55 protein-coding genes are annotated in these 52,471 nt (G+C 50.0%); all 55 read left to right on the forward strand.

Going from position 1 to position 52,471, the window contains the following annotated elements; genetic code table 11:
* The first annotated feature begins 159 nt into the window (after positions 1–159).
* A complete protein-coding gene (locus tag M0R35_03775; GenBank protein ID MCK9594775.1) occupies positions 160–1,941 on the forward strand; it encodes a hypothetical protein in 1,782 nt (593 codons plus the stop codon).
* Positions 1,942–1,970: 29 nt separating this feature from the next.
* On the forward strand, positions 1,971–3,146 hold the full coding sequence (locus tag M0R35_03780) for a GDSL-type esterase/lipase family protein (GenBank protein MCK9594776.1): 1,176 nt from the start codon (positions 1,971–1,973) through the stop codon (positions 3,144–3,146).
* A gap of 17 nt (positions 3,147–3,163) precedes the next feature.
* A complete protein-coding gene (locus M0R35_03785; GenBank protein MCK9594777.1) occupies positions 3,164–3,382 on the forward strand; it encodes a DUF5989 family protein in 219 nt (72 codons plus the stop codon).
* Positions 3,382–4,839, forward strand: coding sequence for a B12-binding domain-containing radical SAM protein (locus M0R35_03790; protein MCK9594778.1), 1,458 nt, complete (start codon positions 3,382–3,384; stop codon positions 4,837–4,839). The genes M0R35_03785 and M0R35_03790 overlap by 1 nt, the downstream gene beginning before the upstream one ends.
* Complete coding sequence (locus tag M0R35_03795) at positions 4,836–5,015, forward strand: hypothetical protein (GenBank protein MCK9594779.1); 180 nt, start codon at positions 4,836–4,838, stop codon at positions 5,013–5,015. The genes M0R35_03790 and M0R35_03795 overlap by 4 nt, the downstream gene beginning before the upstream one ends.
* Entirely contained in the window at positions 5,012–5,836 is an 825-nt protein-coding gene (locus M0R35_03800; protein ID MCK9594780.1) for a hypothetical protein, read from the forward strand. Before M0R35_03795 ends, M0R35_03800 begins: the two co-directional genes overlap by 4 nt.
* Positions 5,837–5,853: 17 nt before the next feature.
* On the forward strand, positions 5,854–6,561 hold the full coding sequence (locus M0R35_03805) for a glycosyltransferase family 2 protein (protein MCK9594781.1): 708 nt from the start codon (positions 5,854–5,856) through the stop codon (positions 6,559–6,561).
* Positions 6,562–6,615: 54 nt separating this feature from the next.
* Positions 6,616–7,239 (forward strand): sigma-70 family RNA polymerase sigma factor, encoded by a 624-nt coding sequence (locus tag M0R35_03810; GenBank protein MCK9594782.1) that lies wholly within the window; start codon positions 6,616–6,618, stop codon positions 7,237–7,239.
* Between the two features lie 81 nt (positions 7,240–7,320).
* A complete protein-coding gene (locus tag M0R35_03815; GenBank protein ID MCK9594783.1) occupies positions 7,321–8,031 on the forward strand; it encodes a hypothetical protein in 711 nt (236 codons plus the stop codon).
* A 3-nt stretch (positions 8,032–8,034) separates the two neighbouring features.
* Positions 8,035–10,251: a tetratricopeptide repeat protein gene (locus M0R35_03820; protein MCK9594784.1), complete on the forward strand. Its 2,217-nt coding sequence runs from the start codon at positions 8,035–8,037 to the stop codon at positions 10,249–10,251.
* 335 nt (positions 10,252–10,586) lie between these two features.
* Positions 10,587–10,925 carry a PilZ domain-containing protein gene (locus tag M0R35_03825; protein ID MCK9594785.1) on the forward strand — a complete coding sequence of 113 codons (339 nt, stop codon included), beginning with the start codon at positions 10,587–10,589 and terminating at the stop codon, positions 10,923–10,925.
* Between the two features lie 17 nt (positions 10,926–10,942).
* A complete protein-coding gene (locus M0R35_03830) occupies positions 10,943–11,353 on the forward strand; it encodes a PilZ domain-containing protein (GenBank protein MCK9594786.1) in 411 nt (136 codons plus the stop codon).
* 261 nt (positions 11,354–11,614) lie between these two features.
* Entirely contained in the window at positions 11,615–13,207 is a 1,593-nt protein-coding gene (locus M0R35_03835; GenBank protein ID MCK9594787.1) for a hypothetical protein, read from the forward strand.
* 5 nt (positions 13,208–13,212) lie between these two features.
* Positions 13,213–13,806: a transposase gene (locus M0R35_03840; protein ID MCK9594788.1), complete on the forward strand. Its 594-nt coding sequence runs from the start codon at positions 13,213–13,215 to the stop codon at positions 13,804–13,806.
* Positions 13,807–13,929: 123 nt separating this feature from the next.
* Positions 13,930–14,250 carry a thioredoxin gene (gene trxA, locus M0R35_03845; protein ID MCK9594789.1) on the forward strand — a complete coding sequence of 107 codons (321 nt, stop codon included), beginning with the start codon at positions 13,930–13,932 and terminating at the stop codon, positions 14,248–14,250.
* The gene (locus M0R35_03850) at positions 14,250–15,338 is read left to right on the forward strand and encodes an AAA family ATPase (GenBank protein MCK9594790.1); all 1,089 of its coding nucleotides are present in this window, start codon (positions 14,250–14,252) and stop codon (positions 15,336–15,338) included. The genes trxA and M0R35_03850 overlap by 1 nt, the downstream gene beginning before the upstream one ends.
* A 2-nt stretch (positions 15,339–15,340) precedes the next feature.
* Positions 15,341–16,267, forward strand: a complete 927-nt coding sequence (locus M0R35_03855; GenBank protein MCK9594791.1) for a phosphate acyltransferase — start codon at positions 15,341–15,343, stop codon at positions 16,265–16,267.
* A 97-nt stretch (positions 16,268–16,364) separates the two neighbouring features.
* Positions 16,365–16,874, forward strand: coding sequence for a DJ-1/PfpI family protein (locus tag M0R35_03860; GenBank protein ID MCK9594792.1), 510 nt, complete (start codon positions 16,365–16,367; stop codon positions 16,872–16,874).
* Positions 16,875–16,887: 13 nt separating this feature from the next.
* Positions 16,888–17,238 (forward strand): aspartate 1-decarboxylase, encoded by a 351-nt coding sequence (locus M0R35_03865; GenBank protein ID MCK9594793.1) that lies wholly within the window; start codon positions 16,888–16,890, stop codon positions 17,236–17,238.
* Positions 17,213–17,704: a peptide deformylase gene (gene def, locus M0R35_03870; protein ID MCK9594794.1), complete on the forward strand. Its 492-nt coding sequence runs from the start codon at positions 17,213–17,215 to the stop codon at positions 17,702–17,704. The genes M0R35_03865 and def overlap by 26 nt, the downstream gene beginning before the upstream one ends.
* The gene (gene lipA, locus M0R35_03875) at positions 17,691–18,587 is read left to right on the forward strand and encodes a lipoyl synthase (GenBank protein ID MCK9594795.1); all 897 of its coding nucleotides are present in this window, start codon (positions 17,691–17,693) and stop codon (positions 18,585–18,587) included. Before def ends, lipA begins: the two co-directional genes overlap by 14 nt.
* Positions 18,575–19,495, forward strand: coding sequence for a thioredoxin-disulfide reductase (trxB, locus tag M0R35_03880; GenBank protein ID MCK9594796.1), 921 nt, complete (start codon positions 18,575–18,577; stop codon positions 19,493–19,495). Before lipA ends, trxB begins: the two co-directional genes overlap by 13 nt.
* A 9-nt stretch (positions 19,496–19,504) precedes the next feature.
* A complete protein-coding gene (locus tag M0R35_03885; protein MCK9594797.1) occupies positions 19,505–21,310 on the forward strand; it encodes a phosphoenolpyruvate carboxykinase (GTP) in 1,806 nt (601 codons plus the stop codon).
* Between the two features lie 4 nt (positions 21,311–21,314).
* The gene (locus tag M0R35_03890) at positions 21,315–22,208 is read left to right on the forward strand and encodes a phosphoribosylaminoimidazolesuccinocarboxamide synthase (protein ID MCK9594798.1); all 894 of its coding nucleotides are present in this window, start codon (positions 21,315–21,317) and stop codon (positions 22,206–22,208) included.
* Positions 22,208–23,164, forward strand: coding sequence for a flippase-like domain-containing protein (locus tag M0R35_03895; protein MCK9594799.1), 957 nt, complete (start codon positions 22,208–22,210; stop codon positions 23,162–23,164). Before M0R35_03890 ends, M0R35_03895 begins: the two co-directional genes overlap by 1 nt.
* Positions 23,133–23,603, forward strand: a complete 471-nt coding sequence (locus M0R35_03900) for an NYN domain-containing protein (GenBank protein MCK9594800.1) — start codon at positions 23,133–23,135, stop codon at positions 23,601–23,603. The genes M0R35_03895 and M0R35_03900 overlap by 32 nt, the downstream gene beginning before the upstream one ends.
* 67 nt (positions 23,604–23,670) lie before the next feature.
* Positions 23,671–24,450 carry an MBL fold metallo-hydrolase gene (locus M0R35_03905; GenBank protein ID MCK9594801.1) on the forward strand — a complete coding sequence of 260 codons (780 nt, stop codon included), beginning with the start codon at positions 23,671–23,673 and terminating at the stop codon, positions 24,448–24,450.
* Positions 24,443–24,967, forward strand: a complete 525-nt coding sequence (locus tag M0R35_03910; protein ID MCK9594802.1) for an epoxyqueuosine reductase QueH — start codon at positions 24,443–24,445, stop codon at positions 24,965–24,967. Before M0R35_03905 ends, M0R35_03910 begins: the two co-directional genes overlap by 8 nt.
* Positions 24,968–24,972: 5 nt before the next feature.
* Complete coding sequence (locus M0R35_03915) at positions 24,973–26,940, forward strand: ATP-binding protein (GenBank protein ID MCK9594803.1); 1,968 nt, start codon at positions 24,973–24,975, stop codon at positions 26,938–26,940.
* 22 nt (positions 26,941–26,962) lie between these two features.
* On the forward strand, positions 26,963–28,156 hold the full coding sequence (locus tag M0R35_03920) for an aminoacetone oxidase family FAD-binding enzyme (protein ID MCK9594804.1): 1,194 nt from the start codon (positions 26,963–26,965) through the stop codon (positions 28,154–28,156).
* 1 nt (position 28,157) lies between these two features.
* Positions 28,158–28,391 carry a hypothetical protein gene (locus tag M0R35_03925; GenBank protein ID MCK9594805.1) on the forward strand — a complete coding sequence of 78 codons (234 nt, stop codon included), beginning with the start codon at positions 28,158–28,160 and terminating at the stop codon, positions 28,389–28,391.
* 10 nt (positions 28,392–28,401) lie between these two features.
* Entirely contained in the window at positions 28,402–29,814 is a 1,413-nt protein-coding gene (locus M0R35_03930; protein MCK9594806.1) for a B12-binding domain-containing radical SAM protein, read from the forward strand.
* A gap of 125 nt (positions 29,815–29,939) precedes the next feature.
* On the forward strand, positions 29,940–30,683 hold the full coding sequence (locus M0R35_03935) for a ZIP family metal transporter (GenBank protein MCK9594807.1): 744 nt from the start codon (positions 29,940–29,942) through the stop codon (positions 30,681–30,683).
* A gap of 33 nt (positions 30,684–30,716) precedes the next feature.
* Entirely contained in the window at positions 30,717–31,427 is a 711-nt protein-coding gene (locus M0R35_03940) for a hypothetical protein (protein MCK9594808.1), read from the forward strand.
* 19 nt (positions 31,428–31,446) lie between these two features.
* A complete protein-coding gene (locus M0R35_03945) occupies positions 31,447–32,796 on the forward strand; it encodes a chloride channel protein (protein MCK9594809.1) in 1,350 nt (449 codons plus the stop codon).
* 155 nt (positions 32,797–32,951) lie between these two features.
* Positions 32,952–33,836, forward strand: a complete 885-nt coding sequence (locus tag M0R35_03950) for an alpha/beta hydrolase (protein MCK9594810.1) — start codon at positions 32,952–32,954, stop codon at positions 33,834–33,836.
* 30 nt (positions 33,837–33,866) lie between these two features.
* Positions 33,867–35,135, forward strand: a complete 1,269-nt coding sequence (locus M0R35_03955) for a MiaB/RimO family radical SAM methylthiotransferase (protein ID MCK9594811.1) — start codon at positions 33,867–33,869, stop codon at positions 35,133–35,135.
* Positions 35,122–35,943: an SPOR domain-containing protein gene (locus M0R35_03960; GenBank protein MCK9594812.1), complete on the forward strand. Its 822-nt coding sequence runs from the start codon at positions 35,122–35,124 to the stop codon at positions 35,941–35,943. The genes M0R35_03955 and M0R35_03960 overlap by 14 nt, the downstream gene beginning before the upstream one ends.
* 4 nt (positions 35,944–35,947) lie before the next feature.
* Positions 35,948–36,853, forward strand: a complete 906-nt coding sequence (gene miaA, locus M0R35_03965) for a tRNA (adenosine(37)-N6)-dimethylallyltransferase MiaA (protein ID MCK9594813.1) — start codon at positions 35,948–35,950, stop codon at positions 36,851–36,853.
* Between the two features lie 54 nt (positions 36,854–36,907).
* The gene (gene hflX / locus M0R35_03970; GenBank protein ID MCK9594814.1) at positions 36,908–38,185 is read left to right on the forward strand and encodes a GTPase HflX; all 1,278 of its coding nucleotides are present in this window, start codon (positions 36,908–36,910) and stop codon (positions 38,183–38,185) included.
* A 134-nt stretch (positions 38,186–38,319) separates the two neighbouring features.
* Positions 38,320–38,583 carry a MerR family transcriptional regulator gene (locus M0R35_03975; GenBank protein MCK9594815.1) on the forward strand — a complete coding sequence of 88 codons (264 nt, stop codon included), beginning with the start codon at positions 38,320–38,322 and terminating at the stop codon, positions 38,581–38,583.
* Between the two features lie 146 nt (positions 38,584–38,729).
* Entirely contained in the window at positions 38,730–39,470 is a 741-nt protein-coding gene (locus tag M0R35_03980; protein ID MCK9594816.1) for a hypothetical protein, read from the forward strand.
* Between the two features lie 4 nt (positions 39,471–39,474).
* Positions 39,475–40,062: a nucleotide exchange factor GrpE gene (gene grpE, locus M0R35_03985; protein MCK9594817.1), complete on the forward strand. Its 588-nt coding sequence runs from the start codon at positions 39,475–39,477 to the stop codon at positions 40,060–40,062.
* Between the two features lie 91 nt (positions 40,063–40,153).
* Positions 40,154–42,055 carry a molecular chaperone DnaK gene (gene dnaK, locus M0R35_03990; GenBank protein ID MCK9594818.1) on the forward strand — a complete coding sequence of 634 codons (1,902 nt, stop codon included), beginning with the start codon at positions 40,154–40,156 and terminating at the stop codon, positions 42,053–42,055.
* A gap of 68 nt (positions 42,056–42,123) precedes the next feature.
* Positions 42,124–43,278 (forward strand): molecular chaperone DnaJ, encoded by a 1,155-nt coding sequence (gene dnaJ, locus M0R35_03995; protein MCK9594819.1) that lies wholly within the window; start codon positions 42,124–42,126, stop codon positions 43,276–43,278.
* Positions 43,279–43,287: 9 nt separating this feature from the next.
* The gene (locus M0R35_04000; protein MCK9594820.1) at positions 43,288–43,557 is read left to right on the forward strand and encodes a zinc ribbon domain-containing protein; all 270 of its coding nucleotides are present in this window, start codon (positions 43,288–43,290) and stop codon (positions 43,555–43,557) included.
* The gene (locus M0R35_04005) at positions 43,535–43,918 is read left to right on the forward strand and encodes a VanZ family protein (protein ID MCK9594821.1); all 384 of its coding nucleotides are present in this window, start codon (positions 43,535–43,537) and stop codon (positions 43,916–43,918) included. Before M0R35_04000 ends, M0R35_04005 begins: the two co-directional genes overlap by 23 nt.
* A complete protein-coding gene (locus M0R35_04010; GenBank protein MCK9594822.1) occupies positions 43,918–45,198 on the forward strand; it encodes a DUF1015 domain-containing protein in 1,281 nt (426 codons plus the stop codon). Before M0R35_04005 ends, M0R35_04010 begins: the two co-directional genes overlap by 1 nt.
* Positions 45,199–45,200: 2 nt before the next feature.
* Positions 45,201–46,040 carry an acetyl-CoA carboxylase, carboxyltransferase subunit beta gene (gene accD, locus M0R35_04015; GenBank protein MCK9594823.1) on the forward strand — a complete coding sequence of 280 codons (840 nt, stop codon included), beginning with the start codon at positions 45,201–45,203 and terminating at the stop codon, positions 46,038–46,040.
* An 85-nt stretch (positions 46,041–46,125) separates the two neighbouring features.
* Positions 46,126–47,229, forward strand: coding sequence for a sn-glycerol-3-phosphate ABC transporter ATP-binding protein UgpC (gene ugpC / locus M0R35_04020; GenBank protein ID MCK9594824.1), 1,104 nt, complete (start codon positions 46,126–46,128; stop codon positions 47,227–47,229).
* Positions 47,230–47,255: 26 nt separating this feature from the next.
* The gene (locus M0R35_04025) at positions 47,256–48,578 is read left to right on the forward strand and encodes a sensor domain-containing diguanylate cyclase (protein MCK9594825.1); all 1,323 of its coding nucleotides are present in this window, start codon (positions 47,256–47,258) and stop codon (positions 48,576–48,578) included.
* A gap of 5 nt (positions 48,579–48,583) precedes the next feature.
* On the forward strand, positions 48,584–49,582 hold the full coding sequence (locus M0R35_04030; GenBank protein ID MCK9594826.1) for a GGDEF domain-containing protein: 999 nt from the start codon (positions 48,584–48,586) through the stop codon (positions 49,580–49,582).
* A 91-nt stretch (positions 49,583–49,673) separates the two neighbouring features.
* Complete coding sequence (locus M0R35_04035) at positions 49,674–50,594, forward strand: ROK family protein (protein ID MCK9594827.1); 921 nt, start codon at positions 49,674–49,676, stop codon at positions 50,592–50,594.
* A gap of 124 nt (positions 50,595–50,718) precedes the next feature.
* A complete protein-coding gene (gene fsa, locus M0R35_04040) occupies positions 50,719–51,366 on the forward strand; it encodes a fructose-6-phosphate aldolase (GenBank protein MCK9594828.1) in 648 nt (215 codons plus the stop codon).
* Positions 51,363–52,471 (forward strand): LPS export ABC transporter periplasmic protein LptC (gene lptC / locus M0R35_04045; protein ID MCK9594829.1); only part of this gene is annotated, 1,109 nt, incomplete at its 3' end. The genes fsa and lptC, both read left to right, overlap by 4 nt.

Consider the following 52,471-nt stretch of genomic DNA (forward strand, 5'->3'; position numbering starts at 1 on the left):
GCAGGTGCGTCTTATCCTCGATATTTTTTATTTCGTTTTAATGGCTCCTCTGGGTTTGTTTATAACTGTTTTTAAGGATTACTTGGGGATTCGATCGGCGCCCGCCTGGAAAAAACGCGGTCCGGTCAGCGCCCCGGCGGATTTCTTAAAAGGCCAATAATGCATGTTTTAGGGTTAAGCTGCTATTATCACGACGCTGCCGCCTGTCTGCTCACGGACGGCGAATTAGTTTGCGCCTTTGAGGAAGAAAGGCTCAGCAGGATTAAACACGATTCATCTTTTCCGGAGAAGGCGATCCGCCTTTGCCTCAAAACCGCGGGGATCTCCGGGCCAGACCTGGACTATGTGGTATTCTATGAAAAACCTTTCCTGAAATTCGAACGGATCATTAAAACCGTACTTTCGACATATCCGGGTTCTTTCGGGTTTTTTAGCGAGGCTTTGATAAATTGGTTAAAGGATAAACTCTGGATCAAGACCAGGATCGCCGAGTTCCTGGATATCCCTGCGCAGCGGATACTTTTCTCCGAACATCATTTTTCCCACGCGGCGAGCGCTTTTTTTTGTTCTTCCTTCCAGAATGCCGCTATCCTTACCTGTGACGGGGTGGGGGAATGGGCTACGACCTGTCTGGGGACAGCGCAAGCAAAATGGGGCGCGACCGGCGAGAACAGGATTGATATCGGCGAGGAGATCCGGTTCCCTCATTCGCTGGGGCTTTTATATTCGGCATTCACCGCGTTCCTTGGTTTTGAGGTCAATGAGGGTGAATTCAAGGTAATGGGGATGTCCGCTTTCGGCCAGCCCAAGTACGCCGATAAGGTCCGCCGTCTGATCAAGGTTGGTCCTGACGGAAGTTTTAAGCTGGATATGCGCTATTTCAGCTACCATTACAGCGCTAAAAGGAGTTTCAGCCGTTGTTTCGTGAAATTGTTCGGCGAGCCCCGTGATCCGGCGGCCAGGTTTGTCACCTCCCGCACATCACTGTATGATTATTCCGCCCTTCCGACAGATGAGGAATTGGCGAAAAACCAGTATTATGCCGATGTCGCCGCCAGCGTGCAGAAGGTCTGCGGGGATATCCTGGTCCTGATCGCCGGACAGCTGCATAAAAAAACCGGGATGAAAAAATTATGTTTATCAGGCGGAGTGGCGTTGAATTGCCTGGCTAATTCCCGGATACTCAATGAAACCCCTTTTGAGGAGATATTCATCCAGCCGGCCGCCGGTGACGGAGGAGGGGCTTTGGGCGCGGCCTTATATGCCTGGCACTGCCTGCTGCAAGAACCGAGGAAGTTCATCCTTAAGCACGCGTATTGGGGGGAGGAGTTTACCGCTCATCGGATCGAGGAATGCCTGCATACTAAAAACGCGCAGTTTGATTATATCGCTGACGAGGAAAAATTATTGGATATTGTCGCGCAAGGCCTTATAGCGCAGAAAGTGATCGGCTGGTTCCAGGGAAGGGGTGAATGGGGGCCGCGCAGCCTGGGTAACCGTTCTATTTTAGCCGATCCGCGGCATTCGGATATGAAGGATAAGGTGAATATCAAGATAAAGTTCCGCGAGCCGTTCAGGCCGTTTGCCCCGGCTGTTTTAGAGGAGAGCGCCGGACAGTTCTTTGATCTGGGCAAGGCAACGGGGCAATATCCCCTGAAGTTCATGCTTTATGCCTTGCCGGTAATGAAGAGCGAGCTGATCCCCGCGGTAACCCACGCTGACGGCTCCAGCCGCGTCCAGATCGTAGATCAAGGGTCTAATCCGTTTTTTTACCGGCTTATCTCCCGTTTCGGCCGCGAAACCGGCGTCCCTGTGCTTTTGAACACCTCTTTTAATCTTCGAGGAGAGCCGATCGTCAACAGCCCGGAAGACGCGTTGGACACATTCCGTAAGAGCGGGATGGATATGCTGGTTATCGGTAATTATGTGATCAGGAAATGATGAAACCATCTTTTTTAAAAGGTATGGCCATGACTAAGTTCACGCGCAGCATTGTGTATGTATTGTCAGCGATCTTGCTGGTTTTTATCCTGGAATTGATAAGTTTCTCAATACTTCCGGATGGCAAATTAAACCGGTTGGAATCGATCTTAAGGATATTGGAGGAAGACGCCGGCCTGTTCTGGAAGGTGAAATCCCGCCTGGACACGCCCTTTGAGGGCGTTCAGGTGCGCACTAATTCCCTGGGGTTGCGTTCCGGCGATATCGCATCTAAAAAAGAGGGCGTTTTCCGGGTCATCGCCATGGGCGCGTCGCCGACTTTTGGCTGGGGGGTGGAGGCAGGCCTTACATATCCCGCGGTACTTGAGAGAAAATTAGCGGGGCGCTTCCCCGGGCGGAAGGTGGAGATTATTAACGCCGGGCAGATAGGGTATACCTCGCATCAAGGGCTTATATTGCTGGGTAAATGCATTTCGCGGTATTCCCCGGATATGATCACGGTTTCTTATGTGCTCAACGACATAGACCGATACAGATTTTTTCGCAATGAAGGCTCAAGCGATAAGGACCTTGCGCCGGGTAATCCCCTGGTAGTCTGCTGGAATAATATCGCCGCTAAGAGCAGGTTTATCCGGTTGTTGCGCCGCGCTGTTTCTTCGGCATTGATGCGCGACGATAAATTCGCCGCGGCAATGTTTAAACGGCAATTCAATCTTGCGAAAGTAAGGGTTGAGCAAGCGGATTATAGGGCCAACCTTATAAAGATAGCGGATTTATGCCGGGAAAGGGATATTCGGCTGGTTTTCATCAAGATGCCGGTGCATCTTTCCCTGCCGCGGTTGAATGAAGAAGAGGAAGGGGTATTCCGCTCCGGGAAGCGGCTAAGCGGGCATTATTATGATCTCGGCTGCGACAAGGAATCTAAAGGAGAGTATCGCCAGGCCCGGGTATTATTCGCCAAGGCCAAGGATTTTCAGGTTTTTGAGATCAATAACCTGAGCGGCGTTTATAACGGGATAATGGCGGATGTCGCCAGGCGGAATAATCTGTTTTTGGTCGACGCTGTGGAAATATTTGCGGCGCAATCCCCGGGCGAAGAATTATTCAACGGGCCCGGCGACCCCATACATCCGAGCGCGCGGGGCCACGGGCTTATCGCTTCAGCGTTATGCGAGTCGATCAGCGCTGACGGATCGTTGAAATAGCCGGGATTTATAGCGCAATGCGGATTGACAGCCGGGCTTATATAATGTATCATAAGCAAATGAACAAAGAACAGTTTAAATCAAACCTGCACCTGGTCGGTTTTCTGTTTATGAAAATAATCAGCCAAAAAAGATGGTGGCTTTTGCCGTTGCTGCTTATCCTGTTATTCCTGGGGATCTTTGTCAGCGTAACCGGCAACAGCTCGGTTTTGCCCGCGATCTACGCGCTATTCTGATGGCGAAAAAGATATTCCTGATCAGGGCCCACAAAGACCTCAACGCCGGCGGGGCTGTTCCTCCTTTAGGCCTGCTCTACATCGCCTCCTCGATAATCCGCAGTTTCAAAGACCTTTATGATATCAAAATATTCAATACCGGTTTAAACGGCGTATCAGTTGGTTCGTTGTCCGATGAGTTCAAGCGTTGCCAGCCGGATCTCTTGGGCATCAGCGCAATGACCTGCGAGGCCGGATTAATGAATGAACTGGCCCGGGCCGCCAAGGCGGTCAATAATGATATTGTGATCATAGCCGGAGGCCCGCACGCCGCCCTGGCCGGAGCGGGCATACTGGAAAACCGCGATATTGATTTCGTGATCGCCGGGGAAGGCGAAGAGGCGATCGCCGGTTTATTGACCGCCCTGGATAAAGGAAGCGGATTTTCGGATATCCCGGGGCTTTCGTACCGCAGTGCGGGCAAAGCCGTATCCAACGCGTTTAGGCGGCATCCGCAAGATCTGGATAAGTTCAACATACTTCCCGAGGCCTGGGACCTGATAGACCTTAAGTGTTATTCAGGGTATCCTAATTGGAACGGCGCGCGCAAGAATAAATATTACGCGCCGATATTCACCTCGCGCGGCTGTCCTTTTAAATGTTTTTTCTGCCGCAGCCGCGATACGTTCGGGAATGAATTCCGGGCCCGTTCCGCCGGGGACGTGATCGACGAGATCGTTTTCCTTAAGGAAAAGTTCGGGATTAAAGAGTTGCATGTTTATGACGATGTGTTCAACTATGACCCCGTAAGGGCAAAGGCTATATGCCGGGGGATCATCGAAAAGAAGCTTGGCCTGGCCATAGCTTTTCCGAACGGGCTGCGCGCCGATATGGTCGATGACGAAATGCTGGATCTCTTCCGGCTGGCCGGTGTATATAAAATAAACTACGGTATCGAGAGCGTTTCCCGCCGGGTACAGAAGTCATTGGGCAAAGATCTTGACTTGGCGAAGGTCGAAAACACCATAAATAAGACGGTCAAGTCCGGGATAATCACGACCGGTTACTTTATTTTCGGGTTCCCGGGAGAATCCCGCGAGGATATCCTGGAGACAATTTATTTTGCCGCTAATTCCGCGTTGGATAACGCCTATTTTTTTAAATTCACCGATTTTTCATCCTTGAACGCCAGGGCTTCCCGCGGCGAGGGGGGGTTGGAGCAGTCGCATTTTCATTCCCCGGAAAGCCTGCCGGGAATGATCCCGGTAGCGGAGTTGAACGGACTGATCTTAAAGGCCCAACAGCATTTTTACGGCGATCCTCGCAGGATATGCCGCGGTTTTTTGCGTTCACCCGGCAAAGGCGCGTTCGTGAAAAACCTGCTGAACGCGTTATCCCTGCTTATCCTTTCTTATATAGTGATGAAATTAGCCAAGCCGCAGCAGGAACGCGCGGCGGATAAGGGGCAAAAGTTATGAAACGAATGCTGGGCCTTTTGATCTGTTTTATCGGCGTGTTGCTGCCGTGGCGGGCGAGGGTCATATTTTCCGAGCTTTTGGGCTGGATAGCCCAGGCAATGACCGGGGCCTATTTCCTTTTGGCCAAATTCATCATCAAAAGCCTTTCCGGCTCAAAGGCGGGAGTAAGACTATGAAGGAGTTGGCGGTTTTATATTCCGGCGGCACCGATTCGACATGCGCTGTTGCGTTGATGACGCCGGATTTCGACCGGGTCCATCTATTGACTTACAGCCGGTTCGGCGTTTTTTTCGCAGATCACGCCGGGGTAAATGTTCAAAAGCTCAAAGATAAATTCGGGGAAGGGAAATTCATTCACCGGGTAATGAATATCGATAAATTATTCAAGGCGGTTTCGTATTCGCGGTATATCCCCGCTCTGGCTGCGCACGGGTTGTTCCTTCTGACGACCTGCGGTTTATGTAAATTAGCCATGCATATCCGCACACTGGTCTATTGCCTGGATAACAATATCGGATATGTCTGCGACGGCGCGAATAATAATATGGATTATGCGTCGGATCAGATAAGGGAGTTTATCGGCGAGTTAAAGGCGCTATACCGCCGCTTTGGGGTGGAATATAACTCGCCGGTTTATGAGTTTGCTCATCCCGATGATAGCGGATGGTTCGATAAAATGGGGATGGGAAGTTTGACCGGCGCCGGGGAAGAGAAAAAGGACAGCGTTGTCACGACCGGGGAAGAGTTGTTCCGGATGGGGATATTCCCGAAGAAAAATATGAAGGGGACAGCCCAGGACAGGCGAATGCAGGCCAGGTGTTTTCAGCTTGTCCTGGCGAATATCTTCGCTAATTGGGTGTATATCCCCAGGTATGGCTTGGAAAAATATAAAAAGGGATGCGTTGATCTGTATAAAGAGAAAATAGGATATTTTTCCGGGCTTATTGAGGAATACTCGCGGAAAAACAAAAAAAGTATGCTGTATAAACTGATTTAGCGAAGGCAATTATCTAAATGTTCCTATCTATATTGATCCCGGTTTATAACGAAGAAAAGACCATTGAGGCAGTGGTGGATATGCTGGGGCGTGTGCCTTTCTCCATTGATAAAGAGGTGATCCTGGTGGATGACGGCTCGCAGGATAATACGCGCGGGGTTATTGAAACAAAACTGCGCGGCAGGGTGGATAAGGTGATCTATCATAAGAAAAACCTCGGCAAAGGAGCGGCGGTCAGGACCGCGATACAACAATCCTCAGGCGGGGTCTTGGCGATCCATGACGCGGACTTGGAATATAACCCTTTTGACCTGCCCAGGTTGATCGACCCGGTCATCCGGGGGGAGGCGGACGTGGTTTACGGCTCCCGTTTATTGGACGGGGGCAGTGTCAGCGGTTTATCCCTTTTTTATCGGTTGGGGAATATTTTTCTTACAGCCGTGTCCAATATGTTCACCCGGCTGCGGTTAACGGATATGGAAACCTGTTATAAGGTGTTTAGCCGCGCAGTGCTGGAAAAGATCAGCATAGAGGAAGAGGGGTTTGGTTTTGACGCTGAGATAACCGCCAAAGCGGCCAAGGTCACCCCGCGGATAACCGAGCGCGCTATTTCTTATATCGGCAGAAGCCATGCCGCCGGCAAAAAGAACACCTGGCAACAGGGGTTCCGGGTGATCTTTTGTATAGTAAAATACGGGATCTTCCGCGATAATCTTGGCTGTTAGCCCGGGCGGGAAGATGGCTTAACCTGCGGTTTTAAGCGCTATAATAAAACTGTTATGAAGGACTTGGAGTTTATCCAAAGGTGCATTCGCTCTGACGGTGCTGCCTGGGATGAATTCTTAAGGAAATACTCCCGCCTTATCTACAACTACATCCGCAGCGTTCTTAATATTCGCGGCTACGCTTTCCGTCAGCATATTGTTGAGGATGTTTTTCAGGAAATAATCTTTTCGCTGATCAAAGACAATTTCGCAAAGCTTAGGAGTTTTAAAGGCAAGAACCGGTGTTCTTTCGCCAGCTGGTTGCGGCAGGTAACTGTTAATTACACTATCGACCACTTGCGCAAGCCTAAGGCCAAGCTCTATTCCATTGATCAGGCAAATCCCGACGGTTTGAGTTTTAAGGAGATCATTTGCGAACGCGGGAGCCTGCCCGCGGAGGCCTTGAGCAAAAAAGAGACAGCCGCGTCACTTATTGATTGTATCCAACAGTTGCCTGCGGAAGATAAATATTTGTTGGAATTAAACCTTAACCAGGGGCTAAGCCTTAATGAGATCAAAGAGCATTTGGGCGTTTCCCGGGGGGCGCTGGATATGCGCAGGAGCAGGATCATTCAGAGGCTTAAGGATTGTTTTGTCGGCAAGGGGTTTGCTTTTGAGATGAACCTGTCGGAGCTTTAAAAACCGCGCGCTGCCGGATATTGGCCGGTTAGATTTGCCGGGAATTACCGTCTATTATATGTAGAAAGGCAGGTTTTGGTTATGGAAAGAATAGAAGAAATAGTAGCTATGGCATATAAAGAATGGAAGTCCGGTCAAAAGCAGGATACCGGTTGCCATCCTGATGAGGATGCGTTCGTAAATTTTCTGGACGGCAGTATGCCGGAAGAGGATCGCAGCTTATTCAGGACGCACGCGGTAAAATGCCCCCGTTGCGCTGATATACTTGCCGCGAGCCTGAAACTCAAGGCAGTAGAAGAAAAGGCGCCCACCCCGCAGTTCCTGGAAAGAATGAAGGCGTTTATTCTGCGCAATATCAACGCGGATAACCTGGATATTACCCTGGGGTTCAAAGACAGCTTGCTTCGCCTTTTTTATACTAACGGAGATGTACTGATCGGCCGGGAATTGGTCCCCGCGGCAGTGTTGCGCGGCCGGCAGGTGAAGGATTTTAAAGATGAGCTTGATATTTTTAAGGATTTTGGAGAATTGGTGGCGGAGGTAAAGATAGTAAACAAGGCCGCGGGTGTTTTTGAGATGGCGATCAGGGTTAAGGAAAAACAAACCCGTAAACCGGCTAAAGATATCAGGATCGCTTTGTTGAAGAACGGCCTGGAATTGGAATCGTTCCATACGGATTCAGGGAAAGTCAGGTTTGAGCATATAAAAGCCGGAAGGTACAAAGTGGAGATATCCGGGGTTTCCGGAAAGCTGGCAGAGATAGGCCTGGAGATACAAGCTGAACGGGTTTAAAAAATGCCGCAGACAGCAGGGCCATTGATCCTGGAGATATTCCGCAGCGACCGTCATCTTAAGATGAGCCTTTTTGCGTCCGGCGATATGGCGCAAACCCTGAGGAGGTACAGCCAGTGTTCAGTGGAATTCGAAGAGGTCCGTGAATTAAGCGGGCAGATCAGCTCTATATTAAGCAATGCGAGCACGAAACCAAGCCATGACCCCGGATTGATCGACGATCTCAAGAAGAACGGCCGGATCCTCTGGGACGAATTGTTCAGCAGGCAGGTCAAAGAAAGGCTTAAACTTTCCGGCGTCAGGGGGCTGGTTTTATTTTTTGACGAGGAGCTGGTAGGGGTGCCCTGGGAGCTGTTGTATGACGGCAGCGATTTCTTGGGGCTTAAATTCAACCTGGGAAGGCTGATCCGGACGAAATACCAGGATCCCCCGGCAAGTTTTCGCGGACATACTGCGAAGCTAAAGATGCTTATACTGGCTAATCCCACCGCTGATCTTGATTCCGCTTACCTTGAAGGCATCAATATAAAAAACCAGTTTGACCGTTCCCGCAAAGACTTGAGCATTGATTTCAAATCCACGCATATCGATACTTTATACGTGAAGAAAACGCTGAGGGAATATGACATCGTTCATTTTGCCGGCCACTGCGAATATGACCGCGAGGACCTGCAGAATACCGGATGGGTCCTTTCGGACCGCAGATTTACCACCCGGGATATCCTGGCTATGGGCGAGGGGCAGCAGATGCCGGGTTTGGTGTTTTCCAACGGCTGCCATACCGCCAGGGTATTAAAAGACGGCGCCGACCGGGATTATCAGGAGAAGAATTACAGCCTGGCTTCGGCTTTTTTATTTTCAGGGGTCAGGCATTACATCGGCGCGGTGCATAAGATAGAAGACCCGGTGAGTTTTTCCTTTGCCCGGGAGTTTTACAGCCGGTTGATCAAAGGCGATCCGGTAGGTGAGTGCGTGCGGCAGGCAAGATTGAGGCTGGTGGTCGATTACGGGATGAATTCAGGGCATTGGGCCAGGTATATACTTTATGGGGACCCGGATTTCTTTTTCTTCAAGGGGGGAGAAAAAGCGCGGCCAGCCTCTGTGTCCGGAGTGGCGGATGCGATCGGGCGTAAAAGGCGCAGAAAATTTTTTTCATTCGTTGTTTTCGTTCTTGCGGCCGCAACGATCGCCCTGTCCGCGTATATCTGGCTGCCTACCTTGAATCCCGGAACGTATTTCCTGTTTTCCCGATCCCGCAGACTGTTCCGGCAAGGGGACAATCCGGAGGTGATACGGACCTTGGAGAAGGTCATCCGCGATGACCCGGGTTTTCTGGCGGCGTATCCTTTGATCGCGGATACTTATTCCAGGATAGGCCGGCGCAAAGAAACTTTGAAATATTATTTTGATTATATGCTTGCCAGCCAGAGGCTGGATCCGTCAAGGCTTCCGGCTTTGGCGTATATAATGGCCGGGTGGACGTATCACCAGTCCGGTGAATACGATAAGGCCCGGGATTTTTATGAGCGGGGGTTGGACGCCAGCAGGAAAAACAATGATAAATTGAACGAGGCGCTGGCGTTGCGCAAGATGGCCCTTTGGCATATGGATAAAGGTGACGATAACCGGGCATTGGAATTGCTTACTAAAAGCTCCGAAATAAACCGGCAGAGGCAGTTTATTCAGGGGCATAAATATAACCTTGCCTGCGATTATTTCGATCTGGGCCTTTTGTTCGTGAACAAAGGCGATCTTGCCGCGGCAAAAGAATTTTATGCCAGGAGCCTGGATATGTTCAAAACTTTTGATCGTAAGGATGGGATAAGCGATTATTATTTTAACCTGGGGGAGATATACCTTTTCGAGAAGCAATATCTTAAGGCGAGGGATAATTATTTTAAAGGGCTGAAGATAGACCAAGCCCTGGGCGCGACGGCGGATCTGTCCAGCGATTATAATATGATAGGCGAATTGTACTCGGAGATGAATGATCCGGAAAAGGCGGAAGAATTTTTTAAAAAGGCGGAGGCCCTGTCGCGGCAGACGGATTCCCGGATGGAATTAGCCGCGGCATCTTATAATCTCGGGCTTTTATATAAGAAAAAAAGGCGTAAAAACAAAGCCCGGGAGTATTTTCGACAGGCTCAGGAGATATACAAGGCGGTTGATAGCCCGGATAAGCATCTGGTCAAGAAGGAGCTGCTTTCTCTGGATAATTAGGTAAATTGAAAACGTTTTCAAAATAACTCAAAATCACCTTGATTTATGCTTAATGGCAGGTTATCTTTAGTTATCGCGACACAAGAGAGTTAAAGCGAAGCTTTACAAATAGAACAAAGCCACGGATTGATTAAAAGCTTATTTAATCAGGAAGTGGCTTTTTTTGTTGGTACCTTACACCCAGCGCTGATCGGTATTGCGCGCAGTAAGCGCGCACTTGTTAATCCTATATGGCAAGGTACGCTGGTGTTCCTCGCAAGCTACACCCAGCGCTGATCGGTATTGCGCTGGTGTTCCTCAACTAGGAAGGAGATCCTATGCAACCGGGCGGGAATATGGCGGATAGAAGGAGATACGACCGTTTTGAGGTTGATCTACCATTGCATAATCTTGATTTTAAGTCGATGCGGGAGTTGGACGGCAAAAGCCGCGATATAAGCTCTAAAGGCATAGGGATGGTTTCGAATAATGAACTGCCGGTGGGGACCAGTTTGGATATCTGGCTGCATATGCCGGATAATGATGAGGAGATCCATACCAAGGGAACAGTTGCCTGGTCGGTTAATACCGGTCCTGGCCAGTTCAGGCTGGGGATAAACCTGGAAAAAGAGGACCTTAAACCCATACCGATCGTTTTGCGGACGATCCATATGCGCACCCGTTATTATCATTAACTAAAGGAGATTCGGCAATGGAAGAGTCTTCTTATTATGTAAGCAAATGCAATGACCGGCGCAGATACCAGCGTTTAAATCTCAGTTTTAATGTTACCTACAAAATCGACAGCCCGGTGGACGCGCGTGTGGCCTTTGGGAGCAGGGAGATCGAGGCCGTAACCCTCGATATCGGCGAGGGCGGTATGGCCATCCTGACCGAGCAGGATATTCCTCCGTGGACGATACTGTCGATGAAATTCCGGCTGATCCGGATGGACAAAGAAGGCAAAGTGAATTATTCCGATCCGGTGCAGATGTGCGGCGAGGTGCGCTCGAATAACATCTTTGAAGAACGGAAGCACCGCCTGGGTATCAGTTTTGTGGAAAAAGAGCCCGAGGTGACGAATCGCATCGGTGATTTTGTGATCAAAACAGTGGAATTATAATTTCGATTACGCTCTTGAAATTTTGTTTTAATGTGTTATATTATTATTGTAGAAAAACGGCAAGGGGCCAACTCCCAGCAGGCAGGTAATGCCTTCTAAAAAAGAGAACGAATTCCCCCTTGCCATTTTTATTTTTGCCAAATTAACCCCGCGGTTTTAAGCGGGGTGTTTTTATTTATCCCGCCTGTCCAGCCAATAATTTTTTAAATATCGCGTTAGATTTTCGCCTCTTTTACGTCAATTATGGTAAAGGAGGCTAAGATGAACAAGAAAACTGCGGTGCTCAGTTTGTTTCTGTCCCTGGCGGCAATTCTGCCGGGCGCAGCCCTGGGTGATGAAATGGATTGGGAAATGCTCAGCCGGGAGAATGCGGGTATCCGGGCAATGCTTTTCAGCCGGGATGATCCGCGGGAAATATTTGCCGGCTCCGGCTGCGCGATAATCCATAGCTCGGATCTTGGGTTCGAGTGGCAGGTGCTTTTTACGGTCAAGGGAAGCAATAAACGGGTAAATGCGTTAAAACAGGATGAAACGGATAGAAACATATTATATGCCGCTACCGGGGAAGGTTTATTTTACAGCCCGGATAAAGGCAGGCATTGGAAACGTTTATACCGCGGCAGGGACTATTCTGAGCGGGAATGCACAGCGGTAGAAGTTTTTAAGGGGAGTATTTATTTGGGGACCGGGGCGGGTTTGTTGATCAGCCGGGATAAAGGGCGTTCTTGGCGCAAGGTCGAAGGTGAATTGGGCCGCTGCCGCATAACCGCCATTGTTATTGATCGAAAAAATGCCGGTTGTATTTACGCGGTATCCGCGACTGGGGTATATCGATCTGTTCAGCCGGCCGCGGCCTGGGATAAAGTTTATGGCAACATAGTTTTAGAAGATGATATTGAAGTCGAAGAGGCTGCCTTGGACTCGGAAGAAAATTATATCTTGCCGGGTTTACGATATTTAGCTGTTTGTGCGGATGAGCCTGGCCGGGTCTACCTGGCAACTGCCCGGGGTGTGTATCAAGGCGATGACAGCGCGAAGGATTGGCAGGCTTTGACCGGTTACGGGTTATTATCCTCGGATATACGGTTTTTGGCTGTCTCGCAGCAGGGGGCGCTGTATGCTTTATCCAAGGCGGGGATTTTTTCTTATGACGGCAGCAGGTGGCATGAACGGTCTTCGCGCCTGAGTGCGGGGGAAATATTTATTATCGGGTTTGACAGCAGGGATGATCTTTATGCCGGCTGCGAAAAAGGATTATATAAGGCGATGTTAAATGGCCCGCGAGCTGTTGAGAGGTCATCTTTGCAAGGTGATGGCGCGTCCGGTATCCCCGCAATAAAGCCGACGCAGCAGGCCGCTATCGCATATGCGGAAGTGAACCCGGAAAAAATAAAACAATGGCGCAAACAGGCGGCTAAAAAAGCCTGGATGCCGGAATTGAGCATGGGTTTAGCCAGGGATACCAGCGATCTTTTTCATTGGGAGGGCGGCTCGACCGTTAAAGCCGATGATGACATCCTGCGTAAGGGCCGGGATACGGTAGACTGGGATATCGGCTTAAAATGGGATCTAAGCGAGATCATCTGGAACCAGGATCAGACTTCCATTGACGTGCGCTCCAAACTGATGGTGGAACTGCGGCAGGATATCCTGGATGAAGTGACCAAGCTGTATTTCGAGAGGATCCGCGTAAAAATGGAATTAGACGATTTAGCCATAGAGGACCGGAAAAAACGCTTCGAGAAGGAGTTAAAATTACAGGAGCTGACTGCGCAACTGGATGGTTTTACCGGAGGTTACTTTTCTTCCCATTCAAGACCCGGTCTTGTAAACGACTACAGCGCAAGGAGATAAATAAAATGCCATATCGTGAATTCATATTTGGGCCCGGAAATTATTATCATGTGTTCAATCGTGGGAATGAAAAGAAAAACATATTCCTGGAAATGGATGATTATGGGCGTTTTATGGCTAAGATCAAAGAATATAAAATTATCCATGAGATCAGTGTTATTTGCTATTGTTTGATGCCGAATCATTTTCACTTTTTATTGCGCCAGGACGCTAAAGATCCGGTATCGGACTTCATACATCGGTTGACAGTAAGCTATTCGATGTATTTTAATAAACACTACGAACGCGTGGGACATCTTTTTCAGGGGAGTTTTCGGGCGAAGTTGATAAAAGACGAAAATTATTTATTGCATCTATCGAAGTATATACATCGGAATCCGGTGGAAGTCTTATCCCAGGGGGAGAAGTTGGCTGAATATCCCTGGTCAAGTTACCCTGAATACCTGAAAATGGCTGATATGGATATCTGCGATAAAGCTATAATTCTGGAGCAATTCCGCGGCGTCAATACAGTCAGAGCTTATAAAGATTTTGTGGAGGATCGTTTGATAGAGAATAAACCGTTACAATCGAAGGATTTCTTTGCGGAACCTGAATAGCTCTAACAGGTTAGAAGACCGGGTCTTGAGTTGAGCAAAATCCCTTGTCAAATACAGCTATTTATGGTAAATTTAATGCTCCAGCCGTGTATTTTATTAATCTTAAACGAGAGGGCAACGGAAATGGCATTAATGCATTTTACTGATGGCAATTTCACGAAAGAGGTCCTGGAATCGGATGTTCCGGTAGTGGTTGATTTTTGGGCTACCTGGTGCGGGCCTTGCAAGATGGTCGCTCCGATCATCGATGAATTGGCCAAGGAATACGATAAGAAGGTCAAGATCGGCAAGGTGGATGTTGACGAGAGCCCCAATACCGCCTCAAAGTTCGGGGTTATGTCCATCCCGACTATAATGTTCTTTAAAGGCGGTAAGGTAATGGAGCAGAGCGTCGGCGCCATAAGCAAGTCCGATCTTAAGAAAAAAATCGACGAAAATATTTGATGAAGAAGATATTTATTGCCGCCACCAAGCAGAATGACGGCAAGACTACAGTGTCTTTGGGGCTGGTTTGCAATTTCCAGCAAAGGTTCAAAAAAGTCGCTTTTATTAAGCCTATCGGCCAGCGTTACCTGGAAGAAGAAGGCTTGAAGATCGACGAGGATTCGATACTTATCGAAGAGTCGTGCGGAATACGCAGCAGCCTCAAGGATATGAGCCCGATCGCGGTGGAGAAGGGTTTCACCGAGCGCTACATCGCCCACCCGAATAAGGATACTATTTCCAGGCAGATCAAAGATTCATTCCGCCGGATCTCCAAAAAGCAGGATCTGATAGTCATCGAAGGCACGGGCCACGCCGGAGTTGGTTCGGTTTTTGACCATTCCAACGCCATGGTAGCCAGGATGACCGGTTCCAAGGTGGTGATCGTTTCTTCGGGAGGCGTTGGCAGGCCGATAGACGAGATAATCCTGAACAAGGCGCTTTTTGATAAAGAAGGGGTCAAGATCCTCGGGGTGATTATAAATAAAGTTTTGCCGGCTAAATTCGATAAGATCAACGCCTTGGTCCGTAAAGGGCTGAAAAGGCGCGGCATTGACGTGCTGGGTGTCATACCGTTCGACCCGATGTTGTCTTATCCGACCGTCAAGCAGATACTTGAGGAGACCAACTTTGAACTTTTATGCGGCAAGGATTACCTGGAGAGTTACGTGTCCCGGGTGATCGTCGGGGCGATGAAGCCGGCGAATGCCCTGCGCTATATGGTAGACGACAGCCTGCTGATCACCGCCGGAGACGCCGATGATATGATCAAAGCGGCATTAGGCGAGTTCAGGGAATCGGACAGGAAACGGCTGAAGATATCCGGTATCATCCTATCCGGCGGGCTCAGCCCGGATAAGCCGATCATGGACCTTTTGACCCGGGCCCGGATCCCTGTGCTTTTGTCCGCCGCTGACACATATTCGGTTTCATACTGTATTCATGATCTTACGGTAAAGATACAACCGGAGAATACCATAAAGATAAAGACCGCCGTGGAGATGGTCAAAAATTACGTGGACCTGGATAAAATATTAAAGGGGATATAAGCATGGATACCGTAAGAAGAATAAGGGAAAAAGCCAGGAAGAGCCTGAAAACGATCGCTTTGCCGGAGTATAACGATAAGCGCGTGATTGAGGCGGCTCGGATCATCGAGGATGAAGGCGTGGCCAAGGCTTTGCTGCTTACCCCGGATAAGATCAACCCGCACGAGAAGGAAAGATATATCGCCGAATATTACGAGCTGCGCAAGGCCAAAGGCGTGGAGATGGACGCGGTCCGGAAACTTTTTGACGACCCGTTGTATTACGCGGCAATGCTTACCCGCGAAGGCAAGGTCGACGGGTTTGTCGCCGGGGCCAGCCATACCACCGCGGATGTCTGCCGGGCGTCGATAACCTGCGTGGGCATCGAGGAAAGATTAAGGATTGTTTCCAGTTGTTTTATCATGGTTGTCCCGAATTGTTCATTCGGATATGAAGGGACTTTTATATTCGCCGATTGCGGGGTGGTCCCGGACCCGACCCCCAGGCAATTGGCCTGCATAGCGCTGGCTTCCGCGGAATTAGGCGCCCGTGTTTTGGATCTTGTCCCGCGGGTGGGATTGCTCAGTTATTCCACCAGAGGCTCGGCGCAGGGCAAGGCCATTGATAATGTGCGCGAGGCTTTCGGGATTTTAAAGGAGATGGCCCCTGACCTGTTGTGCGACGGAGAAATGCAGGTCGACGCGGCGATCGTCCCAGAGGTGGCTAAGATCAAATATCCGGACAGCCCGGTCAGCGGCAGGGCCAATGTCTTGATATTCCCTAATCTGGAAGCGGGAAATATCGCATATAAGATTGTTGAGCGCCTGGCCAGGGCCAGGGCTATCGGGCCGTTATTGCTGGGTTTGAAAAGTCCGTGTAGCGATCTGTCCCGCGGCTGTTCCGTCGAGGATGTGGTTGATTGCGTGGCGATCTCGGCTATCAGGGCATAATTGTTCAACATGTATGCTGGATATTAGAAAAACCGGTATATTGTTCCTGGCGATCTTCGGTGTTTTTAACTGTTATGCATATGGCGCGGAGATTAAAATGAAAAATGTGCTGATGGTAATTGCCGAAGATCATTTCAGGGATGAAGAGTATTTTCAGCCTAAGAATGCCCTGGAAATTAAAGGGATCAACGTGCTGACCGCGTCCGCGTCCCTGAATACGGCTACCGGGTCCCTGGGAGGGAAGGTGGCGCCGGATCTGTTGATCTCTGCTGCGGATATGAAAGATTACGACGCTCTGGTTTTAATTGGTGGAGGCGGGGCGGAACAATATTATGATGACCCGGTCGTGCATAACCTTATCCGTCAGGCTGAAAACCGGCAAAAAATTATTGCCGCTATCTGTATAGCCCCGGTTATTCTGGCCAGGGCCGGGGCATTGAAAGGCAAAAAGGCCACTGTATGGCATTCTGAGGCTGGCGAGATAAATAATGCCGGAGGCAAATATACCGGATCGAAGGTGGAAAAGGACGGCAATATCATTACGGCTAACGGGCCGGATGCGGTGCTGGGGTTCATTGACGAATTGCTTAAGCTGCTTTTGAATTAAACCGGAGAAAAATATGATGAGGATGATGTTGAAATCAAAGATACACCGGGCTACGGTAACCGATGCCAACCTTTATTATGAAGGCAGTATTACTATCGACCAGTGCCTGATGGAAAGATCCGGGATACTGGCCAATGAAAAGGTCGAAGTGCTGAACCTGAATAACGGCTCGCGCCTGGAAACTTATGTAATAACCGGGAAAAAAAGATCGGGGATCGTCTGTCTTAACGGCCCGGCAGCCAGAGGCGCTTGCAAGGGCGATAAAATAATCATTGTGGCTTACGCCCTGGTGGAGGACAAGGATTGCCCGGGCGTAAAACCTAAAATAGTGAAAGTCGATGAGCGAAACAGGATTAAAGATTAGAGAGTTCCCGGACCCGGTATTGCGCAGGAAAGCCAAGCCGGTAAAAACAGTTTCCGCCGAACATGCCGCGTTGTTAAGCAAGATGGCCAGGCTGATGTATGAGTCCAGGGGCGTCGGGCTTGCCGCACCTCAGGTAGGAGTAAGCGAGGCGCTTATAGTCGTGGACGCCGGCAGCGGGCTGTATAAACTGGTCAACCCGAAGGTCATCAAAAAAGAAGGCTCTCAGGTCAATGATGAGGGTTGTTTGAGCGTTCCGGGAGTTTATATAAAAGTCAAGCGGGCCAGAAGAATAACGGTCAGCGGGCTGGATGAATCTTCAAAGCCGGTAAAGTTCGAGGCGCAGGATCTGTTGGCCTGCGCGATCCAGCATGAGATAGATCATCTATCCGGCCGGATAATAGTGGATTACGCGTCTTTCTTTAAAAAGATGGCCATAGGCATTAAAAAAGCAAATGCCGTTAAATAAAAGGCTTCCGGCCTGGTTCAGGCAGGCGATCCCCGATGACAATGCTTTAAAGTTGATGCGCCGGTTGTCCGATATGCAGGTCAATACGGTCTGTAAAGAGGCGAAATGCCCTAATATCGGGTCGTGTTTTGCGCAGTCCCGGATGACCTTTATGATCCTGGGAAATACCTGCACCAGGTCCTGCGGATTCTGCAATGTGAATAAGGCTGCCGGAAGAAAATTATCATTAGACCGGCGCGAGACGACAAGGATCTGTTCGGTAATAAAAGATTTGGGCTTGCGATATGCGGTGATCACCTCGGTGACCCGCGACGACCTGGATGACGGCGGCGCAGGCCAATTCGCTGAATTGATCAAAGAGATACGGGGTATCAGCGCGGATATTCGGATAGAGATATTGATCCCGGACCTTCAGGCAAAACCCGAAAGCATTAAAGTTATCCGGGGCGCAGGCCCGGATGTGGTTGGGCACAACCTGGAAACAGTGCCCGGGTTATACCCGGCGCTGCGACCGCAGGCGGATTATCAAAGGTCGCTTTCGGTCCTGAGAATGCTCAAGGATGGCGGATCCGGGCTGATCACTAAATCTTCGTTAATGCTCGGGTTTGGCGAAACTCCGGCCGAGGTTGAGCGGGTAATGAAAGATCTAAGGGGGGTTGATTGCGATATATTGACCCTGGGCCAGTACCTGGCTCCATCGGAAGGTCAGGTCAGGGTAAAGGAATTCATAACCCCGGAACAGTTCAAACAATTTGAAATAACGGGATTCAGCCTGGGATTTAAGGAAGTCCTGGCTGGGCCTTTAGTTCGTAGCTCATTCAAAGCAAACGAGTTACAAGACCGGGTCTTGAATAGGAAAAAGGTGGATAAATGTACGATCTGATCATTATCGGCGCAGGGCCTGCAGGGCTTACCGCAGGGTTGTACGGAGGCAGATACCGGCTTAATACTTTGATCCTGGAAAAAATGTCTGTGGGAGGCCAGATCATTCTTTCTCAGACCATTGAGAATTTCCCCGGTTTCCCGGGCGGAATAGCTACTGAAGAGTTGATCGCCAGGTTCAAGAAACAGGTGGATGATGTGGGCGTGGCTGTAAAAGAAGCCGAGGTTACAGCTATTGAGAAAGACCTCCAATCACAGGCGGGTTATCTTATAAAAACTAAAGACGGCTCTTTCCAAAGCCGCGGCGTGATCATTGCCTCAGGCGCAAGTTGGAAGAGGTTGGGTGTTCCCGGAGAAGAAAAGCTGATCGGTAAAGGGGTTTCATATTGCGGGACCTGCGACGCCCCGTTCTTTCGCAATAAAGAGGTGGTGGTGGTTGGCGCGGGCGACCACGCTTTTGAAGACGCGATATTCCTGACCACTTATGCCAGTAAAGTCACAATTGTCCATCGCAGGCAGGGATTCCGCTGCGCGAAGATACTTGAGGAAAAGGCGAAGGCCAACCCGAAAATAAATTTTATTCTGGATACGGTGATAGAAGAGATTTTGGGCGAAAATAAAGTAGAAGGGGTCAGGCTGAAGAATCTTGTTACCGGCCAGCCCAGCCAATTATCATGCCAGGGCGTGTTTGTGTTCATCGGCGTGGCTCCGAACAGCGCTTTCGTGAAGGAGAAAGTAAAGTTGGATGAGGGCGGCTTCATAATTACCGATGAAAACATGCAGACGAGTTTTGCCGGCGTGTTTGCCTGCGGCGATTGCCGAAAGAAAACCCTGTATCAGGTGGTCAACGGTTGCGGTGAAGGCGCAGTGGCTGCGCATTCCGCGCATACATATCTTTTGAATAAATAAGGGAGCAACATGTGTGCTCAAAAATATCTTACGCATAACCAGAAATTAAAAGAATGGGTGGAAAAGGCTGTTCGCCTTTGTCGGCCTGATGAAGTGGTTTGGATCGACGGTTCCTCGGAGCAGAAGCTGCAGTTGGAAAAAGAATCCGTGACTACCGGCGAGCTTATACCTCTTAATGAGGAGAGGCTTCCCGGATGTTTTCTGCACCGGACCAACCCTAATGACGTCGCCCGGACCGAGCATTTGACCTTTATCTGCACCAGGGATAAGAAGGACGCCGGGCCGAATAACAACTGGATGTCCCCGTCAGACGCCTATGCCAAGGCCAGGAAGATATTTAGATCTTCGATGAAGGGCAGAAAAATGTACGTGATCCCGTTTTCCATGGGTCCGGTGGGCTCGCCTTTCAGCAAGATCGGCGTGGAATTGACTGATTCGCGTTACGTGGTCTTGAATATGATGATCATGACCCGCGTGGGTTCAAGCGTCCTGGAACAGCTGGATAACGGCGTGGATTTCACCAGATGCCTGCATTCCCTGGCTGACCTGGATATCGACCGCAGATTGATACTGCATTTCCCCGAGGACAATACTATCTGGAGCGTTGGCTCCGGTTACGGCGGAAACGTCCTTCTGGGTAAAAAATGTTTGTCGTTGCGGATCGCCAGCCACATCGCCAGGAAAGAAAAATGGATGGCTGAGCATATGCTGATCATGGGCATTGAAAAGCCCAACGGCGAGATCAAATACATAGCCGCGGCATTCCCCAGCTCCTGCGGTAAGACCAACCTGGCTATGCTTGTCCCTCCTGAAGGCCTGAAGAAAAAAGGCTACCGTATCTGGACCGTGGGTGATGATATTGCCTGGATGCGCATAGATACGGACGGCGGTTTGTGGGCGGTAAACCCGGAGACCGGATTTTTCGGGGTGGCGCCGGGAACGAATTCCCACACCAACCCCAATATGGTAACGACTATCCGCAAAAATACCATTTATACCAATGTTTTGTCAAAGCCTGACGGGACGGTCTGGTGGGAAGGCGCTGACGGCGAGACTCCGGTGCGCGGGATCGACTGGCAGGGAAGGCCGTGGAAACCAGGAATGGTCGACAGCGAAGGCCGGAAGGTCCTCGGCGCGCATCCTAATAGCCGGTTTACTACTCCGATAAGCCAGTGCCCTTCGGCGTCGTTCAGGCTGGACCAGCCGCATGGCGTGCCGATAGCGGCGATAATATTCGGCGGACGCAGGCAGCATCTGGCCCCCCTGGTTTACGAATCATTCAACTGGCAGCACGGTGTTTTTATCGGAGCGACTATGGCTTCGGAACGCACCGCGGCCCAGGTCGGTAAATTAGGCGAGGTCCGGCGCGACCCTATGGCGATGCTTCCATTTTGCGGTTATAATATGGCCGCGTATTTCCGGCATTGGCTGGATATGGGCAAACGCATGGCCAGGCAGCCGCGGATTTTTAACGTTAACTGGTTCAGGATGGACGATAATAATAAATTCTTGTGGCCGGGATACCGGGAGAATCTGCGCGTCTTGGAATGGGTCCTTGACCGCTGTAATAATAAGGTTGAGGCTGAGCCGACGGCGATAGGTTATATACCCAGGCCAGGGGATCTGGATCTTAACGGCTTGAATATAAGCGACGCCGCGATCAACAAGCTTTTGTCGATTGATAAAAAAGCCTGGCTCGCGGAGATGGAAGGGGTCAGTAAATTCTTCCGGCAGTTCCAGAAAGACCTGCCCGAGGAGCTTTGGACTGAATATGAAAATCTTAAAGAGCGGATATCCTCTTTGAAGAAAGGATAGGTAGATGCCCGAGAAAGTAGTGTTGACCACGGATCTAAAGGACTTAACGCTTTTCAGGCGGGGCAAGGTCAGGGATGTGTATGACCTGGGTGATAAATTGTTGATCATCTCCACTGACCGGATATCCTGTTTTGACGTGGTCCTTGCCTGCGGCATACCTTATAAGGGCAAGGTCCTGACCAAATTGTCCTGCTTCTGGTTCGATCTGCTCAAAGAGATCATTCCCAACCATTTTATCAGCGCGGATATCAAGGATTACCCGCAGCAGCTTCAAAAATACGCCGAGTGTCTTGAAGGCAGGTCAATGCTGGTAAAAAAGACCAGCCCGTTGCCGGTTGAATGCGTGGTTAGGGGGTATCTTTCCGGCTCCGGCTTGAAAGAATACTTGAAGAGCGGATCGGTCTGCGGGATAAAACTGCCCGGCGGTTTGATCGAATCCGCGGAACTCCCGGAAGTGATCTTTACCCCCTCCACAAAAGAAGAAAAAGGGCATGACCAGAATGTCAGCCAGGATTACGTGGAAAAGAAGATCGGCAATGAGAAAACGGGGATCTTAAAAGAAAAAAGCATCGCGATCTATAAAAAAGCCCGCGACTACGCCCGCGCCCGGGGCGTTATTATAGCGGATACTAAATTTGAGTTTGGGATTTTTGAAGACAAGGTTATCCTGATCGACGAGGTTCTTACCCCGGATTCTTCGCGTTTCTGGCCGAAGGATGAGTATTCTCCCGGCAAGCCACAGCCGAGTTTTGACAAGCAATTCGTCAGGGATTATCTGGAAAGCCTGGACTGGGACAAAACCCCTCCGGCGCCCGGCCTGCCTGAGGAGATCGTCGAAAAAACATCGAAGAAATACCTTCAGGCTTATAAAAATCTGACCGGAGAAGAATTTAAATAATGACGATCTTCAAGAAGGCCATGGGTTTGGTTCTTAAGATCTGTTGCAGCGTTTTGCTTCTGTTTGTGTTGTTCAGGCAGATAGACGCGAAGTCAGTCCTTTCGATAATAAAAAACACCAATAAGCCGCTGTTGCTTTTTTCTTTCCTGTTGTGCTCATCTGTTTATATTTTGTGTTTTTTGAGATGGAAAATGCTGCTCGCCGTATCCGGGATCAGGCCGGCGATATCCCGGTTGATCTCGCCTTTTGCCGGCGGGGTATTTTTTAATTTATTCCTCCCGACGACTATCGGGGGGGATTTTGTGCGCAGCGCCGATCTGGCTATACATACAAAAAGGGCGAACGAGGTGGTCGCTACGGTGATCCTGGACAGGTTAAGCGGTTACATTGGTATGGTCCTTGTCGCTTTGCTCGCCTTGATCTTTGGGAGTAAATTGATCGAGGATCGAATGATCTTCTTGAGCATTGCCGGGCTTACTGCCGGGTTGGTCCTTATTATGCTGGTGTTTTTCAACAGTTTTGTTTATTCGATATTCCGGAAATTGTTTTATTCTCCGGATGCCGGAAAAATAAGGGCGGCCATCGAGGATATTCACCGCGAGATCTATAATTTGCGCGACCACAAGAAAGTCGCGTTAAAGAACCTGTTTTTATCCATATTAGTCCAGGCGATAACGCCGGTGACTACATATATAATCGCTTTGTCGCTGGGCGTGGATATGAACATATCTTATTTTTTCATCATTCTGCCCATAATTTCAGCCATATCTATGTTGCCGATATCCCTGGGTGGTTTAGGGATAAGGGATGCCGCCACGATATTTTTTTTCGCCAAGGTCGGAGTAGGGCAAGACCTGGCTTTTGCCATGTCCCTTATCGGTTTTCTTTTTATCGTAATTTACGCCGGCATCGGGGGGCTTATCTATGTCTTTACACTACGTCATAGACGGGTATAATTTGATAAAACACCGGTCGTTTTCTTTCGCCGACCGGTTCAAAGACGGCCGTTTCGCGCTTATCCAGTTTCTGCGCTGCGAAAAGCCGTGCGGCAGCTCCAAGAATAAGATCACTGTGGTTTTTGACGGTTATCCCCGGGGAATGAGCTCTCAGGACAGCGACATAGAGATAATCTTTTCCGGGGATGAAAGCGCCGATGACCGGATCATAAGAATCGCCGGATCGCGCCGCGGCCCGCGCAATATAGTGCTGGTTTCCGATGACCGTCAGCTCACGGATACGGTCAAAGGCTGCGGATTGTCCGCGGTAGGCATTGAGGAGTTCATCGCCCCTAAGAAGAAGTTCGCCCGCAAGAGCGACGACTCATCAAAATCCGAGTTGACCGGCAGTATGGTGCGCAAGATAAATAAGGAATTGGAAGATATCTGGCTTAAGTGATCAAGACCCGGTCTTCTAACTTGTTGATAGCTAAAGGTTTTCAAGACCGGGTCTTGAATATGATAATATGGGTGATTTTATAAAATTCCTGGGCACTGCCGGGGCGCGTTTTGTGATGATCAGGCAGCTGCGTAATTCAGGAGGTATATGGATATCCTGCGAAGGCGCGAATGTTCTGATCGACCCTGGTCCGGGAAGCATTGTCCATTGCGCCAAGTCCCGGCCTAAACTCGACCCTTGCAGCCTGGACGCGGTAATCCTCACCCATCGCCATCTGGACCATTCTAATGATATCAACGTGATGATCGAGGCGATGACAGAGGGCGGGTTTAAGAAAAGAGGCGAGGTATTCTGCCCGGCTGACGCTTTAGAAGGAGATCCGGTGATCTTTAAATATCTCCGGCAGGCCCCGGAGCGGATACAACTGATCCGGGCCAACCAGTCGTACCAGACGGGAAATTTCATTTTTTCCACCTCTATGCGGCATATTCATCCGGTTGAGACCTACGGCCTTAAATTCAAAATAAACGGCAAAGAGGTGGGGCTTTTAACCGATACCCGATATTTTGCGCAGCTGGCGGATTTTTATGATGTCGAGATGTTGATAGCCGGCGTTGTTTTTCGGGAGCCCAGGCCGGGGATAGACCATTTGAGCGTTGCGGAGTTGAAAGGCTTGATCCTTGGCCTTAAATCCAAAGGACGGCTTAAGAAGGTAATACTGACCCATTTTGGGATGTCTATGCTTAAGGCGAAGCCTCGCAATGTCGCAATGGACCTGGCCCGCGAGACCGGGGTGGATGTTATCGCCGCTACCGACGGGATGACTGTGGGGTTGGATAATGAATAAAATATTACTGCATATCTGTTGCGGTATATGCTCCGGTTGGCCGATTGAGAAACTGCGCCAGGACGGCTATGAGGTTACCGGGATATTTTATAACCCTAATATCCATCCGCGGGATGAATATGAGCGCCGTCTGGAAGCGGCCAAGAAAGCCTGTTTTGTCCGCGGTATGGAATTGATAAGCGCGCCTTATGACTGCGAACGCTGGCTCAGCCTGACTGAAGACCTGAAAAATGAGCCTGAAGGCGGGAAACGCTGCTCGCTATGTTACCGCCTGCGCCTGGAGTATACGGCTTTGAAGGCTAAGGAGATGGGGATAGAATATTTCACCACTACGCTTTCCATAAGCCCGCATAAAGACAGCGCCCTTATAAACCGGATCGGCATCGAAATCGCCGGCGACGGGTTCAAGGAATATGATTTTAAAAAGGCGGATGGTTTCAAAAAATCCAATCGATTTTCACTGGAACACGGATTGTACAGGCAGAATTACTGCGGATGTTCTTATAACATGAGGTAAAGGCGATGATAAGAAAAATACTGGCGTCAATAAACGCGAAAAGCATAATCGGTTTATTCCTTATCGTGTTCGTCATTTTGATGGCGATAACTTTTGCCAATGTCAGGTATCAAAGCGAGATCCTGCAAAAGAAAGAGCTGGAGAGCGCCAACACCTTGGCGGATATTATACTCAGCGCGATGCGTTATCCCATGCTTAACGGCGACCAGGACATAATCCAGCGGCAGTTCGATAGTTATCGCGTTAATCTTAAAGGGGTCACCGTCGCGCATCTCTTGGATGATCAGGGTATCATTAGGCGGTCCACGGATACCAAATTGATCGGCGAGAAAACTCTGGCCATAAGGATAGCCGATGCGCTTGTCGGCAAGGAATTTCATGGCATTGAGAAAAGGGTCAGGACCAATGGGCTGGTATATGCCAAGACCGTGCCGATCTTTAACGAAAAAAGATGTTACCCTTGCCACGGTTCGGATAAGGAAGTGTTGGGTGTGCTGCGGATCGCCATGGATTGGGAGCGCGTTATTAATGATCTGAAAAGTGTGCGGAACAGGAATATCCTGTTTGCCGTACTCGGGTTGTTCGCCCTGAACATCTTTACCGCGTTCTTTTTGATAAATACGATCATTAAACCCATCAAAGACCTGAAAGACGGGATGAAAAGGGCTTCCATAGGAGATTTTGTCCATCCTTTGGTCCCGGCGAATAGAGACGAGATCGGAGAGTTGACCAGGATGTTCAATAATATGAGCCGCGATCTGAACTTGTTGCTCAGTAAGGAGAAAAAACTGGCGGAAGAAGAAAAGGTCCGGGTGGAGCATTTGGCTGAAATGAACCTGGAATTGAATATGGGGATCGAAGAGCGTATGCGTAGTGAAGCGGAATTGCGCGCAATAACCCAGCGGCTTACGGATATAGTTGAATTTCTGCCGGATGCGACATTTGTCATTGATAAGGAGAAGAAGGTGATCGCCTGGAACCATGCGATGGAAGCGATGACCGGGATTAAAAAAGCCGATATGATCGGCAAAGGCGATTATGCCTATTCCGTGCCGTTTTACGGTATTCCCAGGAAGATCCTGATTGACATGGTCGACCTGCCGTTGAGCCAGATCGAGAAGGATTATAAGTCCATAGAGATAAGAAAGAATACTTTGTGCGCCGAAACGTATGTGCCTTTAATGCGCGGCGGCAAGGGGGCTTACCTGTGGGGTATCTCTGCTATGCTTTTTGACGCCCAGGGCAATAAAGCCGGGGCTATAGAATCGATCCGCGATATAACCGAGCGCAAAGAAATAGAGAAATCGCAAAGGCTGAGCCAGGTGGGAAAACTTGCGGCGAGCATGGCCCATGAGGTGAACAACCCGTTGATGATCATCTCGGGCCGGGCCCAGCTTTCCCTGATGGAAAATATCGCCAATGACGCGGTTAAGAGCAACCTTATGCTTATATTCCAGGAATGCCTCAGGGCAAAGGATATTACTCAGAGGCTGTTGAAATTCTCCCAGCCCAGCCGGGGGGTAATGAAGCCTATCGATTTGAACAAAAGCCTGGAAGAGATAGTGGTGATAATCGAGCATCAGTTCGGTTTGGACAACATAGCCATAAAAAGAGATTACGCCGCCACCCTGCCGTTGGTAAGAGGCGATGAAAAGCAGTTGCAGGAAGTTTTTATCAACCTGTTGAATAACGCCCACGAGGCGATGGAAGAGAACGGGACGATAGAATTGCGTACCAGGGTGGAAAATGATTTCGTAAAAATGGAATTCCGGGATACCGGGGCGGGTATGCCTGTTGAAGTGGTTTCCAAGCTTTTTGAGCCGTTCTTCAGCACAAAAGAAATGGGCACAGGCTTGGGGATTTCGGTAAGCTACAGTATTATAAAGGCGCATGGCGGCCAGATGATATTCGATAGCGCTCAGGGAAAAGGCACGACCGTTATCCTGCTTATACCGATATACAAAGGCGCGTAAAGGTCGCAATCTCTGTCGATCAATGGAAAAATTTGACGTTATAATAATCGGCGCAGGGGCTTCAGGGATCGCCGCCGCGATCAGCGCAAAAAAACGCGGCTCCTCAGTTATTGTGTGTGAGCGCCTGGCGTCTATGGGCAAGAAGATACTGGCTTCCGGGGGAGGCAGGTGTAACCTGCTCAACGAGGAGCTGGATGAGACTAAATATAATCCCGGTTCGCGGGAACTGGTCAAGTCAATCCTGGGCCAATACGGCAGGGACGAAATAAAAAAATTCTTCGCCGGTCTCGGCCTTTTTTTATCATCCGAAAACAACCGTGTTTTTCCCGCCACTAACCAGTCAGCTTCTGTTTTAAGGGTGTTGGAGCTGGAATTGCGGCGATTATCCATTTCGGTTGAGTTTAATTTCGAGGCGTGCGATATACGCGGCGCGGGCGTTGGGTTTACGGTGATATCCCGGGCAGGCAAGAAGCTGCAATGTTCCAGGCTTATTTTGGCTTGCGGGGGGATGTCTTATCCGGCATTGGGTTCCAACGGCGGATGCTATAAACTGGCCGAAAATTACGGGCATAAGATCATTGAGTGTGTTCCGGTTTGCGTGCCTTTGCTGGTAAAAGACCCGTTTTGTCATTTACTTCAAGGGCAAAAGGTCTCTGTTACGGCCCGCTCTGTGGTTGATGGAGAAACAAGATCGGAGTCAAAAGGCGATGTATTGTTCACCAAATACGGGTTATCCGGAACAGCGGTCCTGGATGTCAGCAGGGAATTGTCCGTGGCGATCAATCGGGAGCATAGGCAGGATGCGTATATTTTTCTGGACTTGGCCCCGTTTTTGGAAGAAAATATATTGAAGCAGTATCTGTCGGCGCGGCTGCGGAGCGGGGTTACGGCGGATGATCTTTTGTGCGGGGTATTGCCAAACAAATTCATTCTCGCGTTTAAAGATTTGCTGGAAAGCAGAGATCCCGGGCGCATAGCTGCCGGGCTTAAGGAAAAGCGTTTTAAGGTCCTGGGGACGCGGGGTTGGAACGAGGCGGAATTCACGGCCGGCGGGATCGATACGAAAGAAGTGAAGAACGCCAGCCTTGAGTCGTCGCTGCGTAAAGGCTTGTATTTTTGCGGCGAGGCCCTGGATGTTGACGGCAAACGCGGGGGTTACAATTTAGCCTGGGCGTGGAGCTCGGGTTTTGTGGCGGGTTTAACCAAAGGGGGATGAAATGCCTTACGACAGCAGTCTGGATAAGCAATTATTCACCAAAGCGCTGGAAACCGATGGCGGTAGGATCACGGTTAGCGTGTATTCATACAATAACGGCCCGTTGAAGATGCAGATCGTCAGGGAGAACCGCGACCAGGAAGGCAATTTCCGTTTTGCCAAATTGGGAAGACTTACCAAATCCGAGGTAGAGGAGCTTCTGCCGATCATCAACGAGGGGATCACACATTTGTAAAAAAGCCGGTATGGACGGTATTGTCTTAGTCGGCCTGAACCGCAACACGGTATATACCCCGTTAGCCCTTTTATATTGCCGGGCCTGCCTTACGGAAGATAAAAAATTATCCTCCAGGGTTCGTGTGGACATTCGGGAGTACGAGTTAGAGGATTCCGAGGAATATATATTATGGGACCTGGCGAAATTCGCGCCCGGGATCGTCGGGTTTTCCTGTTATTTGTGGAATATTAAAAAAGTGCTCAAGCTCAGCCGGATGCTGCGCAAGGCAATGCCGGGGATAAAAATAGTTTTGGGCGGGCCGGAAGTATCTCCTTTAGCCAAAGGGATATTGAAGGATAATCCCTGCGTAGATCTGGTGGTCAGGGGTGAAGGCGAGTTTGCCTTTACCGATATTGCGCGGGCTTATTTGACCGGCAAGGGGCTCTCAGGGGTTAAAGGAATAACCTTTCGCAAAGGCAAAAAGGTCTTTGAAAATCCAGGGCATCCGTTTATCGCGGACCTTGATTCCATACCCAGTGCGTATTTGAATTCCGGGTATGAGTTGGCTAATCGGGAAGTATGTCTGGAAACGCAGCGCGGCTGCGTGTTCGGCTGCTGGTTCTGTTATTACAATAAAGGTTGCGCTAACTGGCGGGTTTTTTCGCTGAAGAGAGTAAAGAAAGAGCTGCTTTTTTTGCTTTCCCAGGATCAGGCGGAAATTTACCTGATGGATCCGGTCTTTAATATAGATATTAAGCGGGCCAAGGAGATATGCCGCTTCATAATTGAACACAATAAAAAACGCATCCCGTTCCATACCGAGATCCAGGCGGAATTAGTCGACGCGGAATTGGCGGCACTTTTGAAGAAAGCCTGCGTGCGCTATATCGAAGTGGGACTGCAGTCGGATGACGATAAGGTCCTGAAAAATGTCCGGCGGGCGTTTAACCGGGAAAAGTTCATCAAAGGGTTTAGCCTGCTTAAGAGTAACGGCCTGGTGGTTGAGCTGCAGTTGATCCTGGGGTTGCCCGGGGATTGTTTGGAAACATTTTTCAGGTCTTTGAAATTCGCGCTTGAACTCGATCCGCCGGTGTTGTCCGTTTTTAAGCTGCAGGTTTTGCCCGGTACGATGATACGCGAACGCGCGCGGTCGCTGGGTATTGAATATGAAGCGGAGCCGCCGTATGAATTTATCCAGAGCAGGACAATGCCTTTTAAGGATTCCATACTGGCGCAAAAAGCGGTTAATAGCGTGAGCCTTTTTCGCCGGAACAAAGCCGCGCTGAGGCTATGTAAACAAAAAGGCATAGATATGGTGCAATTGATCAGGCTCTGGCTTGATCATACGCGCTCCGATGACCATTTGCTGAATAATGAAGATAACAACGCTTTGTCCAAGGAAGCCGCCGCTTTCCTCCAGACCTGTAGACGTTGTATGTAACCATCTGCAGGATATGATGTTGGAATTAAATGTTTTATGCGGCAAATCGCAAGGAAATTAGGCGATATAACATTTATTTGTAATTATATGAGGTGTAAAATGTTACGTACAACGTCTACTGGTATATGAATCTTATTCTGATAGGAACTTTGGCTAGTCTTATTGCTGGAGCAGCCACGCTCATTGGCGCTTTGGCGGTATTTTTTATGCACCGGGTTTCCGATAAATTCCTGGATATGTCTCTGGGGTTTTCCGCCGGGGTAATGCTCGCGGCTACATTTTTCGGACTGGTCGCCCCGGCGATCAAAATGGGGGGGACTTTAAAGACAGCGGTCGGGATATTGCTGGGCGCGTTGTTCCTTATTCTTATGGAAAAAACCGTCCCGCACGTGCACAGGGTGGCCGGGGTAAAAGGCCCGCCAACGCATTTAAGCAAGACCGCTTTGTTCATCCTGGCGATAACCATTCATAATTTTCCGGAAGGGTTGACTGTGGGCGTGGGATTCGCTAATGGTAATATCCCCGCCGGCATAGTTTTGGCTGTGGGGATCGGGATCCAGAACATAGTGGAAGGCCTGGCAGTGGGTTTGGCGCTTTTACGGGATAAGACTACGGCAATGACCGCGTTTTTGATCGCCTCATTCACCTGCGTGGTCGAGCCTATCGGGGGTTTGCTGGGTATTTCCGTGGTTTCGGTCAGTCAGCCGCTTGTCCCGTACGGGATGGCTTTTGCCGCCGGGGCCATGCTTTTTGTGACCAGCGAGGAGATCATTCCGGAAACGCATTCGCGCGGCAATGCCCGCGAGGCTACGATCGGCATAATCTTTGGTTTTATCGTGATGATGATGCTGGAAAACCTGTTTGTTTAATCCCGGGGTTGACATAAACGCCCTGTTTTATTTATGGATCTAATTGATTTCGGGTTTCAAAAATCGAACCTATTCCAGCATATGCCGCTTTTCGACGAGATTGCGTATGCCGGGCAGAATGAGGATAATGTCCGCCGGTATAAGGCTCTGCGCGAAGGGCAAAGCTGCGATCTTTTGACTCTGAACTTCATCCGCCACGATGAAAAGATGCTCTGGGAGGCGGTGGAGGATTTTATCAAGCGCAGCACGATCAGCGCCACAGCCGGGGTGCACGGGGTGTATATCTTCGATCTTCTGACCATTGACATATACCGCGAAGCCAAAACATTCAACCACGCCGAACTTTCCGCCGTTATCATGAAAACGGCCGCTAAACTGGCCCCCGCCGAGCTTACTATGATCAAGTATTCTTCGGTCTATGCATTGTTCAGGAAGACTGTTACCGAAGATTGGGGCAAGATCTCGTTTAAGACCGCGGTGGATGTGTTCAAGGATAAACCGGATTTTCTGGATATCCTGGTCAAGCGGCTGCTGAAGAATTTTCAATTTCCGCGCGATCCGGTGATGCTTTTGCTGAATGATCTCAGCCAGAATCCGGTTTTTGACCCCAAGAATGAAACCCAGCAAGCGCGGTTAAAAAAGGTGATCGCTGATCTGATCCCTAATTCCATAGAATTCATCCCGGAAGTTTACATCCAGGATAAGAACGGGGCCCGGGAGCTTCTATCAGGATATGAACTCTAGATGTTAAGCTTATATTGAGATGAAAAAAAGACTGAAGGAAGAATCGCTTTTATTTATAAGCGTGGTTAAGTGGATCGTATTGGCGGCGATAATCGGCGTCATTGTCGGCGGGGCAACCGCCGTATTCTTAAAGGCGCTGAATTACAGCATTGCCTTCGCCGACAAACGGCAGTATTTCTTCCTGTTAGTGCCTGTGGCTTTTTTTATAAGCTCTCTGGTAATCAAATATCTCGCTCCGGATGCCGAAGGCCATGGGACCGAAAAAGTCATTGAGGCAGTTCATAAACGCTCCGGGAAGATAAATCCGGCTGTTGTTCCGGTCAAGCTGTTGACAACGGTTGTCACGATTGCCAGCGGTGGGTCCGCGGGCAAGGAAGGGCCTTGCGCGCAGATCGGGGCCGGTTTGGCGTCTTTTTTTGCCGATATCTTCCGGTTCGATAAATCTGACCGCAGGAAACTGGTTATCTGCGGGATCAGCGCGGGTTTTGCCTCGGTATTCGGCACGCCGATAGCGGGAGCCATATTCGGCGTAGAGGTGCTTTTTGTGGGAGGCATACTCTATGACGTGCTTTTGCCGTCTTTTATCGCCGGGATCATAAGTTATCATGCCACCGAGATGTTCGGGATAAAGTATTTTTATCATGCTATCAGTTTTGTCCCGGTTTTTACGCACTTGTTCTTTCTTAAGGTGATCCTCGCCGGAATATTTTTTGGTTTATGTTCATTCGTAATGATCGAGATATTAAAATTAGGGGAGCGGATATCAGCCAGGATCAGGATATGGGCGCCGTTAAAAGGACTTATCGGCGGTTTAATTATCATAGGCCTGGTGTTCGCTTTCTCGAAACAGTATCTCGGCTTGGGCCTTGGAACGATTGAAAAATGCCTGGCCGGGGGGAAAGTGGAGTGGTTTGCTTTCCTTGTTAAATCTGTTTTTACGAGTATCACGCTTAATTTCGGCGGCAGCGGCGGGATAGTCACGCCGATATTTTTTGTCGGCAGCGCCTCGGGGAATATATTCGCCCAGATATTTCATCTGGATATTGCGACGTTCTCCGCGTTGGGCTTTGTGGCGCTTTTGGCCGGCGCCGCCAATACGCCTATCGCCGCCAGTATCATGGCGATAGAGTTATTCGGCCCAAGGATCGCCCCTTATGCGGCGGTGGCCTGCGTCATCAGCTTTCTTATGACAGGGCATCGCAGCGTGTATCCTTCGCAGATCCTGGCGTTCAAGAAATCCAAGTTCATTGAGGTCGATATGGGCAAAGAGATGAATGATCTCAATGTCAGCTTTCAGGGCTCCAGAAATAGCCGCGCGCTTAAATTGATCTCCTGGATAAGATCTTTTTTTAAAGGCAATAGACGATAAACCATCAGGATGGTATCCGTAAAGACTCTTGGCGGACCATTGGTGTAAGTGGCGCGATACGATTTTGGGTATTTTGATGATGTTAAGTGATTCTGATCCAAATGGTTGAGTCGATAAATAGAGCCATCCAAATTGTATAAACGGAGTGAACGCATATGGTTAGTTTAGCGCGGTATATTATTCCGGTTTTTGTCATAGTTTTTTGCGCATGCGGTTGTGAGCCTTCTGCGCGCACGCAGCCGATTGCCAGCGCTCTTTCAGCGGACAAGGTGCCGATTGCCTACGCGGTGTACGGCCAGGCAAATGATCCAGCCGTGGTTTTTGTGCACGGGTGGAGCTGCGACAGCCGCTACTGGCACAATCAAATCCCGTATTTTTCGAGGAAATACCGGGTGATCACAGTGGACCTTGCCGGACACGGCAATTCCGGTTTCGGCAGGAAGGTTTATACCACGGAAGCATTCGGTCAGGACGTGGCTGCAGTATTGCGGCAGCTTGATGTAAAGGAAGCGGTGCTGATTGGGCATTCCATGGGAGGAGAGGTTATCCTGTATACGGCAAAGATCTCGCCAGAAAGAGTGGCCGGCCTGGTCGGGGTCGACACCCTTGAGGACCTGGGTATGGTGTATCCGGATGAAGTGAAGAACAGTATTTATGAGCCGATAGCCGCGGATTTCGTGCCGAAGGTGCAGGAGTTTGTCCGCAGCATGTTTCCGGTCAACGCCGATAAAGATTTGGTCGATGCCATCGCCCTGGATATGTCATCGGCTCCGCAGGAGGTGGCGTTGAGCTCGATGAAGGAATATTTCAAGGTGTCTGCCCAGGAATTGATCAAAGATCTGAAAGTGCCGCTAAAAAGCGTCAACGCCGATTTATGGCCGACCAATGTAGCCGGCAACAAAAAGTTTGTGCCGTCATACGAGATGGCGCTGATGAAAGGACACGGCCATTTCATCATGCTGGAAGACCCGGGCCAGTTCAATGCGCTGCTGGAGCGGATGATTGACAGGATACTTGCCGAGACAAAGAAATGGAAGTAAGCGCCGGGACACAAAAATTCATCTAACGATATGGTTAATAAATTGATAACAAGAAATAAATTTTCTCTTTGCACATACGGCTGCCAGATGAACGTCCGCGACTCGGAGGTGATCTGCGGCCTGTTGAAAACAAGGGGGTATAGGATCGTCGCCGAGCCGGATCAGGCGGATGTGGTCATATTCAATACCTGCTCGGTCAGGCAGCACGCCGAGGATAAGGTCTGGTCGGAAATAGGCAATATCGCCAAGAAGGCCAAGCGTAAGGAACATGCTGGGAAACAGGCCCCTGTGCGCCGAGTATCGGGCAATGCCAAGGCGGGGACTGTCCCCATTGTCGGTTTGGTTGGATGTATGGCCCAGAATTATAAAGAATCTGTTTTTGAGCGGTCGGAATATGTGGATTTTGTGGTCGGGCCTTCGGATATCGCTAAAATACCGGAAATAATTGAGACATTATTTCAGGGACAGGCCTCTGTGCGTCGCGTATCGGGTAATGCCAAGGCGGGGACTGCCCCTGTATCTCACGGCTTGTATGACCGTAAGATCTGGGAGACCGACGGCCAGGTCCGGCCGGAAGAGATATATCATACCGGGTTTTATGAGGATAAGGAGCACGCATATGTGGTCATCTCCGAAGGTTGCTCGAACTATTGCTCGTATTGCATAGTCCCTTATGTCCGCGGTCGGTTGCATAACCGCGGCCATCGCGATATACTCAAAGAGATCCATCAGGCTGTGGACAAGGGGATATCCCGGATAACCCTGCTGGGACAGAACGTCAATGCCTATGAACACGGGGATGTGGATTTCATCGGTTTGATCAATGAGGTCAACCGGATCAAGGGTTTAAAAGAATTCAGCTTTGTAACCTCGCATCCCAGGGATACGTCAGCCCGCTTATTTAAGGCAATGGCGGATTGCGATAAATTGAAAAAATACCTGCATCTGCCGGTGCAATCAGGATCGGATAAACTTTTGGAGCGGATGAATCGGGGGTATACCAGTAAATTCTACCTGGGACTGGTCGATGATTACCGAAAGATAATCAAAGACGGACTTTTAAGCACCGATATAATAGTGGGGTTCAGCTCAGAGACCGAGGGCGATTTTAAGGCGACGTACAATCTGATGGAGGATGTGGGGTTTGACAGCGCGTATATCTTCAAATATTCCCCGCGCCCCCAAAGCGAGGCGTTCGGATGGGCGGATGACGTGGATAAAACCGAAAAAGAGCGCAGGCATAAATTGATCCTGGACCTGCAAAGAAAAATATCAAAAGGGAGAAATGCGAAAAAATAAACTGATCTTTTTATTGGCGGCAGCGGGGTTGTTATGCGTGATCCCATTGAGCGGCGTTTATGCCCTTGATCTGGAAAAAATGAAAGCGTGTTTATTGAACGCCGATTACCAGGCGGGAATTAAGGAGGGGGAAAGGCTTTTGTCTTATGCCCGCTCGAATGAACCGAACCTGGATGAGCTGTATTATCTTTTGGGCTTGAGCTACCTAAAACAGGGCAATTACCTGCGCGCCTCGGATATATTCGAGATAATCATTCGCGAATTCCGAGACAGCCGGTTCAGGGAGGCCAGCCACATCGGCCTGGGCGACGCGTATTTCGTTAAGGGGGATTATTTAAAAGCCGAAGGGATCTATAGCGGGCTGCTTGCTTCGGCCGAGAGGACGAAATACAAGGCCGGGCTGTATTACCGCTTAAGCCAGATAGCGGGTAAGCTGGGCAACCCTTTGCAGGAAAAAGCGTATCTGGAAAAGCTTAAGGCTGAATTTCCGCACAGCCCGGAATGCCTGGGAAAAGTGGACGTTACCTCCCTGCCTAAACCGATGAAAACCGAGGTCGCCGTGCCGGCGGCAAATGACAAGGGCTTTACTTATACGGTACAGGTCGGAGCGTTTTCCACCCGGGCCAATGCCCTGCGCCTGGCCGCGGACCTTAGGCGCAAGGGGTATTCGGCGTATATAGAGGATTCGGTTTCCCGGAACAAGGATATATACAAGGTAAAGGTCGGCAAATTGCCCAGCCGCCCGCAGGCAAAGGACCTGGAAAGAAGGCTTATCCTGGAAGGTTATCCCACTAAAATCCATCCTTGATCTTATGCGGACTAAACTGATATTTCTGGTCGGCCCGACCGCCGCGGGCAAGACTGACCTGGCGGCATCGCTGGCGAAAAAGATAAACGCCGAGATCATTTCTTGCGATTCCATGCAGGTGTACAAGGGCATGGATATACTTACATCCAAACCGCCGGCCGGCATACGGAAAAAAGTGCCCCATCATCTGATCGACGTTGTCAATCCCTCATGCGAATACAATGTTTCCAGATACCGCAGCCAGGCGATGAAAATGGTCTGCGGGATCGTAAAAAAGGGCAAAACCCCTTTTTTTGTGGGGGGCAGCGGCTTATATATGTCGGTAATGGTAGACGGCATATTCGAGGTCAAAACAGAAGACCGCGCTTTGCGCAAAATATTGTATAAGCAGGCGCAGAAATATGGCAGCCGGAAGCTTTACGCCGACCTGTTAAAGGCTGATCCGCAGGCCGCCGCCAGGATCCATCCTAACGACGCTAAAAGAATAATCCGGGCGCTGGAAGTATTTAAAGTCAGTGGAAAACCGATATCGCGGATGCAGGCTGAACGGAAAGGCCTGAGTGGCGAATATGATATCCGCATCTTCTGCCTGGATATGCCGCGAGAGGAATTGGATAAGCGCATTGACCTGCGGGTGGACAGGATGTTCAGGCAGGGCCTGGTTAAAGAAGTTAAAAAACTGTTAAAGGCGCGGTTGAGCAGAACTGCTGCTATGGCCATAGGCATAAAGGAAGTTAAGGGTTATCTGAACGGAGAATACGGTTTGCAAGAGGCCAAAACGCTGATAAAGAAGAATACCAGGAAATATGCCCGCAGGCAGATGACCTGGTTCCGGAAAGATAAAAGGATCGTCTGGTTCACCAAAGCAGGAACGCTTCTGGATCTGATCGGAAAACCGGGTAGGAATTAAAGAGGAAAGTGTCCCCGACCCAGCCGCGGAAGTGTCATATGGGGGTTTTATATTATGGAGAAAGCTTTATTAGTCAGCGTAAAATTATATTCGAATAAGGATGACTGGCCGATCGAGGATCTGGCCGCGGAGCTGGAAGAGCTTGCCGGCTCCACGGGAGTGCAGATTACCGAGAATGTTACATGTCTGATCGACCGGCCCAGCGCCAATCTTTTTATCGGCAGCGGCAAGGCCGAGGAGATCTCTTTGATAGCGCAGGAAACAGGATCGGACACAGTGATCTTCAGCCACGACCTTTCCGGGACCCAGCAAAGGAACCTGGAAGAGGTGATCGGCAAAAAGACCATTGACCGCACGCAGCTTATCCTGGATATTTTCGCCCATCACGCCAAAAGTCCTGAAGGCAAGACGCAGGTGGAATTAGCCCAACTGCAGTATTTGATGCCCAGGCTGATCGGTAAGGGATTGATCCTTTCCCGGCAGGGCGGAGGCATCGGCACCAGCGGGCCAGGAGAAACAAAGCTGGAAATTGACCGGCGCAGGATACGCGCCCGGATCGAAAAGCTCAAAGATGACCTAAAGCATCTTAGTTTGCACCGCCAGAATATGCGCAAGCGCCGGAAAGAAAACCAGGTCCCCACGGTGGCGCTTGTCGGGTATACCAATGCCGGTAAATCCACGCTTTTGAATGCGCTTACTTGCGCCGGACAACTGGTCCAGGATAAATTATTCACCACCCTTGATCCATTATCCAAAAGTCTTACGTTGCCCGGTGGCGAACATATCATTATCTCGGATACCGTAGGTTTCCTGCATGAGCTTCCGCATCATCTGATCGAGGCGTTCAAGGCGACGCTGGAAGAGGTGATGGAGGCGGATCTTTTGATCCATGTCCTGGACGCCAGCCACCCGAAGGTGTTTGAGCGCGCTAAGGCGGTCAGCGATGTCCTTATACATATGGCTGCGGACAACAAGCCGATGATCGTCGCTTTGAATAAGATCGATCAATTGGAGGATAAAACCTGGCTTGGCCGGTTGGGAGATAGTTTTACGAACGCGGTTACCATCAGCGCCATATCCGGGGAAAATATAAATCTGCTTCTGGCTAAGATCTCTGAAGCTTTTGGCAGCAGGATGGAGTCTTTGACCATAAAGATCCCGCATAACAGGATGGATCTGGTGAACCTGTTTTACAAACAAGCCAAAGTTAAAGAAATTCAATACCAGCAAAAGAAGATCAAGATCGAGCTTAGCCTGCCCAAGATCCTTAGCCGTAAAATAGCCCAAGATAAAGATATCGAGATAATTTCTTTTCAAGACCCGATCTCGTAAACATAATAGCTACAATATGTTGCAAGACCGGGTCTTGAAGTGTGAGAATATCTAACAAATTCTATTAATTTATCTTGACAAAATAATTATATTGTGTTATATTTAGGCTGTAGATGGAATAAGGGAGAAGGGGTATGCCGAATTTTGATATTTTTATCAGCCCTGACGAGCCGGTTTATGTGATCAGCGTGGTTAGTAAACTGGTGGATCTGCCGGTATGGACTTTGAGGCAATTGGATAAAGCCGGGGTAGTTTGCCCGAAGCGGATCGGAAGGAAGAGCAGGCTCTATTCATTAAAGGATATGAAAAGGCTGGAATACGTGCATTATCTTATGGAAGAAAAACAGGTGAATATCCGCGGAATAAAAATAATCCTTGAGATCGAAAACAAGGATTAAAATTTTTTTGACTTTTTATTAGCACTCTCTAGGCCTAAGTGCTAATAAAGACGCAGAAGGAGGTGAGTTTCAAGATGTAAGTGCTTTAGGTTGTTATGGTATTTGGTTATTGACAGTGTGAAGTATTGTGCTAAAATGGCAAGGTTATGGTAAGGACGGTTGATCACACAAACAGGAAAAACAAGGTTTTGGCGGCTACGGTCTGCTCTTATATTTCCAGCGGCCAGCCGGTCAGTTCCCAGGAACTGGCTAAGGCTTTTGGTTTAAGCTCGGCTACAATGCGGCTTATTCTGGCTGAACTGGAAGATGCGGGTTATCTGTTTCATCCGTATACCTCATCCGGCAAGGTTCCCACGGATAAAGGGTACCGCTATTATGTGGATTTCCTGATGGCCCAGAACCAGCTCCCCGACGCGCAGAAGAACGGTATCTTAAGCGAATACCGCTCTCAGCACGGTACATTGGAGAATATTCTGGAAAAGACCTCGGAGATAATCGCTTCGCTTACCCATTACACAGCGATTGTTTCATTCTCGGACTGGGAAGATAAGATCTTCTACAAGGGGTTGAGCAATATATTTCAGCATCAGGAATTTCATGATCTGGAGAAACTGGCGGTGCTGGTCAGGCTCCTGGAGGAGAAGAAACAGCTCCTGGATATCCTGAACAAAGAGGGGAATAAGCCGCTGCAGGTATATATAGGAACGGAGATGGCCTGTCCTTTTATCGGCGATTCCTGTTCCCTGGTGGTCTCGACTTATCATAAAGGCAAAAAGCAGAACGGCCGGATCGCAGTCCTGGGCCCGCGCCGCATGAGCTACGAACAGACTGTTTCAACCCTGGAATTTGTTTCAGATGCGCTGAACAATATCCTGGAGGAGTTCTAAACTGATGGAAAACAAAAAGAACCACGAATCGCAAAAGAAAAATGACGTGCAGCCGCAACCCGGTGAATGCGCCGAAAAAATTATTGAGGTCAATGAGGCGGAGTTCAACCGTTTGAAGGAAGAAGCGGCGAAGGCCCAAGAGAACTGGGATAAGTTTTTGAGACTGCAGGCGGATTTCGAGAATACCCGCAAACGCTGGGAGCGCGACCGTTTGGAGTTGTTGCGTTACGCCAACGACGACCTGCTTTGCAGTTTGTTGAATATTACCGATGATCTTGAACGCAGCCTGGAGCTTTCCCAGGGCAAACACGAGGATTTTACCGCTTTTATGAAAGGCGTTGAGATGATCCTCGCCCATATCCATGACCTGATGAAGAAAAACGGGGTTGCGGCGATCGACGCCTCCGGCAAGATATTCGATCCTAATTTTCACGAGGCATTGATGCAGGTGGAAAGCGGCGATTGGCCGGAGAACACGGTAGTTGAAGAACTGCAAAAAGGCTATTTGTTGAACGGGAAGGTCCTGCGGACCGCGAAGGTAAAGGTTTCCAAAAACCCCGCGGCTAAAGAAAAAGAGGAAAATAAAAAATAAACGATATTGGCTCTACAACCGCCACTATGGTAATGGCGGGTCCGGAGCCGATTTTATCCTGCTCGCGCGGGACAAATTTGAGAGGTGAAAAATGGCAAAAGTAATAGGTATCGACTTAGGGACATCAAATTCGGCGGCGTCAGTAATGGAAGCCGGAAGGCCGGTGATCATACCATCTGCTGAAGGGGCGGGCGTTGCTTCGGGCAAGGCATTCCCTTCGTATGTGGCATTTACCAAAGATAACCAGAGGTTGGTGGGCGAACCTGCGCGTCGGCAGTCGGCCATAAACGCGGAAGGGACTATTTACGCCGCCAAGAGAAAAATGGGCCAGGACTACAGGTTCAAGGTCTTCGGCAAGGAATACACGCCCCAGCAGATATCCGCTTTTATTCTGCAAAAGATAAAAGAAGACGCTGAGGCATATCTTGGGGACAAGGTGGAAGAGGCTGTAATAACCTGCCCCGCGTATTTTGACGATAACCAGCGTCAGGCGACCAAGGACGCCGGCGAGATTGCCGGGTTAAAGGTGCTGAGGATCGTTAACGAACCCACGGCGGCCTGCCTTGCCTACGGTTTGGAAAAATCGCAGAAAGAACAGAGGATCATGGTTTTCGACCTTGGGGGAGGTACGCTGGACGTCACGGTCATGGAAATGGCCCAGGGCGTTTTTGAAGTCAAGTCCACCCACGGCGATACTCAATTGGGCGGCACGGATATGGATAATGTGCTGATCGAGCATATCGCCAGCCAGTTTATGAAAGAAAGCGGGATCAATTTGCGCAACGACAAAATGGCAATGATGCGTTTGAAGGAGGGCGCGGAAAAGGCGAAGATCGAATTGTCATCCAGCCTGACCACGGATATCAATCTTCCGTTCATCACCGCCGACGCATCGGGCCCGAAGCATTTGACCATGAGCATCAACCGGGCGAAACTCGACGAGCTGGTTGGTCCGATAATCGAGCGCTGCCGTAAGCCCATGGAAGAGGCGATCAAAGACGCCAAGCTTACGCCTAATGACGTCGACAAGGTCATTTTGGTCGGCGGACCGACCCGTATGCCTATTGTCCAGAAATTCGTCGAGGATTACGTGGGTAAAAAGATCGAGCGCGGGATCGACCCGATGGAATGCGTGGCTATGGGCGCGGCTGTCCAGGCCTCGATCATCAAAGGCGAGATGAAAGACGTGCTTCTTCTGGATGTTACCCCGTTGTCCCTGGGTATTGAAACAATGGGAGGGGTCAATACCAAATTGATCGAACGCAATACTACCATACCGACCAAGAAGAGCCAGATATTCTCCACAGCGGCGGACAATCAGACCGCGGTAACTATCCGGGTCATCCAGGGCGAGCGCCCTATGGCTGACGCCGAAGGCAACGTGGAATTAGGAAGGTTCGACCTTGTCGGCATTCCTGCGGCTGCGCGGGGCGTACCGCAGATCGAGGTTGGTTTCGATATCGACGCCAATGGAATTGTGCATGTATCCGCCAAGGACCTGGGCACGGGCAAGGAGCAGTCCATCAGGATCACCGCGCCTAAGAAGCTCTCTAAAGAAGAGATCGAGAAGATGGTCAAAGAGGCGGAGAAATTCGCCGCTGAGGATACCAAGCGCAAGGAAGAAGTGGAAGTGATCAATCAAGCTGACACCCTTGCTTATGCCACGGAAAAATCGCTCAAGGACTACGGCGATAAGGTAAGCGCCGCAGAAAGAGGCGAGATAGAGGCCAAGCTCAATGACCTGAAGACCGCGATCAAAGACAAGAATGTTGAGCGGATCAAGAAGAATATGGAGGAATTGACCAAGGTCTCGCATAAACTGGCTGAAGAGATATACAAGCAGGCGGCTGCCAAGCAACAGCAGCAGGCAGGCGGGCAAGCCGGCCCTGATCAAGGTCAGCAGGGAGCAAGCCAGGCCGCAGATGAGCCGAAGCAGGAAAACAAAGCGAAAGATGAAGAGATCATCGACGCTGATTTTAAAGAAGAAAAATAAACATCGTAAGACCCGGTCTTGTAACGCGTGATACGCCAAGCGTTTACAAGACCGGGTCTTGAAAATATATGGCTGCTAAAAGAGATTACTACGAGATACTGGGGGTGAGTAAGAGCGCCTCTATCGACGAGATAAAGAAAACTTACCGCCAACTGGCGATGAAATTCCATCCGGATCGTGTTCCCGCAGAACAGAAAAAAGCCGCGGAAGAGAAATTCAAGGAGATATCCGAGGCTTATGCTGTCCTTTCCGATACCCAAAAACGCTCGCTGTACGATCAATACGGCCACGCCGGCATTGACCAGAAATACGCCCAGGAGGATATTTTCAAGGGCGCGGATTTCAGCTCTATATTCGGCGGTTCGGGCGGCGGCGCCGGTATTTTTGAGGATATTTTCAGCGACCTGGGATTTGATATTTTCGGCGGCGGAGGCAGGCAGCGCTCAAGCGGCAGGGGACGCAGCAGGGGCCGCGACCTGGAAATAACCGTGGAGATCACCCTGGAAGAGGCCGCAGCCGGAGTGGAAAAGCATATTACCGTTCCGCGCTATGAGCTTTGCGCTGTTTGCAGCGGAAGCGGGGCTAAGCCGGGTACAAAAAAGACCGTTTGTTCTCAATGCCGTGGATCAGGCCAGGTAGTGGTATCCAGCGGTTTCTTTCAAATGGCCCAGACCTGCCCGCGTTGCCGGGGCGAAGGCTCGATCATCCAGACCCCTTGCCCTGAATGCCACGGCGAAGGCCGGCAAAAGGTTACCCGCAATATCAAGGTAAAGATACCCGCAGGCGTGGATACCGGGTCCAACTTACGGGTGCGCGGCGAAGGGGAGGCGGGATCATCGTCCCGCGGCGACCTGTATGTGGTCATTGAAGTCCATCGTCATCCGGTTTTTGAACGGCATAATAACGATATACTTACTGAGATAAAGGTCAGTTTAAGCAAGGCTATATTAGGGGGGGATGTAATAGTCCCCACCCTTACCGGTAAAGCGGATATGCGGATACCGGCGGGCACGCAAAGCGGCAAGATCTTTCGTCTCAAGGAAAAAGGCGTCCCTGATGTGCATGGAAGGGATGTCGGAGACGAACTGGTCAGGGTCATTGTGGATATCCCATCCAATTTGACCGCGGAGCAGAGGCGATTGATCGAAGAATTCGCCCGGCTTTCCGGAGAAAATACCGGTAAAGAGAGCTTCGGCGACAGGATAAAGAAAACGTTCAGATAAGGGGAATAGATGCCGACATACGACTATGAATGCGCGAAATGCGGGGTATTCGAGGTTTTTCAGAAGATGACCGATAAGGTCTTTAAACAGTGCCCTAAGTGCAAAGGCAAGGTAAAAAGGCTGATCGGTTCAGGCTCAGGAATAATCTTTAAGGGCTCGGGTTTCTACGCCACTGATTATAAGAAATCCTCGGCAGCTGCTTCTACCGCCAAGCCCAGCCAGGAAAATACCTGCCCTAAAGCCAAAGAAGGTTGTAATGGCTGCAAGCATAAAGAATAATTCCTGGCTAAGGTTTGTTTGGCTGTGGCTGCCGGTAGCGGCCTGTATGTACATTATTTTTTACGCTTCTTCGATGTCCGGCAAAGAGGTCCCGGAGTTATTTCACTTTCAAGATATACTGTTTCATGGTATTATATATGGAAATTTAGCCTTACTTTTCTTAAGGGCGGTAAAAAATACCTGCCCCAGGCTTGTTTTTGCCAGGATGCTTCTGGTTACGCTTGTATTTTCCGGGCTTTACGCTGTGAGCGATGAACTGCACCAGCTGTTCGTGCCGGGAAGGGAATGTTCTGTATTCGACCTGTTTATTGACCTTACAGGCTCTTTTTTAGGCAGCTTGATTGGAGGTAAGATTCTCTGATGACTAAGATAATACCGTTCAAGGCAGTGGTTTATAACCAGGATAAAGTGAAAGACCCGGCCGGGGTGGTTTGCCCGCCGTACGATATTATCTCCAGCCAAAAACAGAAAGCACTGCATGAGCGCAGCCCGTATAACCTTATTCATCTTGAGTTGGGCATGGACCAGGCATCCGGGGACAAATACGCGGCCGCCGGAAATCTTTTCCGGGAATGGCTGAAGAAGAATATCCTGGTGGCAGATGAAAAACCCAGCCTGTATCTTTACAGCCAGCAGTATTCGATCAAGGGCGAGACCAAGACCCGCCTGGGTTTTCTGGCCTTGCTTAAGCTGGAAGACGACAAATCCCCGGTTTTTAAGCACGAGCATACCCATTTGGAGCCCAAAGAGGACCGTTTACGGCTGATCCGCCAGGTAAAAGCCAACCTCAGCCCGATATTTGTGGTCATCGCCGACAAAAAACGGGTCATCCAGCAGAGCCTCAAGCCTTTTTCCCTGAACAATAAGCCTTTTATAGATATTACAGACGATGAGAAGACCGTGCACAAGCTTTGGCGGGTCGATGATCCGGGACTCCTGGAAAAGATCCAGGCCAAGCTCGCGGATGAGAATCTTTTTATCGCCGACGGCCACCATCGTTACGAGGTGGCCTGCGCTTACCGCGATGAGATGCGCAAGAAAAATCCCGGTCTTACCGGCGAAGAGGGCTTCAATTACGTCATGGCCTATTTCACCAATATGGATTCCTTGGGGTTAACGGTCCTGCCGATCCACCGGCTGGTTAAACTCCCGTCTAAGCCCGACATGCCTAAATTGATCTTAAGGCTCAACGAATATTTTTACGCTGAAGAAATAAAAGACAAGACGAAATTCTTTTTTATGCTGGAAAAGGCCGGCCAGGCTGAGCACGCCATCGGGGTTTACAACGGCGCCAATTACTGGCTTCTGCGCCTGAAAAATATCCGGGTCCTGGACAAGATGATCGCCGATAAGCCGGCGCAGTACCGCTGCCTGGATGTGGCAATATTGAACGCGCTTATACTGGAAAACGCGATGAAGCTGCAACTGGACGATAGATCCGCGATATCCTTCAGCGCCAATACCGATGAATTGATCAACCAGGTGAATAATGACAATTCCTGCGTTGCGTTCCTGCTTAACCCGACCAGGATTGAGCAGATAGTCTCCGTGGCCCTTAATGGCGAGAGGATGCCGCCCAAGTCCACATATTTTTATCCCAAGGTCCTCTCAGGCCTTGTGGTCAATCAGCATGGGGCGTAAGCATGGCATTATTCGGGAAACCTAAATATACGATAGTCCGGGTCAAAAAGAAGGAGATCCCTGACGGCCTGTGGGAGAAATGCGCCGGATGCGGGGAGACCCTTTATTCAAAGACCCTGGAAGAGAATTTCAACGTTTGCCCGAAGTGCAATTACCATTTTCCCATAAGCGCCAGGGCCAGGATAAAGATGCTTTTTGACACGGACTCTTTTCTGGAATATGACGTGAATATGGAATCCGCCGACCCTCTGGAATTCAAAGGCCTTAAGACTTACAAGGATAAACTTGCTTCCGATCAGGCAGCCACCGGCTTAAAGGACGCGGTGGTCACCGGGGATGGATTTATCGGCGGGAAGAAGACCGCCGTCGCGGTAACCGACTCGAATTTCATAATGGGCTCAATGGGTTCGGTGGTCGGCGAGAAGATCTCCCGGGCGGTAGAGGCGGCGACCAAGAATAAATGGCCGATCATCATCATTTCCGGCTCGGGCGGCGGGGCCAGGATGTACGAGGGGATGTACAGCCTGATGCAGATGGCCAAGACCTGCGCCGCGCTCCAGTATCATCATAAACACAATTTGCCGTTCATCTCCATACTCACCGACCCCACAATGGGCGGGGTTATGGCGTCTTTCGCCGGAATCGGGGATATTACCATAGCCGAGCCAAGGGCTTTGATCGGGTTCGCCGGGCCGAGGGTCATCGAGCAGACTATCCGCCAGAAACTGCCTGCGGGCTTCCAACGCTCGGAATTTTTGATGGAGCACGGTTTTGTGGATATGATCGTCAACCGCAAGGACCTGAAAACGACATTATGCCAATTGCTTGACTATTTATCCTGATTATGTTAGTATTTCAAGATTGGGCCTTGAAACGCTATGTGAATGAATAGGTTACAAACCCGGAATTAAAGATCGGAGTAATTAAATGGCACAAGTCAGTCTAAAAGATGTCAGCAAGATATTTCCCAATAATACCAAAGTCGTAAATAAGGTAAACCTGGGGATCGAGAACAAGGAGTTCATGGTTTTGGTCGGGCCGTCGGGCTGTGGCAAATCCACGACCCTGCGGATGATCGCCGGCCTGGAAGAATCCACCGAAGGCGATATCTTTATCGGCAACAAAAGGGTCAATGACGTCCCGGCAAAAGACCGCGACATCGCCATGGTCTTCCAGAACTACGCGCTTTACCCGCATATGTCGGTTTTTGAGAATATGGCCTTCGGCCTTAAACTGAAGAAATTTCCAAAAAGCGAGATCTCCCAGCGGGTAAATGACGCGGCCGATATCTTGGGGATAAGGCATCTTTTAGGGCGCAAGCCGCGCGAACTGTCGGGCGGCGAGCGGCAGAGGGTGGCTGTGGGCAGGGCGATCGTGCGCAAGCCGATGGTCTTTCTTTTTGACGAGCCGTTGAGCAACCTGGACGCCAAGATGCGCGTTCAGATGCGCACCGAGATCCATAAGCTGCATACCCGTTTGCAGACCACCATCATTTACGTTACCCACGACCAGGTCGAGGCAATGACCATGGGCGACCGGGTTACCGTAATGAAAGGCGGCGTGATCCAGCAGGTAGCCGACCCGATAACTATTTATGACCATCCGAAGAATAAATTCGTCGCCGGCTTCATCGGCTCTCCGCCGATGAACTTTATGAACGGCCAGATCATCAAAAAGAACAGCCGCATTTATTTCTCCGAAGGGAAGATCCAGGTCAAACTGGTGGACGAGATGACCAGCAAGCTCGCGCCGTATATCGGCAAGGAGATAGTCTTCGGCATACGCTCGGAGGATATCTACGATAAACTGTTCGTTTCCGAGGCGCCTCCGGAGAACGTGGTCCGGGTCAGCTGCGAGGTGGTCGAGCCTATGGGCTCGGAGGTCTATCTTTACCTGAACACCGGCAAGCACACCTTTATCGCCAGGGTAGGCGCGCATAACCGGCCCAAGGTGAACGCGGATATCGATATGGTTTTTGATATGAGCAAGGTGCACTTTTTCGATAAAGAAACCGAAGAGACGATAGTTTAAGAGCGAACCCCAACGGCCGTAAAATTATGATCAAGAAAGTATGGGCCGGGCTTTTGGCCCGGGTTACTTTCCTTAAAAAAAGACCCCGCCGCAAACCGGTTTACGCTGTAATATTCATTTCCGCTTACCTGGCCGTCCCGATATACTTTGCTTCCGTTTTCTGCCCGCGTCCATTCCTGTTATTATTCGTTTTTTACCTCATCAACGCGGTTGTTTTTGCGTATCTCCTGCATAAGCACGGCGTAAAGAACGCTTTTATCCAGTATCGCCGCCAGTCATCCCAGGAAGAGATCAACCTCCAGAGCTACGATAATTCCCGCGAGCTGCAGAACCAGGTGGCTTTACGCGAAAAGATCCGGCGTTATTCCAACCTGAAAAAAGTCATCGAAGAGATAAATACCAGCCTGACCATGGAATCCATAGCCGAGAATTTGAGCGAGAGCGCTTTTTCTTATGTCGGCCGCAGCCGGGGCAACTGCGTCTTATACGTAGTCGACAAACAAAGCCATTACCTCAGCCTCTTCAAGACAAAGAAAGAAGATAAGCGGATGATCATCAAGACCAAGCAGGGCGATATCTTCGACCATTGGGTCCTGCGGCATACCAGCCCCCTGTTTATCGAGGATATAAGCCAGGATTTCCGTTTTGACCTGAACAAGTTCAGGAAAGAGAACGACCGCCCGGTCGGCTCATTGATCAGCGCGCCTTTGGTCAGCGGGAACAAATTCCTGGGGATCCTGCGATTGGATTACCCTAAGCCAAAATTCTATTCCCAGGACGACCTGCGTTTCCTGGTGAGTATTTGCGACCTGGGCGCTTTGGCCCTGGAGAACGGCGAACTTTACCAGAGGACCGAAGACCTGGCCATACACGACGGGCTTACCGGCGTGTTCACCAAAGGCCATTTTATGGAGCTTTTGAAGGTGGAATGCAAGAGAAGCATCCGCCATAACCGGCCGTTCTCATTATTAATGCTCGATATCGACCATTTTAAAGATTACAACGATAAATTCGGCCACGCCGCCGGGGATATCGTTTTGACCAATATCTGCCGGGTGATCACCGGCCATATGACGGAGCGCGGGGTGGTGGTCAGCCGCTTCGGCGGCGAGGAATTTTGCGTGGTCCTGCCGGGATGCTCCAAGGAACAGGCGCTGCAGGCGGCGGAGGCTTTGCGCCGGGCAGTAGAAACCGCCAGGATAACTTTACGCAGGCAGGATACGAATGTCACGGTTTCCGTCGGGGTCGCCACTTTCCTTGAGGACACCTCGGATGAGATAGAATTGATAATGAAGGCGGATAAGGCGATGTACGAGGCCAAGCAAAAAGGCAGGAATCAGGTCAGGTAAAGCTTATGATAAGCGTAATTATACTCGCGGCGTTGACGGTGTTCCTGTATTTCTTCCATAAACGGGTTTTGAAGAATAACCTGAACCGGGATATGCTGGATTATGAGAATATCAATAATGAGAGCGCAAGATTGCGCGCGGATTATTCGCTCCTGCAGGCGGATAATTCCCGGCTGAAGCAGGCGCTTGATGAGACGCTGGCGTTGTATGAGATCACCAAGGATATCTGCAAGACCCTGGAGGCTGGACAGGTTTTTGCCGCATTTACCGAGAAGGTGAAGAAATACCTGGGGTTTGATGACTGTAAGTTCATCCAGAGCGAGGCGGAGCTTTCCGCTTATGCCGATTATACGGCCCTGCCTTTGAATATCGCCTCGAAAAGAATCGGCTATCTTTTGACCAAAGGGATAAAAGAAAAGGACCGGGAGAAATTCAATATCCTGGCCCAGCAGTTCATCCTGGGGATCAAGCGGGCTATCCTTTATCAGAAGGTCCAGGAACTGTCCACTATGGACAGCCTTACCGGGCTTTTTACCCGCAGGTACTGGTTCGAGCGCAGCAACGAAGAGATCGAGCGTTCACGAAAGTTCGGTTATCCGATGTGCTGTATGATGCTGGATATCGACCGCTTCAAGGATTTTAACGATAAATACGGCCACCTGGTAGGGGACGCTATATTGCTGGCTGTATCTAAGACGATAAGGGATAATATCCGCCAGATCGACCTGGTCGGCAGATACGGGGGGGAGGAATTCACCGTTATCCTGCCGGAGACAGATATCGACGGCGCCCAATACGTCGCCGAGCGTATCCGCAAGACGCTGGACGGGTCGCTGATAAAGGCTTATGATGAAAACCTTAATGTTACCATAAGCATCGGGATCTCCATATTTCCGAAGGACGCCGATAACCTGGGCGCATTGATCGATAAGGCTGACCGGGCTTTATACCGGGCCAAGGAATCCGGCAGGAATAAGGTTTGCGTGGATAATCCGCAAGATTAATACTTGCAAATTACGCCGCGGCAATATACAATGATTTGGTAAATTCTATCCCTAACCCGCGTATTCAGCGCTAATTTCAGCGTTTGTGGCTATGTCAAAAAAATACATAATCGGGATCGATCTTGGCGGGACCAATCTGAAGGTCGCTTTAGTCGGCCCGGATTTCAAGATAAAAGACCGCCTGGTCTTGAGCACCGCGGATTTTAATGAAAAGTCCGGGCTTATTCAGGCGATCATCTTTGCGGTAACCCGGATCATCGCCAGCAATCAATGCGCCAAGTCCGCTGTTTTAGGCGTAGGCTTAGGCCTGCCCGGACCGATAGACGCGGATAAAGGACTGGTGCATTTCTTCCCCAATATCCCGGGATGGAAAGAAGTCTATCTAAAAAAGATCCTCGAACAAAAGATCAAATTGCCTGTTTTTATAGACAATGACGCGAATCTTATGGCTTTGGCTGAGTCCCGGATGGGCGCTGCCAAAGGCATGCGCAACGCGGTCTGCATTACCTTGGGGACAGGTGTAGGCGGGGGCATCATTATTGATAACCGTCTTTACCGCGGTTCGACTTTTTCCGCCGGAGAAATCGGGCATATGCCTGTAAATGAAAAAGGCCCGGATTGCAATTGCTCGGGTTTTGCCTGCCTTGAGGCGTATATCGGCAACAAAAAACTGCTTAACCATGCCAAAAGCGCATTCGGCAGGCAGATATCGCTGGAAGAATTAAGCAGGTTATCCGCTAAGAAGAATAGAAAAGCGGTCCTGATCTGGGAGCGGATGGCGCAGCGGCTGGGCGTGGTATTGTCCGGCATCGTTAACCTGCTTAACCCGGATTGCATTGTTATCGGCGGAGGGGTGGCGAATGCCGGCAGGATAATTTTTGATCAGGTTAAAGAGAATATCCTTACCCGGGCAATGGTGGTCCAGGCTAAACATGTGAAGATAGTAAGAGCGAGATTAGGCTCTGACGCCGGAATGATCGGCGCGGCGCTCCTGGTCAAAGAATCCGTCTAACACCCCGCCTGTAGACGTTGTATGTAACTCTCGACAGGATATGATGTTGCAAATAAATGTTTTATGAGGCAATTCGCAGGTATAAAAAAATTGCAATATAACGCCATAGTCTAAAGGAGCGTAAATGAAAATATTCATCGATACCGCCAATGTGGCGCAGATAAAAGAGGCGGCGAGCCTGGGAGTGATCGACGGGGTAACTACCAATCCCAGCCTGATCGCCAAGGAGAACCGTCCGTCGCAGGATATCCTCAAGGAGATCTGCGCAGCGGTCAAAGGCCCGGTGAGCGCGGAGGTGATCAGCCTGGAAGCGAGCGGCATGGTCGCTGAAGCGGTTGAACTGGCTAAGATCGCCGATAATATCGTGATCAAGATACCATTGATCAAAGAAGGATTGAAGGCGGTCAAGATATTATCCGAGCGCAAGATCAAGACTAACGTGACTCTGTGTTTTTCCGCGTCCCAGGCGCTTTTAGCGGCCAAGGCCGGCGCGACTTACATCTCGCCGTTCATCGGCAGGCTTGACGATATCAGCCAGATCGGGATGGAGCTGATCGCGGATATTAAACAGATATACAGCAATTACGGCTTCGCCACCCAGATCATTGTCGCCTCTGTGCGCAATCCGGTGCACGTGGTGGATTCGGCGAAGATCGGCGCGGATATCGCGACCATTCCTTTTGCGGTCATCGAGCAGTTGATCAAACACCCGCTGACCGATATAGGCGTGCAGAGGTTCCTTGAGGATTACAAAAAAATACCCAAAAAATGACCCGATCGATCGCTGTTGATCAGAGGATAGGCGTTATACTTTTACTGGCAGCCGGGGTTATTGCCCTCGCCTCAGGGCCGGCATTCTGCCAGCTTGACGATTGGCGGGATAACCCTGTCGAGCAGCCGATCACCGTCAACGGCGATACTGTGGAGTATTCCCCGGAGAACAAGGTGGTTGTCGCCTCGGGCAACGTCCGGGTGGAATACAAGAAGACCAAGTTAAGCTGCGACAAGCTGACCGTTAATACCCAGACCAAGGACGCGGTCGCCGAAGGCCATGTGCGCATCGACGATATGCTGGGTATGATGGTCGGAGAGAAGATCGTCTATAATTTTAACACCAAAGTAGGCACGGTCCAGGATGCGACGTTTATGTCCGATCCGTATTACGGCAAAGGCGAGAAGCTGGAGCGGATCAGCGAAAATGAATTTGTCGCGCTTAAAGGATACGCGTCCTCCTGCAACTTTGACAACCCGCATTACCGGATAAAATCCAAGCAGGTAAGGGTATTTCCTGAGGACAAGATCCAGACCAAGTCCGATACCGTATACTTTGGTGGAGTGCCGGCAGCCTGGCTTCCTTTTTATAACCAAAGCCTGAAAGACCGGACGATGACAGTGCAACTGTCTCCGGGGTACCGCAAGAAATGGGGGGCGTATCTTTTGTCGACGACCCGGTTCCGTGTCTCTGATGACCTCGCCTTCAGGGTTTATCTTGATTACCGCAACCGGCTGGGCTGGGCCGAAGGGTTCGGCGCCAATTATAAAACCGATAATTTCGGTACCGGAGACTTAAAATTTTATTACACCCATGAAAACGACACTGAACAGCCGCAAGGCCAGCCTAGTGAGTTTGAAAGGTATATGACCCGTTGGCGCCACAAGTGGAATATCGACGACCGCACTAATATATACAACGAGTATTATTTCATCAACGACTCCAAACACGCGATTCTGGACCCTAAAGGCCAAACCCCGCCGGAGAATAGTTTTCTGAAGGATTATTTCTACCGGGAGTATGACGAGGATCTGCAGCCGTTATCTTATTCTACATTCCTTCATTCATTTAATTATGCCAGCTTGGTCCTTCTGGTCCAGAAGCG

Source organism: Candidatus Omnitrophota bacterium (assembly GCA_023227985.1).
In the GTDB taxonomy this organism is placed as follows: Bacteria; Omnitrophota; Gorgyraeia; order Gygaellales; family Profunditerraquicolaceae; genus JALOCB01.

Excerpts from the sequence above, each read along its gene's own strand:
- M0R35_03775 (MCK9594775.1), top strand. The coding sequence starts at position 160 with ATGCATGTTTTAGGGTTAAGCTGCTATTATCACGACGCTGCCGCCTGT.
- M0R35_03780 (MCK9594776.1), top strand. The coding sequence starts at position 1,971 with ATGACTAAGTTCACGCGCAGCATTGTGTATGTATTGTCAGCGATCTTG.
- M0R35_03785 (MCK9594777.1), top strand. The coding sequence starts at position 3,164 with ATGCGGATTGACAGCCGGGCTTATATAATGTATCATAAGCAAATGAAC.
- M0R35_03790 (MCK9594778.1), top strand. The coding sequence starts at position 3,382 with ATGGCGAAAAAGATATTCCTGATCAGGGCCCACAAAGACCTCAACGCC.
- M0R35_03795 (MCK9594779.1), top strand. The coding sequence starts at position 4,836 with ATGAAACGAATGCTGGGCCTTTTGATCTGTTTTATCGGCGTGTTGCTG.
- M0R35_03800 (MCK9594780.1), top strand. The coding sequence starts at position 5,012 with ATGAAGGAGTTGGCGGTTTTATATTCCGGCGGCACCGATTCGACATGC.
- M0R35_03805 (MCK9594781.1), top strand. The coding sequence starts at position 5,854 with ATGTTCCTATCTATATTGATCCCGGTTTATAACGAAGAAAAGACCATT.
- M0R35_03810 (MCK9594782.1), top strand. The coding sequence starts at position 6,616 with ATGAAGGACTTGGAGTTTATCCAAAGGTGCATTCGCTCTGACGGTGCT.
- M0R35_03815 (MCK9594783.1), top strand. The coding sequence starts at position 7,321 with ATGGAAAGAATAGAAGAAATAGTAGCTATGGCATATAAAGAATGGAAG.
- M0R35_03820 (MCK9594784.1), top strand. The coding sequence starts at position 8,035 with ATGCCGCAGACAGCAGGGCCATTGATCCTGGAGATATTCCGCAGCGAC.
- M0R35_03825 (MCK9594785.1), top strand. The coding sequence starts at position 10,587 with ATGGCGGATAGAAGGAGATACGACCGTTTTGAGGTTGATCTACCATTG.
- M0R35_03830 (MCK9594786.1), top strand. The coding sequence starts at position 10,943 with ATGGAAGAGTCTTCTTATTATGTAAGCAAATGCAATGACCGGCGCAGA.
- M0R35_03835 (MCK9594787.1), top strand. The coding sequence starts at position 11,615 with ATGAACAAGAAAACTGCGGTGCTCAGTTTGTTTCTGTCCCTGGCGGCA.
- M0R35_03840 (MCK9594788.1), top strand. The coding sequence starts at position 13,213 with ATGCCATATCGTGAATTCATATTTGGGCCCGGAAATTATTATCATGTG.
- trxA (MCK9594789.1), top strand. The coding sequence starts at position 13,930 with ATGGCATTAATGCATTTTACTGATGGCAATTTCACGAAAGAGGTCCTG.
- M0R35_03850 (MCK9594790.1), top strand. The coding sequence starts at position 14,250 with ATGAAGAAGATATTTATTGCCGCCACCAAGCAGAATGACGGCAAGACT.
- M0R35_03855 (MCK9594791.1), top strand. The coding sequence starts at position 15,341 with ATGGATACCGTAAGAAGAATAAGGGAAAAAGCCAGGAAGAGCCTGAAA.
- M0R35_03860 (MCK9594792.1), top strand. The coding sequence starts at position 16,365 with ATGAAAAATGTGCTGATGGTAATTGCCGAAGATCATTTCAGGGATGAA.
- M0R35_03865 (MCK9594793.1), top strand. The coding sequence starts at position 16,888 with ATGATGAGGATGATGTTGAAATCAAAGATACACCGGGCTACGGTAACC.
- def (MCK9594794.1), top strand. The coding sequence starts at position 17,213 with ATGAGCGAAACAGGATTAAAGATTAGAGAGTTCCCGGACCCGGTATTG.
- lipA (MCK9594795.1), top strand. The coding sequence starts at position 17,691 with ATGCCGTTAAATAAAAGGCTTCCGGCCTGGTTCAGGCAGGCGATCCCC.
- trxB (MCK9594796.1), top strand. The coding sequence starts at position 18,575 with ATGTACGATCTGATCATTATCGGCGCAGGGCCTGCAGGGCTTACCGCA.
- M0R35_03885 (MCK9594797.1), top strand. The coding sequence starts at position 19,505 with ATGTGTGCTCAAAAATATCTTACGCATAACCAGAAATTAAAAGAATGG.
- M0R35_03890 (MCK9594798.1), top strand. The coding sequence starts at position 21,315 with ATGCCCGAGAAAGTAGTGTTGACCACGGATCTAAAGGACTTAACGCTT.
- M0R35_03895 (MCK9594799.1), top strand. The coding sequence starts at position 22,208 with ATGACGATCTTCAAGAAGGCCATGGGTTTGGTTCTTAAGATCTGTTGC.
- M0R35_03900 (MCK9594800.1), top strand. The coding sequence starts at position 23,133 with ATGTCTTTACACTACGTCATAGACGGGTATAATTTGATAAAACACCGG.
- M0R35_03905 (MCK9594801.1), top strand. The coding sequence starts at position 23,671 with ATGGGTGATTTTATAAAATTCCTGGGCACTGCCGGGGCGCGTTTTGTG.
- M0R35_03910 (MCK9594802.1), top strand. The coding sequence starts at position 24,443 with ATGAATAAAATATTACTGCATATCTGTTGCGGTATATGCTCCGGTTGG.
- M0R35_03915 (MCK9594803.1), top strand. The coding sequence starts at position 24,973 with ATGATAAGAAAAATACTGGCGTCAATAAACGCGAAAAGCATAATCGGT.
- M0R35_03920 (MCK9594804.1), top strand. The coding sequence starts at position 26,963 with ATGGAAAAATTTGACGTTATAATAATCGGCGCAGGGGCTTCAGGGATC.
- M0R35_03925 (MCK9594805.1), top strand. The coding sequence starts at position 28,158 with ATGCCTTACGACAGCAGTCTGGATAAGCAATTATTCACCAAAGCGCTG.
- M0R35_03930 (MCK9594806.1), top strand. The coding sequence starts at position 28,402 with ATGGACGGTATTGTCTTAGTCGGCCTGAACCGCAACACGGTATATACC.
- M0R35_03935 (MCK9594807.1), top strand. The coding sequence starts at position 29,940 with ATGAATCTTATTCTGATAGGAACTTTGGCTAGTCTTATTGCTGGAGCA.
- M0R35_03940 (MCK9594808.1), top strand. The coding sequence starts at position 30,717 with ATGGATCTAATTGATTTCGGGTTTCAAAAATCGAACCTATTCCAGCAT.
- M0R35_03945 (MCK9594809.1), top strand. The coding sequence starts at position 31,447 with ATGAAAAAAAGACTGAAGGAAGAATCGCTTTTATTTATAAGCGTGGTT.
- M0R35_03950 (MCK9594810.1), top strand. The coding sequence starts at position 32,952 with ATGGTTAGTTTAGCGCGGTATATTATTCCGGTTTTTGTCATAGTTTTT.
- M0R35_03955 (MCK9594811.1), top strand. The coding sequence starts at position 33,867 with ATGGTTAATAAATTGATAACAAGAAATAAATTTTCTCTTTGCACATAC.
- M0R35_03960 (MCK9594812.1), top strand. The coding sequence starts at position 35,122 with ATGCGAAAAAATAAACTGATCTTTTTATTGGCGGCAGCGGGGTTGTTA.
- miaA (MCK9594813.1), top strand. The coding sequence starts at position 35,948 with ATGCGGACTAAACTGATATTTCTGGTCGGCCCGACCGCCGCGGGCAAG.
- hflX (MCK9594814.1), top strand. The coding sequence starts at position 36,908 with ATGGAGAAAGCTTTATTAGTCAGCGTAAAATTATATTCGAATAAGGAT.
- M0R35_03975 (MCK9594815.1), top strand. The coding sequence starts at position 38,320 with ATGCCGAATTTTGATATTTTTATCAGCCCTGACGAGCCGGTTTATGTG.
- M0R35_03980 (MCK9594816.1), top strand. The coding sequence starts at position 38,730 with ATGGTAAGGACGGTTGATCACACAAACAGGAAAAACAAGGTTTTGGCG.
- grpE (MCK9594817.1), top strand. The coding sequence starts at position 39,475 with ATGGAAAACAAAAAGAACCACGAATCGCAAAAGAAAAATGACGTGCAG.
- dnaK (MCK9594818.1), top strand. The coding sequence starts at position 40,154 with ATGGCAAAAGTAATAGGTATCGACTTAGGGACATCAAATTCGGCGGCG.
- dnaJ (MCK9594819.1), top strand. The coding sequence starts at position 42,124 with ATGGCTGCTAAAAGAGATTACTACGAGATACTGGGGGTGAGTAAGAGC.
- M0R35_04000 (MCK9594820.1), top strand. The coding sequence starts at position 43,288 with ATGCCGACATACGACTATGAATGCGCGAAATGCGGGGTATTCGAGGTT.
- M0R35_04005 (MCK9594821.1), top strand. The coding sequence starts at position 43,535 with ATGGCTGCAAGCATAAAGAATAATTCCTGGCTAAGGTTTGTTTGGCTG.
- M0R35_04010 (MCK9594822.1), top strand. The coding sequence starts at position 43,918 with ATGACTAAGATAATACCGTTCAAGGCAGTGGTTTATAACCAGGATAAA.
- accD (MCK9594823.1), top strand. The coding sequence starts at position 45,201 with ATGGCATTATTCGGGAAACCTAAATATACGATAGTCCGGGTCAAAAAG.
- ugpC (MCK9594824.1), top strand. The coding sequence starts at position 46,126 with ATGGCACAAGTCAGTCTAAAAGATGTCAGCAAGATATTTCCCAATAAT.
- M0R35_04025 (MCK9594825.1), top strand. The coding sequence starts at position 47,256 with ATGATCAAGAAAGTATGGGCCGGGCTTTTGGCCCGGGTTACTTTCCTT.
- M0R35_04030 (MCK9594826.1), top strand. The coding sequence starts at position 48,584 with ATGATAAGCGTAATTATACTCGCGGCGTTGACGGTGTTCCTGTATTTC.
- M0R35_04035 (MCK9594827.1), top strand. The coding sequence starts at position 49,674 with ATGTCAAAAAAATACATAATCGGGATCGATCTTGGCGGGACCAATCTG.
- fsa (MCK9594828.1), top strand. The coding sequence starts at position 50,719 with ATGAAAATATTCATCGATACCGCCAATGTGGCGCAGATAAAAGAGGCG.